Consider the following 57,671-nt stretch of genomic DNA (forward strand, 5'->3'; position numbering starts at 1 on the left):
TGGGCGCCGGTGGCGGTATCGGACCAAGTCAGCGTGGTCCATGCCACGGGGGTGCGCACGCGGTCCCAGCCATCGCGCGCCAGCGCGACTGATACCTCCACATCCGGGTTGCGTCCCGGCGAGAGCACACGGAACAGCTTCACGATCAGGTCACCGGTGGCGGCATCGGCCGCTCCTGCCGCCGGGTGGTCGCCCGGAGACGGCAGGACCACCGAGGTGTTGGACTGCTGGCCGGTGGTGACTCGCAGCCGGTCGGCGCGCTCGGCGATCGCCTGCGCCCCGGTGCCGCCGAGGGTGGTGCCCGCGTCCAGCGCAGACTGCGCCCAAGCCCGCCAGAAGCGGGGGTGGTGGGCGCCGTCGACCAGCGTCAGGGACCCGCCCTCGGAGTCGGGGATGACGAAGCCGGCGTTGCCCTCGGCCTCGCCTGCGGCGGCGAAGTCGCCCGGTGTGGCGCGAGGCTCCAGCACCAGGGGCACGTGTACCAGCACGGCGCCCGCCTCGCGTCGGGGTACTGCCACCAGTAGGTCCCGTACGCCTTCGCCCAGGTTCCAGGATCCCACCATCCGCAATGGGCCGTGGGCGGGTTCCCCCTTGAGCGGATACCAGCGGCGCTGGCCCATCCAGCTCCCCAGCGCCGCGAGCAAGGAGGCGTCGTCGGGCCATGCCGGCGTATCCGGCATGGCGGCCGTCGAATGACTCATCGGTCCTCCTGACAGTTTGGGGCGGCAGGCAGCCGGCGGCCGCGAGGGGGCTGCCCCACGGGCCCAGCGATCGCCAACTGGGCATCACGCCGAGCGTCTGACTGAGTGGCAGGCCCAGCAGTCAGCCGGGTAATCCGCTGAGTCGTCAGCCAGGGGGAGCGCGCCACGGCGCTCGTGCCGGATACCGGACGCCAACCAGTGCTGCACGGGTGGGGCAGGCCGGGAACGCCGGTTACGGTCACGGGGCTCCTCCGGTTGTGATCAGGCCGGGGACGCGCAGCTGCTCCTCACAGAGGCTCGACTGAGAAGACATGGGCTACACGGCCGGAGAAGGGGTCCAAACGCACATAGTTCTGCCCGGACCAGTCGTAGACGTCGCCGGTCAGCTCATCGGTGACCCGCAGCACTGGCCGGGAACCGTCCACCCAACCGGGCAGGCCCAGCTGCTCCAGGTTCAGGTAGATCTCGCCCTCGTGGGCGCCATAGGGGTCCAGGTTGACCACCGTCAGCACCACGTCGTCCTTCCCGCTAGGAGAGTGAGCGGCATCCACCCGCTTGGAGTAGGCGATCAGGTTGTCGTCACTGGTGGGGTGGAACCAGACATCCCGCAGCTGCTGGAGCGCCGGGTGGGCGTGACGAGCAGCGTTCAGCGCAGTGAGCAGAGCTTCGATGCCGTTGACGCGTGCGGCGCCGAAGTCGCGTTGCTTGTACTCGTACTTCTCGTTGTCGATCTGCTCCTCATACCCGGGGCGCGGCACCGACTCGGCCAGCTCGTAGCCGGAGTAGATGCCCCAGGTGGGGGACATGGTGGCGGCCAGTACGGCACGCAGCTTGAAGGCGGGAACCTTCCCGTTGGTCATGAAGGGCGTGAGGATGTCGTGCGTGGTGGGCCAGAAGGTGGGGCGCATGACGTGCGCGGTCTCCTGGGACAGCTCCACCAGGTAATCGGTCAGCTCCTGCTTGGTGTTGCGCCAGGCGAAGTAGGTGTAGGACTGGTGGAAGCCGATCTTTGCCAGGGTGCGCATCATCGCCGGGCGGGTGAAGGCCTCCGCCAGGAACAGCACCTCGGGGTTGTCCTCACGCACCTGGCGGATCAGACGCTGCCAGAAGGGCAGGGGCTTGGTGTGCGGGTTGTCTACCCGGAAGATCGTCACCCCGTGGCTGATCCAGGTGCGTACCACCTCCAGTATCGCCTGGTAAATGCCCTCGGGATCGTTATCGAAGTTGAGGGGGTAGATGTCCTGGTACTTCTTGGGCGGGTTCTCGGCGTAGGCGATCGAGCCATCGGCCAGGACGGTGAACCACTCGGGATGCTCGGTCACCCAGGGGTGGTCCGGGGAGCACTGCAGGGCCAGGTCCAGGGCCACCTCCATGCCGAGCTCCCGGGCACGCGCCACCAGGGCGTCAAAGTCGTCGAAGGTGCCCAGATCCGGGTGGATGGCGTCGTGCCCGCCCTTGGGGGAGCCGATGCCGTACGGGGAACCCGGGTCCCCGGGCAGGGCGTTGAGCGTGTTGTTGCGCCCCTTACGGTTGGTGGTGCCGATCGGGGAGATCGGGGTCAGGTAGAGGACGTCAAAGCCCATGGCGGCGATGCGGCCGAGTCGCTGAGTGGCCGATTGCAGTGTGCCGGTCTGCCACACGCCCTGCTCATCCCGATGCGCTCCCAGGGACCGGGGGAAGATCTCGTACCAGGAGCCTGCCAGGGCCCGCTGCCGATCCACCTGCAGCGGGTAGGTGGCCGAGGGAGATACGTGATCGCGCAGCGGCAGCCGGTCCAGGACTGCCGCAACGTCCGCAGACAGCCCGGCGGAGAGCCGGTCGGTGGCGGAGGCGGAGTCATCACGCAGGGCGACGGCGGCGTTCAGCAGGGCCTCGGCGTCACCCTCGGCCCGGCCCGGGACAGCGGCTGCGCGCTCAAGCACGCGGGCGCCCTCCTCCAGCATCAGCTCCACGTCGACGCCTGCGGGAACCTTCACCCCGGCATCGTGGGCCCAGGTGCCGTAGGGGTCCGACCACCCCTCCACGCGGATGCCCCAGTCGCCTGGGAAATCCGCCGCCAGACGCGCCTCATAGCGATCCAGGCCGATGCCGACCTCGTACATGCGGGCGCTGGGACCGTCGGTGCCGTCTGGCCGCACCAGGACGGCGGTGGCTCCAAAGCGATCGTGCCCCTCCCGGAACACCGTCGCCCGGATGGGGAAGACCTCGCCGGGCACGGCCTTTGACGGCCAGCGCCCGTCCTCCACGACGGGGAAGACCTCCGTCACCGGGATTCGTCCCACCGGTGCATACGGTGCCGGCTGGGGCACCTGGGCGGGTGCGGGCTGCGCCGCAGCGGCGGGAGCAGCGTGGCTGGTTGACTTCGTCTTCGCCGTGCGCGGCGTCGTGTTAGGGGTCACAGCGCAAGCGTACCTGTCTGCGCGTGTGCATGTGGCCCACCGGCGCCCTAGTAGTTCATGTGCATGGCCGTGCGTACCGCGTGCAGGGTCTGCTCGGCCACCGTGTTGGCCCGGGCATTGCCGTCTGCCAGTACCTGCAGCAGGTAGTCCTCGTCGGCGGCGAGCTCGGCGCGGCGGGCGCGGATGGGGGCGAAGAACTCGTTGACCGCCTCGGTGGTGATGCGCTTGAGCGTGCCGGCGCCGCCGTCGCCGATCCGCTCCGCCAGCGACTGCGGGTCCCCGGCCCCGCACAACGAGGCCAGGGTGAGTAGGTTCGCCACCTCCGGCCGGCCCTCGGGGTCATAGGTGATGTGCCGCTCGGAGTCCGTCTTGGCCTTCTTGAGCAGCTTGGCGGTCTCGTCCGCGCTCATGCGCAGCTCAATGGTGTTGTGGCGGGACTTGCTCATCTTCTCCCCGTCCAGGCCCAGTAGCAGTGGCGCCTGGGACAGCAGCGCCTCCGGCCGGCGGAATACCGGGTGCTCCTTGACCGCCCGCCCGTAGCGCTTGTCGAAGCGCTGGGCGATCATGCGAGCCTGCTCCAGGTGGGGCAGCTGGTCCTTGCCCACCGGCACCAGGTTCGCCTGGCAGAACAGGATGTCAGCGGCCTGGTGCACCGGATAGGTGAGCATGAGGCCGGTCATGGCGCGCCCGTCGGTGGCCTCCAGCTCCGCCTTGACGGTTGGATTGCGGTGCAGCTCGGACTCGGTGACCAAGGACAGGAAGGGCAGCATGAGCTGATTGGCGGCCGGGACGGCGGAGTGGGCGAAGATTGTGGAGCGCCGCGGGTCCACGCCGACTGCCAGGGTGTCCGCCACCAGTGACAGGACGCGCTCACGGATCGGGCCCACGCCGTCGCGGTCGGTGATCACCTGGTAGTCCGCTACCAGGATCCAGGTGTCCACGCCCCGGTCCTGGATGCCCTTCCAGGAGTGCATCGTGCCGAAGTAGTGGCCCAGGTGCATGTTGCCAGTCGGGCGCACGCCCGTGAGCATCCGGTAGCGGCCCGGGTTCACGTCGAGGTCGGCCTCGATCTCGGCACTACGGGCAAGTGAGCGGGCCAGCGAGGCCGCGTCCGTGGAGCGCGACAGGGCGTCCTCCGCATTCGTGCCGGCCGTACCGCCGGCTGCATTGCTGGAGGGGGAACCGGCATTCGCGTCGTGCTGCGTCATGGCCGCCATCCTAGACCGGGCAGGCCGACGACTACTCCTCGGGCAGAGCGTGCGGGCGCTCCTCGGGCAACCCGACCAGCTGCTCCCCGGACAGGTAGATGCGCAAGGACAGGGCATCCAGCGTCGTGGTGTCCCCGGGCCGGTCCTGCCGACAGTCCGTCGCGCCGGAGCGCGAGGCTCGAGCGCGGGCCGGGTTGAGTGCACGGGCGCGGGCCGCCGGCCCCCGGCTCACTCTGTGCGCCAGCGCGAAGGCCGAGGTGTGGGGGCGCGGCACGGCCCAGGTCGAGTCCCACATCAGGTGCCAGTCGGTGCCGTGGCCGTCGGGCAGGGTGACGTCCTCCTGGGCCAGGGAGCCGTTGATGACGAGTAGGAGGTCGGCGTCGTCCATGGGCGTGCCCGAGCGGAGCATCTGCACTACCCGGGTCCAGGGGTCGTGCCAGGCGGCCACGTCCATGGGGTCACCATTGGCGCGGAACCAGGACAGGTCGGGCAGGGCGTCGCCGCTGGGGACGGAACCGGTGGCGAAGGAAGTCGGGCGCAGCACCGGGTGGCTGTCGCGCAGGCTGATCAGGAAGTGCGTCGTGGCGATCAGGTCGCGCTGCCAAGTGGTCAGATTCCAGTCGAACCAGGAGATCTCGGAGTCCTGGCAGTAGGAGTTGTTATTCCCGTCCTGGGTGCGTCCCATCTCATCGCCGCCCAGCAGCATGGGCGTGCCGGCGGAGACGAGCAGGGTGCCCAGCACGTTGCGGGAGGAGCGGCGTCGCAGGATCTCGATGGGGCCCCCGCCCATGCCCTCCGGCAGCGGTCCCTCAAACCCGTGGTTCCAGGAACGGTTGTCATCGGTGCCGTCGCGGTTGTCCTCGCCGTTGGCCAGGTTGTGCTTGTAGTCGTAGCTGACCAGGTCGCGCAGAGTGAAGCCGTCGTGGGCGGTGACGAAGTTGATGGAGGCCAGCGGACCGCGCCCGCCCGGATACTCGCCGTATCCGAACATGTCGGCGCTACCGCTCAGGCGCGTGGCCAGGTCCCGCAGGTCATTGCCGGGGCGCCCCTTGGACATCTCGGAGGCGTCATGCAGCCAGAAGGAGCGCACCGTGCCGCGGTAGCGGTCGTTCCAGTCATGGAAGGGCGCCGGGAACTCGCCGGTGCGCCAGCCGCCCGGACCGATGTCCCAGGGCTCGGCGATCAGCTTGGTGTTTTGCAGCACCGGGTCGGTGGCCATGCCGATCAGCAGCGGGTGACGTGCCTGGAACTCGGAGGCATCACGGCCCAGCGTCACGGCCAGGTCGAAGCGGAAGCCGTCCACGCCGACGTCGCCGGCCCAGTAGCGCAGCGAGTCCAGCACCAGCTGCACGGCCCGGGTGGAGCGGAAGTCCACCGTGTTGCCGGTGCCCGTGACATCCACGTACTGGGCGGGCCGGTGCGGGGCGTGCAGGTAGTACTCGAGGTTGTCCAGTCCGCGCAGGGACAGCGCGGGCCCGTCCATACCCGACTCGCAGGTGTGGTTGTAGACCACGTCCATGATCACTTCCAGGCCGGCCTCATGCAGTAGCGAGACCATGCCGCGGAACTCGTCCAGTACGGCCTGTGGGCCCGCCTCGCGGGCGGTGCGGGTCGCATAAGCCGGTTCGGGCGCGAAGTACGACAGGGTTGAGTAGCCCCAGTAGTTGGTCCGCTCACGCTGGAGGAGGAAGGCCTCGGAGAAGGCGGCGTGAACGGGCAGTAGCTCCACCGTCGTGACGCCGAGCGAGCGCAGGTGGGACACGGCGGCGGGGTGCGCCAATCCCGCATAAGTGCCGCGCAGCTCCGGAGGCACTCCGGGCATGGAGTGGGTGAAGCCCTTGACGTGCATCTCGTAGATGACCGTGCGCTCGGCGGGCACCTTGGGCCCGGGGACTACGGGGAACTGCTCCCCGGTGACCACGCCGAGGGCCGTGTGCCCGGCGGAGTCCAGCTGGGAGGGGAGGAAGGGCACGTAGGTGGGGGCCAGCTCGGCGTCTACGGCGTGTGCGTACAGCTCCGGCCCCAGGCGCGGAGTGCCGTCGATGGCGCGGGCGTACGGGTCCAGCAGGAGCTTGCGCGGGTTGAACAGCAGTCCCTCGGAGGGATTCCACTGGCCGTGCGCCCGATATCCGTAGCGCTGACCGGCGCGGACTCCGGGCACGTGGGCGCTCCACGCGCCACGGACGGGCCCGTGCATGCCGATGCGGCGCTCCGAGGTGATCGCACCGGTGGAGTCGGTCTGAATCAGGCACAGGTCCACAGCCTCGGCACGCGGCGCGACCACCACGAAGTCGGCGCCGTCTCCGGTGAGCGTGGCGCCCAGGCGCGTGCGGTCCGAGGCGTCGGAGTCGGCACGGGCGGCGGGTTGCAGCTCTGGCGATGGGGGCATGTGCATGAATCCTATGGTCGAGCAGGTGGGCTTCGCGATGCCACCTCGTGACAGTTGATCCGGGGCGACGCTGACGTGCCGGCTCCAATCAGGCCGTACTCGGGCGTCTCGCCCGTGTGTCTGAGGATAGGCGATACGGGCTTTGGCGAGGCTGCGTGGAGTGGCCGCACAGTTAGGACGTATGTCGCATTGGTGCAGTTGGCGCGCGGGTTGGGAAAGCGGGCCGGCGCCGGCGGCGGCCCGGGCAGGGGTGACTGAGCGCTCACCTGTCGCGGCGCCCAGATATGGCAATCTTGTGCGCATGAAAATAGTCGTCTGCATCAAGCACGTCCCGGACGTGCAGTCCGAGCGCCGCCTGGAGGGGGGCCGCCTGGTACGCGGCGAGGAGGACGTTCTCAACGAGCTCGACGAGAACGCCGTCGAGGCCGCGGTAGCGCTGGTCGAAGAGCTGGGTGGTGAGGTGATCGCCCTGTCTATGGGACCTGAGGACGCCGAGGACGGCGTGCGCCGCGCCCTGCAGATGGGGGCCGACTCCGGTGTCGTGGTCACCGACGCCGCGCTTGCGGGCGCGGACGTCCCCATCACCGCACGCACCCTCGCCGCCGCCGTGTCAAAGCTCGGCGGGGTGGACTCCGGTCCGGGAGATGTGGACCTGGTTATCACCGGTATGGCCTCCCTGGACGCCATGACCTCCATGCTCCCAGGTGCGCTCGCCGCCGCACTGCACGTCCCGGCCCTGACCCTGGCGAGCTCGCTGGAGGTCAGTGCGGATGAGGCGACTGTGACCCGCGCCACCGGCACCGTCCGGGAGGTGCTCTCCGCCCCGCTGCCCGCGCTCGTGTCAGTTACCGATCAGGCCAATGAGCCGCGCTACCCCAACTTCGCCGCCATGCGTGCCGCGCGCAAGAAGCCGGTGGACACCTGGGACTTGGAGGACCTCGGCCTGGCCGACGTAGAGGCGGGAATCGCCGTCGTCGACTTCGCCGAGCGGCCTGCCCGCCAGGGCGGCATTATCCGTACCGACGCCGGGGAGGCCGGGCGTGAGCTGGCGGCCTGGCTGGTCGAGAACAACCTCGTGTGAGCCCTGGGCGAGCACAGGCTTCGAGCACGAACTTGCAGGGAAGGAATCGCGAACTAGCCATGCCTGAAAACATGTTGAACGACCCCATCGTCGTACTGGTCGACCGCACGCCGGAGGGCGACCCCACCCCGGCTGCCATGGGACTGGTATCGGTGGCTCGTGGGCTCACCTCCGCCGACGTCGTGGCCCTGGTCCTGGGAAGCGCTGACACCTCCGTCTGTGCGGAGCTGGCCGCTGCCGGTGCTTCCCGCCTGTTGGCGGCCGACCTGGGCGGACGCGAAGCGGTGGCTGCGGTTGCCGCCGACGCAGTGGTCGCAGCGGTCGAGGCGGTCATGCCCGCCGTCGCGCTGGTCGGCAGCGATTACCGGGGCAAGGAGGTCGCCGGACGGGCCGCGGTCCTGCTGGGCTCGGCCTGCGCCTCGGACGTGGGTGACCTGCAGGTGGTCGGTAATGAGCTGCGCGCCTCCAAGCTGGTCCTGTCGGGAACCTGGTCCACCACTATGACCGTCTCGGCGCAGGCGGACAGGACTCCGGTGATTTCCGTCCACGCCGGCGCCTCCGAGCCTGCGCCGACGGCCGACGGCCAAGTCGAGCTGGCCGTGGAGGCACTTGAGGTTGCCCTGTCCGCGGAGGCTGCGGCTGTTACGGTCGTTTCCCGCGAGGTCGCCGACGCCGCTGCGGGCCCCGACCTGTCCGAGGCCCAGCGAGTGGTGGTGATGGGACGCGGTACCGACGGCGACCTTGAGCTGGTGCACTCGCTGGCCGATCCGCTTCAGGCTGCCATCGGCGCCACCCGCGTGGCCTGCGATGAGGGCTGGATCGAGCGCTCCGCGCAGGTCGGCCAGACGGGGGCGTCAATCGCGCCTCGCCTGTACATCGGACTGGGAGTGTCCGGCGCCGTCCACCACACCAGCGGCATCCAGGGCGCCGGCACCATCGTTGCCGTCAGCGACGATTCCGAGGCTCCGATCTTCGAGATGGCCGACTACGGCGTGGTCGGCGATGTGGCCCAGGTGGTTCCCCAGCTCGTGGAGGAACTGGCGCGCCTGCGCAGCTGATAACCAAGCGCTCCGGACCCAGTTCGCCGCGTGGCACCACGCGATGCCGTGCCGGAGCGATCGCTGGCACAGCGCCCCGTCCCGGTTCTCCCGGGCCGGGGCGCTTCTCTTTCGCTGAGATCGGTCGATATGGCGGTATCCCGTCCGCCATCCGGCCCGCCGGCGGGATGTGCGGTGCGCGGCTGGCAGTGCGGAGTTGACACAGCGGGCCCCTTGTGTCACTGTACTAGTGCAGTAATACAGATGGTCTCCCGGCCCTCTGTCCGCTGCGCTCATGAGCACACCCGTACACCCAACAGAGGGAGGCCTTGTGGATCTTGACGGCTCCCGGCCGATCTGGCTGCAACTGGTCGACGACTTCCGCTTGCGGATCGTCACCGGCGCCTGGCCGATCGGCACCCGGATACCCAGCGTGCGCGAACTGGCCACGCAATCCGGCGTCAACCCCAACACCGTTCAACGCGCACTGGCCGAGCTCGACCGCACCGGGCTGACCGGCACCGAGCGGACCGCCGGCCGCTTCGTCACCACGGATACCGCCGTCGTCGATGCCGTCCGCCGGGAACTCGCCACCGGCGCCACGGACACCTTCATCACCGCCCTCGCCGCCGTCGGCATGGATCTTCCGCAGGCCGCAGCGCTCCTGCAGGAGCGCTGGGAACTGCGCCCTTCCTCGGCAGACACAGGAGAATCCTCATGACCCAGCATCCACTAGAGGCGGCGTCGCCCGCGGCGCGCTTCAGCTCTATCCCCATCCCCGACGGCGCAGTGCCGCTGGTATCTGTGTCCGGCGTGACCAAGGCCTACCGCGGCCGCCCGGCACTGATGGACCTGACCCTGGACCTGCCGGCGGGCCGGATCGTGGGGCTCATGGGCTCCAACGGCTCGGGCAAGACCACCCTGCTGAAGATCCTGGCCGGCCTGCTGGCTGACTACGACGGCCAGGTACGGGTAGGCGGACATGCTCCAGGGCCGGAGACGAAGGCGCTGGTCGCCTTCCTGCCCGACGCCGAATTCCTGGCCTCGGGACTCAAGCCCGAGCAGGCCATAGCGATGTTCTCCCGGCTCTTCCCCGACTTCGACGCCGATCGTGCGCGCGAGCTGGTGGAGTTCTTCGGCCTTCCCGGTGACCGGAGCCTGAAGGAGATGAGCAAGGGCATGGGGAGAAGCTGCGCGTCAGCCTGGTCATGGCTAGGCGTGCACGTGTCTACCTGCTGGACGAGCCCATCTCCGGGGTCGACCCCGCCGCCCGTGACGTGATCCTCAGTGGTGTCCTGCGGGGCTTCGACCCCGAGTCACTGATGGTCATCTCCACCCACCTGATCGCCGACGTGGAGCCGATCGTCGACTCCGTCGTCTTCCTCAAGGACGGCCGCCTGCTGCTGGCGGGCGACGCCGATGACCTGCGTCAGGCACACGGAATGAGCCTGGACGCCCTGTTCCGGAAGGAGTACCGCTGATGCTGCGCACACTGTTCACTGAGGAGGTCCGCTTCCTGGCGCCCATCCAGCTGAAGATGCTCGGCATCTTCACGGTGTTCGGGATCGCCTTCCTCGGAGTCACGTTTCTGGACCTGCCGGTTTTGAGCCTATTCGGGACGCTTGGCGCGGTAGTCTCCTTTGCCTTGGCCATACCAGTGGCGCTCGTCCACACCGCCTCCGAGTACTGGCAGTCCATGTATGGCGCGCGCGGCTACCTGACCATGAGCATCCCGGCGCCCGGGCGCACGCTTTATGCCGCCAAGGTGCTCTACGCCTTCGCGGCCGGCCTGGCGGCGATGTGCTTCGCTGCAGTGGGCTTGTTGGTGACCGTGTGGGCGGCCGCGCGGGCTCAGGGAATCGGCCTCGGTGAGCTGCTCCAACCTCTGCGTGAGATGCTGGCCTTCGTCGGCACCGGCTGGGTGATCGGTTTCTTCATCTACGTGATTGTGGAACTCGCGTGCGTAATCGTGTGCGTGTCCGCGATTATGAGCATCGGGGCGCAAGGGCGCTGGAACCACCTCGGCTTCGGCGCGCCCGTGATTGGTTTCGTGGCGCTGTACCTGGTGGCGCAGGTGCTCTCGTTGTTGCTGCTACTGATCGTGCCGGTGAGCATTGGGATTCCGTCCGGAGACATTGTGATTACATGGATGCTGCCGGACTTCATTGAGGCGGTGCGGACCGACGGGGACCCGACCCTGCTGGGGCTGGGGTACATCGCCGTGTGGCCGCTGCTGGCGTTGGTCCTCGGAGTGCGGGGCGTGCGCGCGATCGAGAGACACACCTCCCTGCGCTGAACATTTCGCTGAACCTAATCGGCGCAAGGTGGCCGGGTGCGCGGCTTAGGCGACTGTCGCCTGGGCCAGCACCCGGTCGCCGTCTTCCCCGCCATAGACGACGACGCTCTGCCCTGCGGCCAGGCCCCGCAGGGGCTGGCGCAGCACCGCGTGCAGCGTGCCGCCGACGCCGTCCACGGTCACGTCAGCGTGCACCGGGCGACCGTGGGCGCGCACCTGTACGGTCACGTCCTGCCAGCCGACGCCGTCGGCGAGCGGGGCGGGGGAGTCCAGCAGCACCAGGTCCTTGCCGTCGACCACGGTGCGCTGCAGCAGCTCGGCGGGGCCGACCACGACCTCATTGGTGCTCGGACGGGTGGCGATCACGTAGCGCGGGCGGCCGTCGGCGGCCGGGCGGGTCAGGCCCAGGCCCTTGCGCTGGCCGACGGTGAAGCCGAAGTAGCCGCTGTGGGTGCCGAGCACCTCGCCGTGGGGGGAGACGATGCTGCCCTCCTTGGCGCCGAGGCTGCGCTGCAGGAAACCGCGGGTGTCGCCGTCGGCGACGAAGCAGATGTCGTAGGAGTCGGGCTTGTCCGCCACCGGCAGGCCGCGGCGCTCCGCCTCGGCCCGCACCGCCGCCTTGGAGGGGGCGTCGCCTAGGGGAACAGGGCGCGGGAGAGGCCCTCGCGCCCTGATACGGCCAGCACGTAGGACTGGTCCTTGGCCGTATCGGCGGCGCGGCGCAACTCCAGGTCGCCGGTCTGGCCGGGGCTGCCGTCGGTGGCGCCGCCGCGCAGGCGGGCGTAGTGGCCGGTGACGACGGCGTCGAATCCGAGGGCCAGGCCGCGCTCCAGCAGCACGTCGAACTTGACCCGCTCATTGCAGCGCACGCACGGGTTGGGGGTGCGGCCGGCGCGGTACTCGGACAGGAAGTCGGCGACCACCCGCTCCTCGAACTCCTCCGACAGGTCCCACACGTAGAAGGGGATGCCCAGGATCTCGGCGGCCCAGCGGGCGTCGCCGGCGTCCTCGATGGAGCAGCAGCCGCGGGTGCCGGAGCGGGTGGCGGCCCGGTTGCGGGTAAGTGCCATGTGCACGCCGACCACCTCGTGGCCGGCCTCGACGGCGCGCGCGGCGGCTACCGCGGAGTCGACTCCGCCGGACATGGCTGCCAGTACGCGCACGTGTGCTCCTTCCGCTGCATTAGTTCTGCAGGTGCCCGGGTGGGCGGGTTGCAGCCTACCGCCATGGGCGGGGGCGCGGGATGTCGGGCAGAACACCTCTGAACGCTGGATGCGTCGGGTAGCTGCAGCCCGGAAGCGAGTGGGTGAACGCGTTTAAGGTCGCGTGTTTTAGTGTTCTTGTTGGGTTTCGGCTTGGTCGGTGAGGTAGGTGATGGTGCGGACGATGTTGTATGGGGTGGTGGTGTTGGTGGTGGTGATGGTTCCGGTGATGGGGGTGGTGGTGCCGCCTGCGGGGGTGTAGGTGGCTTTCCAGGTGGTGGTGAGTGTGGTGGTTACGTCTTGGGCGGTGTGGGTGTAGCGGTGGGTGTTGGTCTGGCCCGGCCAGGGGGCTCCGGGGTCGGTGGTTGTGGTGGTGGTGCCGTCGCCCCAGTTCCAGGTGTAGGTGGTGGGGGTGGCGTGGATGGTGACGGGGGTGCCGGCGATGGTGGTGGTTAGTACCTGGGTGTCGGGGCTGGTGTAGGTGATGAAGTCCTTGGTTAGTAGTACTTCTGGGCCTGGGGGCTGGCGGGTGATGCCGGAGCCGTCGGCTAGGAGGGTGGCTGCGTCGGTGGCGGTGACGGTGATGACCGTGGTGGTGCCGGCGCCGGCCGCGGCGGCCGGGGCGGCGGGGTCTGGGGCGCATAACGCGGAGGCGTTTTTGGTGGAAAGGGCTGCGCCTAGGGTCGCGGTGCCGCACGTGCCGGGGTCTGCCTCGGTCTCGGGCGTGGCGTACTGGTTAGCCGTGCCACCGGCCCCGCCGGAGGGGTAGTAGCCCCCGCCGACCGGGGTGCCCGGGGTGGAGTAGGCCACCTCGTAGGACGTCCTACCCGTAACAGCCACAGAATTACCGGAGCCGTCGGCACCGATATCTAGGTTCGCTTGTTCGTCCGCCAAAGACGCCGGTCCCAGTATTGCTGAAGCTGTTGTGAATGTGATGACGATTAGCGTGGCGCGAATCAACTTCGATCTTGGGGGTATTTTCATTCCGTGTCACCCTCTTCCAGTGCGACTTCTTCGATTAGCCAATCATTGTCGACCCAGCGGAGTTGAACCAAGAAAATGGAGTCTGAGGATTCAACTGTTGTGACATCTCCATTTGCTGAACGACCCGTGTGGGCTTCGGATGCTACTTGTGCGCGTACGACGTAGCGGTTGGGGTCGTCCTGGTCGGTCCACCACTCCAGGGGGGTGATCTCCTGCTCCCACGGGTCTGCCCACCCACCAGATTCATGCCGTGCGGTGGCGTTCGTTATCACCTTGGCGCAGAATTCGCAGTTGTCGTCGCTCATCTTCTTCCAGGCGTCCAGGTCGCCGGTGGCGTGCACGTACGGGTAGAGGTTGAGGAAGTATGTGGCTGCCTGGGCTGCGCCGTCGGGGGTGAACTCGGGGGTGTAGGCCTGGGGCTTGTCCATGGCCAGGGCGGTGGCCCTGGCGGCGGCCTGCTGGGGTGAGAGCGTGGGTGTAGCGCTAGCGCTGGCTGTGGCGGGTGGGGTCCAGGTGGGGGTGTAGGTGGTGCGGTTGGCGGCGTGTGAGCAGCCGGCGCCCAGTAGGGCGAGGCAGATGGCCAGTGCGCCGGCTCGGCGCACGTGATCCGCTCGGCGCGCAGGTTTCGGCGCATGGGGGTGTGCGGCAGCGGCGCGGGCCTGGTGGTGGCGGGTGCTGGCGTGTGGCTTGCTTGGGTGTGTGGGCATGTTGGGGGTGGCCTCCTCGCTGAGGACCCGGGCGGGACTTGCTGGGGCTTCGGCTTGGCGTTAACGCACGCAACCGTAGCGTGACCAGCAGCCGCGGCGCTACTGGCTCCATCGCGCCTGTGGAAAACCCATCACAGGGTGGGGTCTTCGGTGGCTGGGTGCTTGGAGCCCTGGCCCTCGCCCGGGGCGCTCATCGCAGCGACTCCTCCGGGCCCGCCCAGCCGACCCACATCACACCAACCGAACTCGGCACGTGAGATCTACCGATTTCGGTGCGTAACGTCTACCGACCTCGGCAGTGGAGCGGGGCGGGAGGCGGCGGCCATAAGCGAGTGTCGGCTATGAGCGCCGTGCGCCGCGCCGCCGGGCCCGGCGGGCCGTGTGTACGGCGTCGGGCAGGACCGCCAGCAGGCGCTCAACGTCCTCGGCGCCCGTCTCCCGGCCCATGGAGCAGCGCAGCGTCGCCCGCGCCGCCCCTTCCTCGTAACCCATCGCCAGCATGACGTGGCTCGGCTGCGCGACCCCCGCATGACAGGCCGACCCGGCTGAAACGTCGATACCCGCCATATCCAGCGCCATCAGCAGCGCCTCGGCGTCGGCGTCCTCCACCCACAGGTGCGCCGTGCCGGGCAGGTGCGCCGCGTCATCGGGCAGGGTCGCGTGCACACCCGCCAGCGCCGTCGCCCCCGCCAGCAGGCGCGCGCGCAGCGCCTCCAGCCGTGCCGTCTCCGCCGTCCGCTCGGCCACGGTCAGCTCCACGGCCAGCGCCAGTGCCCGCGCACCGACCACGTCCTGCGTGCCCGAGCGCAGTCCCCGCTCCTGGCGTCCGCCCCCGGTCGGCGCCACCAGGGAGAAGTCCCGCCGCGCAATCAGGGCGCCGACGCCGACCGGCGCCCCGAGCTTGTGCCCGCTCAACGACAGCGCATCCAGCCCCCAGCCGTGAAAGTCCAGTTGCACCCGGCCCACCGCCGCCACCGCATCGCTGTGCACAGGCACGTAACCCGGCGCGTCCGGCCGGTCGGTGCCGGTAGCCGCGCGCACCGCCGCCACGATCCCGGCCAGGTCCTGCACTGCACCGGTCTCGTTGTTCGCAGCCATCACGCTCACCAGGGCGGCCCCGCACGCCAGTACCTCGCCAATCGCCCCGGCCTGCACCCGGCCCGCCCCGTCCACGGGCAGCTGCACATGCTCGCCGCCCAGCTGTGCTGCGGCGGTGCGCGCACTTTCCAGCACCGCCGGATGCTCAACCGGGGAGGTGACTAGGCGCGGACGATCCACTCCAGCGGCCCGGGCCGCCAGCACCCGGCCAACCACGGCCAGTGCGTCCGCCTCGGTGCCGCTCCCGGTGAAGACCACCTCATGCGGGTCCACCCCCAGTGCCCCAGCCAGCCGGGAACGTGCCTGCGCCAACAGCGCCCCGGCCCGGCGCCCCGAAGCGTGCTGCGCCGCCGGATTAGCCCACCCGCCCAGATCACCGGCCAGGTCGTGGGCGACCTGCTCGGCCACCTCCGCCCGCACGGGCGTGGTGGCGGCATGGTCAAGGTAGACGCGCGCGGCGGTACTCCCGGAACTCATGCGGGCAGCGTATCCGCCGCCTAAACCGGCCGCGGATAGGCTGGCCACATGACCTCCGCCCCGCAGCCAGCCCCCGACCGTCTCGCTCCCGGAACCACAGGGACCACTGCCCGCTCCCTGTCACGCGCCACGACCGACCGTGACGCCGAGCGCCGCGGCGAGCCTGGCCTGCTCGACCGGCTTGCCGCAGACCCAGCCACTCGCCTGCTGCTGGTGGACGCCCGCGGACGCGTCGCCCTGGATGCCCCGGCCACCGCCGCGGACCTGCCCGACGACGGCCTCGCCCCCGCCGTGCCGCATGACCGCGACGACGCCGTCTGGCGGCCCGGCCACGCAGCCGACGCCCCCAGCGCTGTCCGTCCCCGGCTCGCGCCCCTGACCGCCGCCGACGTAGACGCCACCGGCCTGACCCGCTTGTACCTGGGGCGTGAACGCGGCAGCGGCACCGGCGATGCCGCTGGGGCCGCCTGGATCGCCGTCGTCGTTCCCACCGACGACGTCGCCACCCCCACCGACGCCGAGGGCGCCAGCCGCCCCCACCCCTCCCTAATGCGGGCAATGGAGCGCTTCCCGCTATCAGCACTACGGGCCGTCGGCGCCGAACTGGATGCCCACGACGCCGGGCTGGCGACCCCCGCCACTGCCCTGGCCGCCTGGCACGCCCGCTCCGGCTTCTGCCCCCTGTGCGGCGGCCGCACCCAGATCGTCCAGGCCGGCTGGGCACGGCGCTGCACCAGCTGCGAGGCCCTCAGCTTTCCCCGCACCGACCCCGCCGTCATCATGGCCGTCACCGACGACGCCGACCGCATCGTGCTGGTCCACGGTGCCACCTGGGAGCAACACCGCTACTCCACAGTCGCCGGCTTCGTGGAGGCTGGTGAGCCCGCCGAGGCCGCCGTTGTCCGCGAGGTAGCCGAGGAGACCGGGCTGAAAGTGGCCAGCGTGGAGTTCGTCGCCAGCCAGCCCTGGCCCTTTCCGCGCTCCCTCATGCTCGGCTACCGGGCGCGGCTGGCACCCGGCGAGCACCTGGCGCGCCCCGATGGCGCAGAGGTGACCGATGCGATCGTGCTCAGCCGCACCGAGCTTGCAGACGCCGTAGCCGCCGGCACCGTCATCCTGCCCGGGCGGACCTCAATCGCCAGGATGTTGATAGAGGACTGGTACGGCGCCCCCATCGGCTGACCCCAGGGGACTGGGCCGCGGCGAGGCAGCGGGTTAACTGGGCAGCCACGTGCGCGGGCCGGAGCCGGGCTTACCCCGGACCATCTCGAGCCTCGCCGGCTAATCATGTCAGCCGGGCGTGGCAGGCTGGGACGCGATGAACGACCATGCCCCGGCGCCCGACGCCCCGCGCCCCGCGGGCGCGCCCGCCGCTCTGCCCAGCCCCGCCCAGCTGCTCGACGCCCTCGACCCCGATCAGCGCCAAGTCGCCGAGCATCTGGAAGGAGCCCTGTGCGTGCTGGCAGGCGCCGGCACCGGCAAGACCCGGGCGATCACCTACCGGATCGCCCATGGCGTGGCGGTGGGCGCCTATCAGCCCACCCAGGTCCTGGCTGTGACCTTCACCGCCCGCGCCGCCGGGGAGATGCGCTCACGGCTTACGGACTTGGGGGTGCATGGCGCCCAGGCCCGCACCTTCCACTCCGCCGCGCTGCGCCAGCTGACCTACTTCTGGCCCACCGCCATCGGCGGGCGCCGCCATGAGATTGAGCGCTACAAGGGCCGCCTGGTGGGCACCGCAGCCCACCGCCTGGGCCTGAGCACGGACCGCGCCCTGATCCGCGACCTGGCGGCCGAGGTCGAGTGGGCTAAGGTCACCATGACCCTGCCGGAGGACTACGCCCAGGCGGCCGCCGCCCAGGGGCGCGTCGGCGTCGGCGACCTCGACCCGGCCACCGTCGCCCGGCTGCTTGCCGTCTACGAGGAGGTCAAGGCGGAGCGGGGCGTGATCGACTTTGAGGACGTGCTTCTGCTGATGGTCGGCATCCTCAAGGACCGGGAGGACATCGCTGCCCAGATTCGCGGCCAGTACAAGCACTTCGTGGTCGACGAGTACCAGGACGTCTCCCCGCTCCAGCAGCGGCTGCTCGACCTGTGGCTCGGGCGACGCCGCCAGCTGTGCGTGGTCGGCGACGTCTCCCAGACCATCTACTCCTTTACCGGCGCCACCCCCGACTTCCTCACCGGCTTCGCGTCCCGCTACGACGGCGCCCGCACCGTGCGGCTGACCCGCGACTACCGCTCCACCCCCCAGGTGGTGTCCCTGGCCAACCGGGTGCTGTCGCGCTCGCGGCGCAGTGCCGGGGCCCTGTCCCTGCCTCCCGGGGCGGTGCAGTTGCAGGCGCAGCGGCCCTCCGGCCCCGCGGTGCGCTTCGAGGCGTACGACGACGACGTCGCCGAGGCCGCCGGAGTAGTCGCCCAGGTGCAGAGGCTGCAGACCGCCGGTGTGCCTCTGTCCGAGATCGCCGTCCTGTACCGCACCAACTCCCAGTCCGAGGTGGTTGAGCAGGCACTGGCCGACGCCGGCATCGGGTACCTGGTGCGCGGCGGGGAGCGCTTCTTCGAGCGGGAGGAGGTCAAACGCGCCATGGTGCTGCTGCGGGCCGCGGCCCGCACCGAGCGCGCCGCTCTCACCGGGGATCCGGGCGCGGACGCCCGCATGGTGCTGTCCCGGGAGGGCTGGAGCGAGCAGCCGCCCGCCGCCCGCGGCGCCATGCGGGAGCGCTGGGACTCCCTGAATGCGATCGTGGAACTGGCCGACCAGCTCGGCGAGCGGCGCGGCGCGGATCTGGACGGTCTGGTAGCTGAGCTCGCGGCCCGCGCGGACGCCCAGAACGCGCCCACTGTCGAGGGCGTCACCCTGTCCTCCCTGCACGCCGCCAAGGGACTGGAATGGGATGCGGTACTGCTCATCGGCGCATGCGAGGGGCTGCTGCCGATCTCCCTGGCCGAAGGACCCGCCGCGATTGAGGAGGAGCGGCGCCTGCTGTACGTGGGTGTCACCCGCGCCCGCGAGCACCTGGTGATCTCCTACGCGCGCGCTCGCAACCCCGGCGGTCGCGCCGCGCGCAAGCCCTCCCGCTTCCTAGACGGCATCTGGCCCACCGACGCCGGCTCCCCCGCGGGCCGCCGCTCCGGCGCAGGGTCAGGCGCGCGCGCTCGCGCCAAGCAGGCGGCCGCCGACTTCGAGGCCGAGAATGACCCGTCCACCGTTGCACTGTTCGAGCAGCTGCGCGCCTGGCGCTCCCAGGTCGCCAAGGCGGGATCGAAGCCGGCGTACACCGTGTTCGCCGATGCCACCCTGCGCTCGATCGCCGTCGTAAAGCCGAGCGTGCTACCGCAGCTATCGCTTATCCGTGGGGTGGGCGCAGTCAAGCTCAAGGAATACGGGCCCGATGTGCTGCGGGTGGTGCGTGAATTCACCCTAGAGAGTCAGTGACCCATAGCAGCGTATGCGTGCCGCCCGCCGTTCCAGTGGTACCGGGCGCCGCTGCATCAGCGTGCGCCTCACCGTCCGTCACCCGCTGGCACAGGCACTCGGGATGCGGGTGCCAGCGGCGTTCCGTGCCCACGGGCTCGGCTGCGGTCAGCTCGACGCTACGGCCCTCCCACAAGTCTCCGCGACCGGTGATGACATCCACCACCGCACGCGCCGCCAATGCCGCAGCCTGATGCAGCAGCAGGCGCTCCATCACCGGTGCCGGCAGCAGGCGTAACTGGGTGGCCAGGGAGGGCCAGCTGGGATCGGCGTCGCGTTCCCACAGGTCCAGGCAGGTAGTGCATACCGGGGAGTCCTCGGTCACTAGGGGCCCCACCCGCACACTGACCTCCCGCACCACCACCGGCAGCTGCGTGACCCCGGCCCGCGCCAGGTCACGCGCGCACACCGGGTCGATGACATGACCGTCCAGGGTCAGGACCACGTCCGGGCTCCGGTCCAGCGGCGCCCGGGTGCGAACCTGCGGGGACAGGCTCTGAGCCCATTCCTCCAGCGTGCAGTCGTCGGGCAGGATCGTGACTACCCCGGCCTCCACCAGTAGGCAGATGACGTCACGGGCCAGCTCTCCGCCGCCACGGATGGCGACGGCGCCGGCGCGCAGCCGCGCTGCGCGCTCGGAGGGGTCCGCGGTCAGCCGATTCCAGTAGACCGCGTCCGCGTTGTCAGGAGGCTCGGGGGAGGTGTCGATGACGCCGGCCTCTTTCAGGTCGCCAATGATCTCTCGCGCTCTTTCCAGGGGGACCCGACTCCAACGGGCGGCCCGGTACACGCCGCCGGGTTGGATTTCTGCGGGGAGCCGGTCCAGTAGCTGCTGCTCGCCGCTGGTCAGCCCCGAGAGGATCGTCGCATGCCCCTGCTCCGCGCCGATCTGGCTCTCACCGGGGGCACGCCACAGGACGGGGGACTGGCCACGGAAGCGCATATCTGCTCCTGAGTGTTGCTGCTCGCGTCCCGGACGGGAACGCCGCACACAGCATGGCACCGGCGTGGGTGCTCCGCCAGAGTCAGTCTGCACCCTGTGGAAAACCGTCGTCGCGGCGGCCTCCGCCGCGGTTCTAGCCGGTCAGTCGGCGGCGAGCACGGCTTCGCAGGTCATCAGTCCGTCCGTGTCATCGGCTGCGATCGCCTGTACCGTGCTCACGGCCTCGTGCAAGGTGCCCACGGCGTAGACCTCCAGGCCATTGGGGACATTGCCCACCACTTCCTGGCAGTTGGCGGCCGGGGCCAGGAAGTAGTCGGAGCCGTCCTTGCGCGCCCCCGCCATCTTCTGCCTGATACCGCCGATCGCGCCGACTGTCCCATCTATGGAGATAGTGCCTGTGCCCGCAATGTCCTTGCCGCCGGTGAGGTCTCCGGGCGTGATCTCATCGATGATCCCCAGGGCGAAGATGGTGCCGGCGCTCGGACCACCCACGTCCGACAGGCCGAAGGAGGCGTCGACGTCGGAGTCCGCCCGGGCGGACAGGCTCAAGCCCAGCAAGGACCCCTCTGAGTCCGGCCGGCCATCCCCATCGGCGTCCTGGGGCGTGATGGTGCTCAGCGTGACATCGACGTCGGCCCCGTCTCGCTCCACTTGCAGCGTCACTGGCGTTCCCGGGTCAATCGTGGTCAGCAGATCACGCAGCTGCGGGTAGGAGTCAATGGTGGTCCGGGTGCCGGCGGTGGTAATGGACTTCAGCACGTCACCGGCCTGAAGGTCGCTGCCGGCCTGTTCCTCTGCCGTACCCTCGATTGTGAGGACCATGCGCGGGGCGTGCCCTGTCTCCATCAGAGCGGCTACCACGGCCGCATCCTGGGAACTGGTCATTTGCGCCTGGTTGACCTCTTCAACCTGTTCAGCGGTCAGGGTCTTCGGGCACACCTGCTCCCGGTCCAGGACCGTCTTGTCACTACTGAGCCAGGCGTCCACGAGCATGAAGAACGTCACGGGGTAGCCCGGGCAACCCGATACTGACACTGTGGTCATGCGCAGGGCGCCGGTTGTCTCGTAGGTCTGGGTGCCGGTGACAGTCAGCAGGTCCTCCTCAGCGCCGTCGGACGGGCCTGCCAGCACGTTCCAGGTAGGGCCAGGCGCCTGGATGACCTTATTGACCGGCACGGTCGCGCCTGCGATCACCAATGCGGCCGCCAGCGCCAGACCGATCAGCAGTCGGGAGCGGCGGCGCCCGCGGAGACGGGCGTGAGGGGCCTGCGGTGCGGCACAGCCTGCGGCCACGGCGGCATCCTCCCCGTCAGGGTCTGTGCCTGCCGCGGAACTCGTCGCGGCCGCGGGCACAGCCGATTGGCCCGGTTCGGGAGAATCGGCTGAGGTATCCACGGTGGTCGGGGCGTGGTCCTCGGGGTCGCCGGCGTGCGGCTCGGTTCCGGGGGCGTCGGAAGGGCGTAGCGTCACGGGGAACATCATGACGGGTGATCCTGGGAGCGGGCTGCCACCCGCCTGAGGTCGGCTGGGGACCTGGCACGCAGCGCGTGGGAGGCGCCTGCGGGGAACGAGGGCGGGTCGCATGGCTCGCACTCAGGAATGGATGCAATGATCCGGGTGTTTTCACTGTGCAGTCGCCGCGGGCGTCCCGGCCAGCGCCGCATACACGCCGGACCCACTGAGACCCACCGAGAGGAACCCATGAGCGCGGACCCCTTCGACGAGATCGAGCAGCTGCTTGCCGCGATGTTCGGCCCCCAGATGGCCGCGGACGCGGTGGGTGCCCTGCGGGCCTCCGGTGTTGACCCGGAGCAGCTCGCCCGGATTAGTGGCATGGGAGACCTGTCGCGCCTGACCTCGGCCCAGCTGAGTGGCCTGCAGGCACAGATGCAGGGGCTGTTTGCGGGCGCTGCCAGCGGTACCGTCAACTGGACGATGGGGCAGGACCTGGCGTTGCGTACCGCTCGTGGTGATGGCGACCCGGTCATTACCGCCGCAGATGCTGAACAGACCAGCAAGGCCTTGGCCGTTGCCGACCTCTGGCTCGACGCCGCCACCGACTTCATGCCGGCGCCCGGGCCGCGCGAGGCCTGGTCGCGTTCCCAGTGGGTCGAGCGCACCCTGCCGGTCTGGAAGGATGTATGCGCACCCGTGGCTGATGCAGCCACCGGGGCGCTGGGCGATGCGCTGCAGCACCAGATCACCAGGCTGGCGGACTCCGAGGCCGCGAGCGCCCAGATGGGGGCGCTGGGTAACGTCATGCGTTCCATGGCCGGAACCGCCTTCGGCTTGCAGCTCGGGCAGGCCATCGGCGAGTTGGGCCGCCAGGCGGTTGCCGCCACCGATGTCGGTCTGCCGCTGACCCGCGAGCCGGGGACGGCGCTCGTTCCTGCGAACGTGACGGCCTTTGCCGCCGAGCTGGAGGCCGATGCGGATCAGGTCAGGCTCTTCCTGGCGGTGCGGGAGGCGGCTGCTGCCCGCCTGTACGCCCACGTTCCCTGGCTGCGCAGTCAGCTGCTGGCCGCTGTGGAGGCGTACGCTCGCGGCATCGTGATCGACGTCGACGCCGTTGAGCAGGCAGTCGCCCAGGTGGACCCGAACGATCCGGAGGCGATCCGGCGCGCGCTCGAGTCGGGCATGTTCGCCCCCCAGGAGACGGGCGCCCAGAAGGAGGCCCTGGAGCACCTAGAGACCCTGCTGGCCCTGGTTGAGGGCTGGGTGGAGGTCGTCTCTGCGCGTGCGCTGGCGCCGCATTTGCCACTTGCCGTTGCACTGCGCGAGATGGTCCGGCGCCGCCGTATTCAGGGCGGGCCGGCGGAGCAGGTATTCGCCCGCCTGATCGGGATGGAGTTCCGGCCCCGCCGCGTACATGAGGCCGCACGGCTGTGGGAGAGGCTGGGCGCGGAACTGGGGGACGCCGAGCGCGATGCGTTCTGGCGTCATCCCGACGTCGTGCCGACCGCTGCCGAGCTGGCCAACCCGGACGACTTCCTGACCATGCGGCGTGCCGCCCAGGACATGGATGCGGAGATGGACGCGGACCTGGCCTCCCTGCTGGACGGTACGCTCGGTTACGCCGCTGGCGCCAAGGACGCCGACGCGGGCGGCGGGGCCGCGCGCGAGGCGGATGAGCCGGGAGCCGCCCCGGAGGACGAGTCTGAGCAGTGACGCCGTCGGGGGAGTCTAGGGTGAGCGCCGGGAATCGCCGATGCTGTGCTAGTCGGCGCTAATCAGCTCTAGTCGGTGCTGACCCGTGCCGACCGGAGGCGGTGGAGGGGGGCTATTGCAGAGTGTTCCGCAGTGCCTCCACCAGGCCAGGTACGAGGCTCTCGCCGGCCACTACCGCGTCCGCCGAGTCATGGGAGCGGGTGCGCAGGGCGCACCAGGACTCCCCGGAGCGGAGCACGCCCACGACGATCCGCACGTCGTCCCGGTCCGGCCGGGACGCCAGGTAGGCGGAGCGCTTCTGCGGATCCCTGATCGCGGCTGCTTCCCGCTCCGCCTCGTCGGGAAGCAGCATCCGTTCCGTGGATATGGCGGTGCCGTCGACCTCCTCGGGCCAGACGATCCCTGCCAGCAGCTCCTCCAGGCTGTCTACCGGTGGCAGGTCGCCCTGCTCAATGGCGGTGAGTGCCTCCGGATCCGTGCGCGCCTCCGCGAGCGCGTCGGCGTCGAGCATCCGTTCCAGCATGGGGTCCTCCTGCAGGGCCGCGGCGGTGCGCACCAGTGCGAAGACACCCACGGGAGCGTCCCAGCCACTGCTGGCGGCATGCTCCTCCAGCTGGACGACCACGCGCCTGAGGGCCGCCTGCCGGGGGGCGGTGGGGCGGTTGACGGGTTTCGCGCTCGGGCTCCCGGTGGGATCCTGGCTCGTATCCTCGATCATGGTGCCATCATGCCAGTAGTGGCGCAGGTACTGGGGTCGGGCGGCGCTTCCCGGGGCGTGGGGTACGTGGGCCGGAACAGGTGCGCGTGGCCTTGAGGCAGGCTGCCGTGCCAGCTTGCTCCGGGCGCAGCGCTGCCTATGAATTGACTTATATTTTGTGGGCCTGACGTGACGTGTGCGACGATTGGGCTGGTGGCGCCGCCGGCGCTGGCCGCTGTGCGCCAAGCGCGCACGCACAATGACACGGAACGACACGGAGCGTGAGCGTGAGCACCAGGCCCGACGACGATCCAATCGACAAGCCCGACGACGAGTCCGCTGCCCAAGACTCCTCCGAGACGGAGAGCCGAGACGACCGCGTGCGCGGCGGTTTCTTCCAGGCGGACGACGCAGACGCCAGACCTGGGCATGCACAGGACGAGCCCGGTGACGGTGGGCGAGCAGGCGCGAGCGCGGATGAGGTAGACGCGCAGGATGACGAGCCGGAGGACTCCGGTCCCTTCGCCGCATCGGCATTCGACCCGTCTGCGCTTTTCGGCCTGGGCGCCTCCTCGCGCGCGGGCGGGGGAGCATACGCGGCGCGGCGGCAACGGCGACCCGGTGGCGGGGCCGGCTCCAACCACCCGCCGACCCAGCGCAGCGGTGGGGACGCTCGTGGGCGACCGGGCCCGCTGGCCCTGACCATCGGCATCCTGGCCCTGCTGGCCACCATCATCGCCTTCTTGTCGCGCACCTGGACGGAGGTGCTGTGGTTCGACCAGCTGGGCTTCTCCCGCGTCATCTGGACTCAGTGGATTGCGGCAGGAGGCATGTTCCTGATCGGTTTCCTGATCATGTTCGCCGCAGTATTCGTGGCGATCCGGCTGGCCTACCGCGCCCGCGAGATCGGCATGCCCCAGGACGAGGCGACGCGCAACCTCGCGGCATATCGTTCCGCGGTCGAGCCCATCCAGCGGCAGCTGACTTGGATTGTGCCGGCGGGGCTGGCCCTGGTCAGTTCCGCCTGGGATGTGGCGCCGCGTTGGCGGGAGGTGCTGCTGGCGGCTAATGCGCAGTCCTTCGGGACGACGGACCCGCAGTTCGGGCTGGACGTCTCTTTCTACGTGTTTGTGCTGCCGGTGCTGGAGCTGCTGGTGTCCTACCTCACGCGCGTGGTCGTGTTCGCGGGCATATGCAGTGTCGTCGTCCACTACCTGTACGGCGGGATCTCCGTGGCGCGCGAACCGCACTTCACCCGGGCGGCCTGGGTACACCTGACGGTCTTCCTGGCCCTGTTCGCCCTGCTGCGAGGGGGCTCCTACTGGCTGGGGCGGTACGCCTCCCTGTATGCATCGAACAGCAGGTTCGACGGCGCCGGCTACACCGATGTCAATGCCTCCCTGCCCGCCAGTGCGATCCTGGCTGCAATCAGCGTGGTGGTGGCGGCACTGTTCCTGTTCTCCATACGGTCGAGCTCCTGGCGGCTGCCCATCACCGGTGTTGCGGTGATGATTGTGTCTGCACTGCTAATCGGCACCGCCTACCCGGCGGTGATTCAGAACTTCGTGGTCAATCCCAACGCCCAGCGGGAGGAGGCGCCTTATATTGATCGCAACATCAAGGCCACGCTGACCGCATACGGCCTGGACGATGTTGAGATCACCGACTACGACGCCAAGACGACGGCGGAGGCGGGGCAGCTGCTGGAGGATGCCGAGTCCACGACGTCGATCCGCCTGCTGGACCCGAACCTGGTCTCCCCGACCTTCCGCCAGCTGCAGCAGAACAAGCAGTACTACTCCTTCGCCTCCTCGCTGAACGTAGACCGGTACAACATCGACGGTGCGAGCCGGGACACGGTTATCGCCGTGCGCGAGCTCAACTTCGACGGCCTTGATGCAGGGCAGCGCACCTGGATCAACGAGCACACCGTGTACACGCACGGCTACGGCGTGGTGACGGCCTACGGAAACACCGTCGCCTCCGGCGGCTACCCCTCATTCTGGGAGGGCGGCATCCCCTCGGTCGGTGACCTGGGGAGTACGAGCCGCGCATCTACTTCGGCCAGGCCTCGCCGTCGTACTCCATTGTGGGCGGTGACGACGGCGGCAGCCCGCGCGAGCTCGACTACCCCGATGACTCCGCACCCTCCGGGCAGGTCAACACCACGTTCTCCGGGGACGGCGGGCCGGACGTGTCCAACCCGTGGAACCGGCTGCTGTACGCGGTGAGGTTCCAGGAGATGAACATCCTGTTCTCCCAGGAGGTCCGCAGCGGATCGCAGATCCTGTACAACCGCAACCCCGCGGACCGGGTGGCGCAGGTGGCGCCGTGGCTGACCCTGGACGGCAGCCCCTACCCGGCGGTGGTGGACGATGATGGTGACGACTCCACTCCCAAGCGGGTCGTTTGGATCCTTGACGGCTACACCACCACCAACAACTACCCCTATTCCCAGCACGAGTCGCTGGAGGACACCATGAGTGACGCGACCTCCGGCTCCGCGCTCCTGGGTGCACCGGAGGAGTCCAACTACGTGCGCAACTCGGTCAAGGCCGTAGTAGACGCCTATGACGGCTCCGTGACCCTGTACGAGTGGGATGAGGACGACCCGATCCTGGCCGCTTGGAAGGCGGTCTTCCCGGGGTCGGTCACCCCGATGAGCGAGATGAGTGCAGACCTGATGGCGCACATGCGCTACCCGGAGGACCTGTTCAAGGTTCAGCGCACCGTGCTGGCCAACTACCACGTCACCGACCCCGAGGACTTCTACTCCGGCGGTGACTTCTGGAAGGTGCCCGATGACCCGACCAAGTCGGGTGACGAGGCACAGGCCCCCTACTACCTGACGTTGAAGATGCCGGACCAGGATGAGGCGACGTTCTCCCTGTCCAGCGTCTACATCATTGGTGGTAACACCGATCGCAACGTGCTCACAGGTTTCCTCGCCGTAGACTCGGAGACGGCCGGCGGCGAGAACGGCGGCCGCAACCCCGATTACGGCAAGTTGAGGCTGCTGGAGCTGCCACGCTCGTCGAATGTGTCTGGTCCCGGCCAGGTGCAGAACAACTTCAACTCCAACGCCACCGTCTCTCAGGTGCTGAACCTGCTCTCGCAGCAGGGCTCTGAGGTGATCCGCGGCAACCTGCTGACTCTGCCGGTGGGCGGCGGACTGCTGTACGTGCAGCCCGTCTACGTGCAGGCATCCTCCGGGACGCAGTACCCGCTGCTGCGGGAGGTACTGGTCTCCTTCGGTGACAAGGTCGGCTTCGCTGACACGCTCTCCGAGGCCCTGGACCAGGTGTTCGGCGGCGACTCGGGCGCTACTACGGGGGAGGAGGCCGTCGACGGCGACGCCGCGGCGGCTAACGACACCTCGGCGGAGGCTGAGGAGGGCACCGATCAGGCCGTGCCCACTGTCGAGGCCACACCACCGGCCACGACAGACGCTACGCCGGAGGCCACGCCGCAGCCGAGCGCAGCTGCTACCCCGGGGGCGACCACGGGGTCCGGCGACCCGGCTGCCGATCTGGAGACCGCGCTTTCCGACGCGCAGACGGCTATGGAGGACGCGGGCAAGGCGATGCAGGACGGAGACTGGTCCGCCTACGGCGAGGCCCAGGACCGCCTGACTGACGCCCTGAACCGGGCGGTGGCTGCCCAGCAGCAGCTCGACTCCCAGGGATGAGCCGCCGGGCCTGAACAGCGTGAGTGGCGCATGCGTCGTGGTGAGCAAGGGCACGTCGCCCGGGTTTGTCGTCCCCGCGGGCGGCGGACTAGAGTAATGACCACGACGCGGGGTGGAGCAGTTCGGTAGCTCGCCGGGCTCATAACCCGGAGGTCGCAGGTTCGAATCCTGCCCCCGCTACCACGGAAGGGCGGAATCGCAACGGAAACAAGTTGCGATTCCGCCCTTCAGTTTTGTCCAAATACTACCGACTGGACACTTGTGGGTTATCGGCGCGAATGTGTGTGGTGGGTTATCGGCGCAAACGTGGTGCTTTAGACCGGCGTGTCGTGTGTTCTAGCTGGTTGGTCCGGCCCGGCCTTTGCGGGTCCTGAGGCCTTCTTCGGGGGTGGGTGTGGTGCCCCATCCTGCGGGGTGCGTACTGGCGCTAGTGGTGGCCTCCGGCGTCGGGGACTGGGCGGCTTTGCATGACACTGCACGACACTGCACGACCCTGGGTGGCACTGCACGACCTTGGTGCGCACTCCACGACCCCGGGGTGGTCGTGCAACGTACACCAAGGTCGTGGAACGCGGCCCGAGGTCGTGCAAGACACGGGGCGGGTAAGCGGTCCGGGCGCCGGATGCGTGTGCCGTGCTTCGTCCCGGCTTTGTCCCGGCGCCGTCCCGGGGTGGATCTAGTGGCGTGGTGGCAGTTGCGGGGTTGTCGGCGCGAGTGTGTGTGCGGTTGGTGCGTGTCGCGGTGTTCTAGCTGGTTGCTCCGGCCCAGCCTTCGCGGGTCCCGAGGTCTTCCTCTGGGGATGGGTGTTGTACCACCGCCTGGGGCCGGTGCGGGCGGCGGTTTCGGGGTCCTGCTCGGCGGTGGTGCGCTGGTTCAGTCAGCACCGGTACAGGGTGGTGTGGTCGCTCAGGGCTACCAGCCACCCGGTGGCCTGGTCAGCAGTCGAGACCAATAGCTCGGCCATGGTGCGGTTGGCGGCGTCCAGGCGGCGCAGCTTCAGCGCGGCCTGCAGCAGCATCGTCGACTCTCCAGCATCGAGCTCGCTGTCGGGCTGGTCCAGGAGAGCGGCGAGCTCGTCGACGTCCGTCGGCACGGGCGCGGCCTCGTCTCGGTGCACGGTCGGCACGATGATCGGGTAGGCGAGCATTTCGAGTAGGGCCGCGGCGATCTGGGCGACTCCCCGGTGCTGCCTGCAGCCACATGGGCGGTCGCCTCACCACTAGAGGCGAGTGTCACCATCGAGCGGATCCGGTCGGCGTCGTACCCCTGTGCCTTCGCCTGTTCGGCGGCCAGTTGCGGGCGACTGGTTGCTCGCCTGGGCAACGAGAGTGTCGTCGGCGACTAGTGACGTGAGCGCCCTGTCTAGTCCAGGTCTAGTCCAGGCCGGACGGTGAGAGCATCCGATGCGATGTCAGTGCGGCTCACCTGTGTGCCGGCGGCGGTGAGGGCGCCGACCGGGAGACCCGAGCGTGACCCCGCTGACCAGACCTACAACCAGGTTCAGGCCAGTCTGCGGGCCCCCGCCCGGAGAGCCATCCTGATCATCGTCAACCTGAACAACTACCGCCACTGATGAGAAAGGCTCACTGCATCGTTGAGGTAGTGTCCCGCCATGACAGACTCGCCTTCCTCCCTAGCTGAATCCCCGGTTGCCGCCGCCACCGCCGCGCCCGGTCCCCAGTCGGCCACCGGTGCGGACTCAGCCAGTTCCCGCATTGAGAACGCCGGCCTGGACGTGATCGCCGAGTCCGAGCGCAAGGGCCGCCCCGCGACCTGTTCATGCCCTGGTTCGCCGCCAATATCTCGGTGCTCGGACTGTCCTGGGGCGCCTGGGTGCTCGGCTTCGGCCTGTCCTTCGCCCAGGCCGTAGTCGCCGGCGTAGTCGGCGTAGTCGTCTCCTTCCTGCTTTGCGGCTTCATCGCCGTGCTCGGCAAGCGCGGCAGCGCCCCCACCCTGGCCCTGTCACGCGCCGCCTTTGGCTACCACGGCAACCGCCTGTCCGCCGCCATCTCCTGGATCCTCACCGTCGGCTGGGAAACAGTGCTGTGCGTGTCCGCGTCCCTCGCCTCCGCCACGGTGCTGCAGGCCCTGGGCTGGCACAACGAGCTCGGCGCCCAGATCGTCGGCTTCCTGCTGACCGTGGGACTCGCGGCCAGCGCCGGCATCCTCGGCTTCGACACCATCATGCGGGTGCAGACATGGATCACCTGGGCCACGGGCATACTCACCATGGTCTACCTGCTACTGGTCTCCCCGCAGATCGACTTCTCCGCGCTGGCGGCGCTACCCGCCGGCTCGGCGGCCGCCTTCATCGGTGCCCTGGTCATGGTCGCCACCGGATTCGGCCTGGGCTGGGTCAACGCCGCCGCGGACTACTCCCGCTACCTGCCGCGCAGCGCCTCCACCGGCGGCGTGATCGCGTGGACCACCATCGGCTCCTCCCTGCCAGTCGTCGTCCTCGTCGTCGCCGGCATCATGCTGGTCGGCTCCGACCCCGAGCTCGGCACCGCCATTGACGCCGACCCCATCGGCGCCCTCACCACCATCCTGCCCACCTGGTTCCTGGTCCCCTTCGCCGTCGTGGCGATCCTGGGGCTCGCCGGCGGAATCATCATGGACCTGTACTCCTCGGGGCTGTCCCTCCTGGCCACCGGCGTGCCCGTGAAGCGGCACCAGGCGACCGCCATCGATGCGACCATCATGACGGTGGGCACCATCGCCGTGATCTTCGGGGCGGAGGACTTCCTCGGGCCCTTCCAGGGATTCCTGACCACCCTGGGCGTGGTGATCGCCGCCTGGGCGGGTGTCATGCTCGCCGAGGTGCGCCTGCGCCGCCGCGACTACGACGAGGCCGCACTGTTCACCCCCGACGGCGTCTACGGCTCGGTCAACCTGGAGGCTATCGCGCTGGTCGTCCTCGGCTCCGGGGTCGGCTGGGGCCTGGTGGTCAACTCCGCCGCCTCCTGGCTGAGCTGGCAGGGCTACCTGCTTGGGCCCCTGGGTGGCCGCGACGGCGCCTGGGCCGGTGCGAACCTGGGCGTTCTTGTGGCACTGCTGATCGGCCTGCTCGGGCACCTGCTCCTCGGCAGGCGCCGCGTGCAAGCCCAGGAGCAGGCGGGGGAGCAGGCATGAGTACCGTCGGCCCCCTCCCGCAGTCCCCCCTAGGGCCCGACGGCGTTCCCGCCGAGTTGCTTGCCGCCCTCACCGAGTCCGGGGGCGGCATCGGCCCGGGCCCCGCCCTGGAGGCCGCCCACCAGATCGCCCGGCGTACCGGATCCGCCCATCACGACGTGCTGGTCGTACTCGGCTCGGGCGCCGACGGCGCCCTGGACGGCTGGGGTGCGCCGGCGGCATCACTGCCGCTTTCCGATCTGCCCGGGATCACCGCCCCCGTCGCACCCGGGCATGTCGATCGGCTCGACTCCTATGAGCTGCCACTTCCACTGACTCCGGTCTATGCGGACGGTCCCGCCCCGGCGGCCGCGACCTCGTCCGGGAGCAGGCGCGTCCTAGTGGCCCACGGACGCACCCACCTGTATGAGGGACGTGGGCCCGGTGCCGTCGTCGCCCTGGCGCGGGCTGCGGCCGCCACGGGCGTGCGCGCCGCCGTCCTGATCAACGCCAACGGCTGCCTGCGGGACTGGGAGATCGGAGACGTCATGACGATCACCGATCACCTCAACCTGTCCGGCGCCTCACCCTTCGACGGCACCGTGTTCGTCGACCAGCGTGAGCTGTGGGATCCGCAGCTGACTGCCACCGTGCGCGCACACACCCAGCGCGCCGGCGTGTACGCCATGGTGCGTGGACCGGAGTACCAGACCCAGGCCGAATCCCGCATGCTGGCAGCCCTCGGAGCCGATTGCGTGGGCATGTCCACGATTCTGGAGGCCATCGCCCTGCGTCAGCTGGGCGTGCGCGTGGTGGGGATGAGCGTCGTATCCGACCTGTCATTCGCTGCGGCACCGACCGACCCGGATGAGGTGGTACGCCTGGTGGCCGCCGCTCATCAAACGCTTGCCGCCGGTGCCGCGGAGGTCTTGAGGGCGCTGTGAGCAGTCGGGCGGGCGCCCTGCCCCGGCACCGCAGGTCCTGACATAGGACGCCCGTCCCCGCCCGCGCGCGTCAGCATCCGGCTAGCCTTGGACCATGGCACCTGAGAACTCCGCCGCGACGACGCGCACCGAATCAGACTCCATGGGCACCGTAGAGGTCGCCTCCGACCGCTACTGGGGGGCCCAGACCGAACGCTCCCTGCACAACTTCGACATCGGCCGCGAGACCTTCGTGCTCACCCGCCCCCTCATCCGGGCCCTGGGCGTGCTCAAGAAGTCCGCCGCCCTGGCCAACGCCGAGCTGGGCGAGCTGCCCCGGGAGATCGCCGATCTGATCGCCCAGGCCGGAGACGAGGTCATCTCCGGTGAGCTCGACTCCCACTTCCCGCTCGTAGTGTTCCAGACCGGCTCGGGAACCCAGTCCAACATGAACGCCAACGAGGTCATCTCCAACCGCGCCATTGAGCTGGCCGGCGGCCAGATGGGCTCCAAGAGCCCGGTCCACCCCAATGACCACGTCAACCGGGGCCAGTCCTCCAATGACACCTTCCCCACCGCCATGCACATTGCCGTCGTCTCCGAGCTGGCGGCCATGTACCCGCGCGTGCAGCAGCTGCGAGACACCCTGGACGCCAAGGCCAAGGAGTTCGACGACGTCGTCATGGTCGGCCGCACCCACCTGCAGGACGCCACCCCCATCCGCCTGGGCCAGGTCATCTCCGGCTGGGTCGCCCAGATCGACTTCGCGCTGGACGGTATCCGCTACGCCGACTCCCGCGCCCGTGAACTCGCCATCGGCGGTACCGCCGTCGGCACCGGCCTGAACGCCCACCCGAAGTTCGGGGAACTGACCGCCAAGAAGATCAGCGAGGAGACCGGCATCGAGTTCAAGCAGGCCGACAACCTCTTCGCCGCGCTCGGCGCCCACGACGCGCTCGTACTGGTCTCCGGCGCGCTGCGGGTGCTGGCCGACGCCCTGATGAAGATCGCCAACGACGTGCGCTGGTACGCCTCCGGCCCTCGCAACGGCATCGGCGAACTGATCATCCCCGAGAACGAGCCCGGCTCCTCCATCATGCCCGGCAAGGTCAACCCCACCCAGTGCGAGGCCATGACCATGGTCGCCACCAAGGTCTTCGGCAACGACGCTACCGTCGGCTTCGCCGGCAGCCAGGGCAACTTCCAGCTCAACGTGTTCAAGCCCGTCATGGCCTGGTGCGTGCTGGAGTCCATCCAACTGCTGGGTGACACCTGCGTGTCCTTCGATGAGAACTGCGCCTACGGCATCGAGCCCAACCGCGAGAAGATCCAGGCCAACCTGGAATCCAACCTTATGCAGGTCACCGCGCTCAACCGCCACATCGGCTACGACAAGGCCTCCAAGATCGCCAAGAACGCCCACAAGAAGGGGCTGTCCCTGCGCGAGTCCGCCCTCGAGCTGGGCTTCGTCACCGAGGCCGAGTTCGACGCTTGGGTGGTCCCGGCCGACATGACCCACCCGTCCGCCGCGGACGAGTGAGCTAGGCGGCCAGTCCTTCCTGAACGCATTTTGCATCACGGGCATCGTCCCCCGGCGGAACCTGACGTGCTGCCGGGGGACGATGTCGCATTCCCGTGGCCTGGGCGGGCGGCATGGGCCCGCTTCGGGAGGACGCAGCATGAGCGGTGTATTGGCTCCGCGGCGGCTAACCATGGCAGGCTTCGGCCATGACGCGCGCGAGTATCGTGGGCCTGGTTGTGGAGGCGCTGCTGATAGCGCTCGGCCTGGTGGCCATCGTCGGGGGCGACACCGAGCCGGCGGCGTACTGTTCGGCAGCCTGGGTGCTCTTGGCCCTGATCTACGTTGCCACCCTGCTGTGGGCTGCCTGGCGCCGTCGGGTGCTGCCAGACGACCGTGAGATTCGGGAGCCCGCACTCAGGCTGCATCGTCGGCTGGTTGCGCTTCTGGGCTCCGCGCCGGTCGTTGCGGCGCTTATGGGCCTGATCAATGCGCTGGCGGGAGCGAACATCCCCAGGAGCTGGTCGACCAGCTGTCCGGCGTGTACGGCGCCGCGCAGACGGCATCCCTGATCAGAGTGATTCAGGCAGTTGCCATCGTGATGACAATCCTGATGGCGGTGCTCGGCTGGGCTCTGCTGCACCTGGGGTACGCACGCCATTACGAGCGCCTGGACCATCTGTACGGGCCGTCCCTCAGGTTCCCCGGCACGACGGACCCGGACCTGACCGACTACGTGTACTTCTCCCTGACCGTGGGCACCACCTTCGCCACCTCTGATGTCATGGTGGTTTCTCGGCGCCTGCGCTGGACGGTGCTAGTGCACTCCGTCCTCGCCTTCTTCTACAACGCGATCGTCTTGGCAATCGCATTCCGATTGATTACCAGCTGACCACGGATCGTCGCCGGGCGGGACAGTCCAGGGGCAGGCCGGTGTGCGCCGCACTCAGGCCCAGGGCATCCCGACCAGCTTGCCGGTGTACGCCCCGGACGCCATGTCCCGCTGCGCCTGAACCACGTCCTCCAACGGGTAGGTGTGCACCGGCAGGAAGTCCAGGGCGCCCGTCTCAATCCGGTCCAGCACCCGCTGCAGCTCCGCCTCCGGCAGGTCGGAGGCCTGGCCGGAGTAGGTGGTCAGCCGCACCCCGTTCGGGATCCAGTCCAGCGGGTAGAAGTCCTTGATGGTCCACGAGTCCGACAGCATCCCGGTGAAGCACACGGTGCCGTGCACGGCGGTCGCCAGCAGCGAGTCGCGCAGCGTCGGCACACCCACCAGCTCCAGCACCGCGTCCACCCCCGCGGGCGCGTACCGGCGCACCTGCTCGGCCACGGCGCCGTCGTCGCGCAGTGCCGTCACGCCCCGGGAGGCGAGCAGCTCCAGTCCGGCCTCCCGGCGGGAAGTGGCGTAGACCGTGCAGCCCATGTCAAGCGCCAGCGCCGCTGTGGCCAGACCCAGCGCCGACGTGCCGCCGCGCACCAGCAGGCTCTGGCCGGGCTGCAGACTCAGCCCGGTGGTCAGGGAGCCGTAGGCGGTCTGCAGCGTCTCGGGCACCGAGCCGATCACCTCCCACGGCAGGCCGGAGTGAAAGGTGATGACCTGCTCGCGCGGCACCACCACGTACTGGGCGTAACCACCGTCGAAGGCGCGCCCCATGCCGCCCATCATGGTGACCGCCTGAGTTCCGGGAGCCAGCCGTCCCTCGGGATCCAGGTCCACGACGCCGGATGCCTCGATCCCCAGCACGCGCGGATAGCTCATGCCGCCGGCCTGCCCGGTCACCGAGTGGTACTCGCTGCGGTTCAGGCCGAAGGCCATGACCTTCAGTCGGACCCAGCCGGGGCGCGGCTGCGGGACGGGCACGTCCATCACGTGCAGATTCTCAATACCGGGGGCGGCCAGCACGGCGGCGCGCATGCTTGCGGGCGTAGTGGGGAGGGTACTCATCAGGTGGGACTCCTATGCGTTTGGGGAATCGAGAGCGGATGGAGCAGTGGATGGCGTGGGCACGTCGGCCTGCCCAGAGGCGGCGGAGGCCGCAGCAACGCCGAGCGTCCGCCGCAGCCAGTCGACCTCCGCGCGGCGCGACGCCGCCGCGATCCGGGTCATGCCGCGCCGGTACGGGTCGGTCTCGGCGGCCGCGCGGCGGGGTTCGCCGTCGTCGTAGAAGAAGGTCGGCGCCGGTGCGGCCAGAACCTCCAGGCGACGGCGCAGCACGGCCTCACGCTCCGCGCTGTCGGGCAGGCGGGACAGGAAGGCGAGGACTACCAGGAACCGTGGCATGGATGACAGGTCCGCCTCGCTCGGGTGCCGCAGCAACTCCTGCAGGCGCTCACGACCCGCAGCGGTGATTTCAATCCGCTTGCGAGGACGGCCGCGGGCCCCGGGCTCGTTGGTGCGGATGAGCAGGCCCGCCTTCTCCAGCCGCGCCAGGGCGGGGTAGAGGGCCCCCTCTGACAGGCGTCCCCCCGGCCCGTCCAGCTCAATAATCCGCTGCCGCAGCTCGTAGCCGTGTAGCGGGTGCTCATCAAGGAACCCTAGGATCTTGAGCTCAAGCACGGCCAATACACTACATCGAATCGACATATCCGCAAAGCGTTGTTACGGTAGGGCGACGTCGCCGCTCGGCGGAGGAGAGGAGACAGTCGTATGGGACTGGGAACCGGGACTCGGATCACCGGTGCGTCCGCGCCTGCCACCGCAGGTTCCAGGCCGGCCATGACAGGGGCCAGCACCATCGAGTTCTCCGATGTCACCAAGCGTTACCCGGCACCCGCGGGCAGTGAGCCCGCTGGCCGACGGGCCGCCGTCGACTCCTTCTCCGCCGTCCTGCCCGCCGGCTCCATAACCGTCCTGCTCGGCTCCTCGGGCTGTGGTAAGACCACGCTGCTGCGCATGGTCAATCGCATGGTAGAGCCGACCGAAGGCCGGATTCTGCTCGACGGTGAGGACGTCCAGGACGGCAGCCCGGTGGCCCTGCGCCGGTCCATCGGCTACGTCATGCAGAACGCGGGGCTGCTGCCACACAGGCGGGTGCTGGACAACATCACCCTGGTGCCGCGCCTGAACGGCACCGGCAAGTCCTCGGCCCGGGCGCGCGCCCTGGAGCTTATGGGCATGCTGGGGCTGGCGGAGGACCTGGCTGACCGCTACCCGGGCCAGCTCTCGGGTGGGCAGGCCCAGCGCGTCGGCGTGGCCCGCGCGCTCGCAGCCGACCCCGGCGTGCTTCTGATGGATGAGCCCTTCGGTGCGGTGGACCCCCTCGTGCGCCGCGACCTGCAGCGGGAGTTACTGCGCATTCAGGGTGAGCTCGCCAAGACCATCATCTTCGTCACCCACGACGTTGACGAGGCCCTGATGCTCGGCGACGAGATCATCCTCCTGCGCGAGGGCGCTCAGATCGCGCAGCGCGGCACCGGTGCGCAGCTGCTCTGCGATCCGGCCGACGACTTCGTCGCCCGCTTCCTCGGTCTCGACGACGCCGAGCGCGCCCTGCGCCTGGCCGACGTCGCCGGCAGCCGGGTGGTCCTGGACCGGGCCGGCCGGGCGATAGGGCGGATCGACGCGGACGCGGGAGCGCGCCCGTGACCTGGTTCCTGAACAATCTCCCGGCGATCGGCTCCTACCTGATCGCACACGTGAGTCAGGCGGTGCCCGCGATCGTGGCGACCCTGGTGCTCGCCATTCCGATCGCCCGCCTGACCCAGCGGCTCGGGCCGCTGCGCGGCATCCTCGTCTCGGGCGCCTCCCTGCTGTACGCCATCCCCTCCCTGGCACTGTTCGTGATCCTGCCGGTCGTGCTCGGCACCGGCATCCGCGACACTGTCAACGTTATCGTCGCACTGACCCTCTACGGCCTGGCCCTGCTGGTACCCACCACCGTGGACGCGCTTGACGCCGTCGACCAGCGCGTGCTCGACGCCGCCACCGCCATGGGCATGGGGGCGCTGCGCCGCTTCGCCACCGTGGAGCTGCCCCTGGCGGGCCCGGCAATCCTTGCCGGCCTGCGCGTCGTCACCGTCTCCACGGTCTCGCTGACCACGGTCGGGGCGGTGCTGGGCGTGCGCAGCCTGGGCTGGCTGTTCACCGACGGCTTTCAGCGCGGCATCACCGTGGAGATCCTCACCGGGATCGCCGCCACCGCCCTGCTCGCGGTCGCACTCGACGCCCTGGTGGTGCTGGGCGGGTGGGTGCTGCTGCCGTGGACGCGCCGCGCCCGCACGCGTGAGGGGGCTCCGGCGTGAACTACCTCGGTGAGGCGATCGCCTACATTTTCGCCGCCGCCAACTGGTCCGGTTCGCTCGGCATCGGGCGGCTGCTGGCGCAGCACATCGGCTACTCGGTGCTCGGGGTGGCCGTCGCCGCCGCCATCGGGGTGCCGTTGGGCTGGTGGATCGGACACACCGGGCGGGGGCGGGGCGCGGCCATCGCACTGGCCGGCGCCGTGCGAGCCCTGCCCACCCTCGGCCTGATCACCCTGTTCGGGCTCGCCCTCGGCGTGGGCCTGTCCGCTCCCATGCTCGCCTTCATCGTCCTGGCCCTGCCCAGCGTGCTGGCCGGTGCCTACACCGGCATTGAGTCCGCGGATCCCGTCGCCGTCGACGGCGCCCGCGCCAGCGGCATGAGTGAGATCCAGCTGCTCACCCGCGTGGAGATCCCGCTGGGCGCTCCGCTGCTTGTGGGGGGCCTGCGCTCGGCCACCCTGCAGGTGATCGCGACGGCGACGCTCGCTGCCTACACCGGCGCCGGCGGGCTTGGGCGGCTGATGTTCCTCGGCCTCAAGACCCAGGACTACGGCATGATGCTCGCCGCCTCGCTCGTTGTCATCGTGCTGGCCCTGCTCTCCGAAGTCCTCTTCATTCTCCTCCAGCGCGCCGTCACCCCGGTCGGTGCACGTAACCGAAAGGAATCCCCGTGAGTCCCAATGCTGATAAGCGCACGGTGCTCACGCGTCGCAGCGCCTTGGCCGGCGGTGGCCTGCTGGCCGTGGCCGCCACGCTCGCAGCCTGCTCCAACTCCGACCCGCTGTCCTCCAACACGGTCGCGGGCGGCTCCGGGACCATCGTGGTGGGCAGCCAGCAGTACTACTCCAATGAGATCATTGCCGAGCTGTACGCCCAGGCGCTCGAGCAGGCCGGCTTCACCGTCGACCGCCAGTATCAGATCGGGCAGCGCGAGGTTTACATCCCCGAGCTTGAGTCGGGGGCGATCAGCGTGCTGCCAGAGTATGGCGGCAATCTGCTGCAGTACTACGACTCCGAGACCGACACCACGGACTCTGACTCCGTCCACGCCGCCTTGTCGGACGTGCTCCCGGACTCGTTGATGGTGCTCGACTATGCCGAGGCCACCGACCAGGACTCCTACACGGTAACCAGCGACCTCGCCGCGGAATACGATCTGGTCTCCATCGGCGACCTGGCCAAGCTCGACGGCACCGTCATGGTGGCGGCGAACTCCGAGTTCAAGACTCGTCCCTATGGCCCGACGGGAATCAAGGCCGTCTACGGGGTGGATGCGGACGTCTATCCCGTGGAGGACTCCGGCGGGTCGCTTACCGTAGGCGCGCTCACGGATGGAACGGTGCAGGCGGCCGACATCTATACCTCCTCGCCCGCCATCGACGCCAACGACCTGGTGGTCCTGGAGGACCCGGAGGGCCTGATCCTGCCGCAGAACGTGACTCCGCTGGTCACCGCGGACCTCGATGAGGGCGCCGTCACCGCGATCAATGCCGTCTCCGCGCTGCTGACCACTGAGGCGCTGCGCGCGCTCAACGCCCGCTCGGTGGACGAGCAGCTCGACTCAGCCACGATCGCCACCGACTGGCTCACCGAGCAGGGCATCCTGTAGGCCTGCTCGCCGCGAAATTGGCTTGAGCCACCAGGCCCGTACGGTAACGAGCCGAGTTGGTCACTTAGCGCTCCTGTTGACGGGCCCGGTGGAAGCGCGCTCGATCAGCCGGGGGATCAACACCTGCTCGGTGGGCAGGTAGCGCTCTGCGGCCCTCCCGGCCGCCCGGTCCAGGGCCAGTTGTGACATGAGCGCGGGATTCTGGTCGATGGTGGTCAGCGGCACCAGGCCGGAGTCGAAGCGCCTGGCATTGTCGAAGCCGATCACACTGACCCGGTCCGGGACTCCCACCCCCGCGGAGAGCAACCCCTGGATGACCCCGGAGGCCACCCGATCATTGAAGGCCGACACCGCTGTAGGCGGATCACTGGAGGCGAGCATTTGCGCGGCTGCGCGTATGCCGTGCTCCTGCTCCAGCCCGCCGGCGATGATCTCCGCCTCGGCGGAAAGCCCATGGGCAGCCATCGCCGCGAGGTATCCGGCACGGCGCTCCGGGCTCGACGGAGCGCTTGCGCCGTCAACATGCACAATGCGGCGGTGCCCGAGCTGCACTAGGTGATCGACGGCCGCGGCAACCCCACCCCGGTCATCAACCCTGACCACGTCCACACCTGGGCACGCAAGCGGGCGGGCAACCGCGACGACGGGCACCTCCGCAGCAAGCATGCGCAACTGCGCAGCACCCAGTGACGGGCCGACCATGACCAGCGCCTCGCAGCGGTCCCGCAGCAGCGTCTCGGCTGCCCGGCGGTCGTTCACGGACCCCACTACGGCGGAGAGCACGAGCTCGTACCGGCCTGCCTCGGCCGCTGCGTACAGCCCGTCAATGATCTCGGCGTGGAAGGGCTGGTGGACGTCGAAGGTCACGCCGATTTGACTCGAGCGGCCCGACCTCAGGGAGCTTGCGCGCCTGTCAGGCCGGTATCCGAGCCGTGAGGCGACCGCCTTGACCCGGCGCCGCGTCTCCTGCGAGGCGCCGGCTGCATCGCGCATCACGATGGACACCAGTGACACCGAGCAGTTGGCCTCGCGCGCCACGTCAGCGAGTGTTACCTGCTTGCGCGACCGCTGCGCCATGGTGGCTCACCCCCGTGATTGTCCGTATCAAGCCTACGCCGAAGCATACGTGACAACAACTGTAATTTCTATAATTATAGCGGCCGGACTCGAGACCTCACGGTTTGGATTCGTTGAAATATCAGTGATTGTCGGGTGTGGTGTTACAGGCTGCGGCGCCTGCATGGTGGTTCGTCCCTAGAACGTGCTAGCGTATTTGTCATCACAAAGACCGCAGAGTCGTGGTCCTTGTGAAGCAATGCCGCGCAGCCCGGAGCGCTTGCGGCACACGACGAAGGAGTCCACCCATGATCAACAGTCCTACCCCGCCGGTTCGCATCGCCCTCATCGGTGCCGGCCGGATTGGAACGCACCACGCCACCGCAATCGCCCACGACCTGCACACCGCGGAGTTGGTGGCCGTTGTGGATCCCCGGGTCGAGGCCGCTCGCAACCTGGCCGAGCCGCTGGGAGCCCGCGCCGAGGCCGAGGCCACCGGAGTGCTGGCCGACCCTGATATCGACGCCGTGGTTGTCACCACGCCCGCCGCCCTGCACCACGACCTGATCGTCGAGGCCGCCGGGGCCGGCAAGCACGTGTTCACCGAGAAGCCCATCACCACCGAGCTGGATGAGGCCGCCGAGTGCGTCGAAGCGGCCAAACGTGCTGGTGTGGTGCTCCAGGTGGGATTCAACCGCCGCTTCGCACCCGGATTCATCGCGGCGCGTCGCGCCGTGGATGACGGCCGCGTCGGTACCCCGCAGCTACTGCGCTCGCTCACCCGCGACCCCGGCCCATACGGGGGCGATCCCGCTCGCACGCCCCTGTGGACGATCTTCTTGGAGACGCTCATTCATGACTTCGACACGCTGCGCTGGCTCAACCCCGGCGCCGAGGTAGACCAGGTGACCGCGCACGCGGATGCGCTCATCCGGCCGGACGCGCGCAGCGACGGCTTCCTGGACACCTCCGTGGTCAACCTGCACTTTGACAACGGTGCCTTCGCAACCGCCGAGGCCAGCTTCTCCGCCAGCTACGGCTACGACGTGCGCGGCGAGGTGTTCGGCGACGGCGGCATGGCCACGGCCGGCAGCGGGCGCACCACCGACATGGAGTTCTACGGTCCCGCCGGAGTCTCCTACGACACCTCCCGCGCGGACACCGACCTGCTGCACTCGGCCTATGTGGGGGAGTTCGCGGCCTTCGTGGAGGCGATCCGCGGCGGCAGCCCCGACATTCCCACCGGTGAGGACGGCGTCAAGGCCCTGGAGATCGCCCGCGCGGCCATCCTTTCCGTGCAGCAGTCCCGCACCGTTCGCCTTGAGGAGGTAACCCGATGAGCCCCGTGAACGTAGCCAATGACAATGCCTTCACCCTCGCGGCCTGCGCGGAGATGATCTTCACCGACCGGCCCTTCCTCGAGCGGGTCGACGCGATCGCCGCCCGGGGCCTGAGGGTGGAGATGTGGGACTGGACCAACAAGGATCTTGACGCGCTGGCGGCACGGCGGGCCGACGGCGTCGAGATCGTCTCCATGACCGGATACGTAGAGGGCGACCTGACCACGGACGACGGCATTTCCCGGCTGCTCACCACTGCTGAGCGGTCCCTCGCCGCCGCCGAGAAGATCGACTGCCCCCGGCTGAACGTGCACGGTACGGGCCTGGGGGAGGGCGGCATCCCAGTGGTCGCCAACGAGCACCCCACTCCCGGCGACTGGCTGCGCGCGGCCGACACCCTGCGCCGTCTGGCCGCGCTGGGGGAGCGGGAGGGAAGGATCTTCACCCTGGAGAACCTGAACCTCCCAGTGGATCACCCCGGTTGCCCCTTCGCCCTGGCCAAGGACACGCGCGCGCTGGTGGCGGCTGTCGACTCCCCGCACCTGCGGATGAACCTCGACCTCTATCACGCGCAGATCGGCGAGGGGAATCTGATCGAGCTATGCCGGGAATCCCAGCCCTGGATCGGCGAGATCCAGGTGGCGGATGTGCCTGGGCGCGCCCAGCCCGGCACCGGTGAGATCAACTATCGCGCCGTCGCCCTGGCCCTGGCGGAAATGGGATACCGCGGCACGGTGGCGATGGAGGCATTCGCCTCCGGCGCCAGTGACGACGCGCTGGATGACTTCATCCGCACCTTCACAGTCGAGGAGACTCGCTGATGACCACCGCCAGCGTCTCCGCTGAAAAGCGCAACATTGACCGGCGGCTGTTCACCATCCGCTCGATCGCCACGCTCGGCGGGCTCCTCTTCGGCTACGACACGGGCGTGATCTCCGGCGCGCTGCCGTTCCTGAAGCTGTCTCCCGCCGAGGGCGGGATGTCACTGACCGCCTTCAACGAGTCGATCGTCACCAGCTCGCTGACCGTGGGAGCGGCATTCGGGGCGCTAATCGGCGGACGCCTGTCCGACCGCTACGGGCGCAAGCGCAACATCATGACGGTGGCCGTCATCTTCCTGGTCGGTGCCGTCGGCTGCGCGCTGGCGCCGTCTTATCCCGCCCTCGTGGCATTCCGGTTCATCCTGGGCCTGGCCGTTGGCGGCGCCTCCGCCACCGTCCCCGTCTACCTGTCCGAGATCTCACCCGTCGAGATCCGCGGCACGATGGTCTCTCGCAACGAGTTGATGATCGTCACCGGACAGCTGCTGGCGTACACCTTCAACGCGATCATCGCCACGGCCTGGCCCGGGGCTCACGCCTGGCGGTGGATGCTCGTGCTCGCCTCACTGCCTGCGATCGGGCTATGGATCGGTATCCACCTGCTGCCCGAATCGCCGCGCTGGCTGGCCCGTAAAGGACGTGTCGCCGAGATGTGGGACGTGCTCAACCATGTCCGGATGGCCGACCAGGTTCAGGGCGAGGGCGAGGACATCGTGCGCCGCGTGGAGGAGGAGGCCCGTATGGGCAAGGGCTCCTGGGCGGATCTGCGCACTCCCTGGATTCGCAAGATCACCCTGATCGGTATCGGCCTGGCATTCCTGTCACAGCTCACCGGCGTCAACGGCATCATGTACTACGCCCCCACCATCCTGATCTCCACCGGTCTGGGGGCGCAGGCATCGATCGTGGCGACCATCGCCAACGGCGTGGTGTCGGTGATCTCGGTGTACATCGGCATCGCCTTCTTCCTCAAGCGGCTACCGCGCCGCCGGATGATCCTGACCGGTCAGTCCGGGTGCGTGGCCTCCTTGATCGCTCTGGGCCTGGTGTTCCTGCTGCCAGAGTCGACCGCCCGCAGCTACCTGGTGCTGCTGTTCATGCTGTCCTTCCTGTTCTTCATGCAGTGCTTCATCGGGGTGACCTTCTGGCTGATGCTCTCGGAGATCTTCCCGATGCGGGTGCGCGGCCTGGCCAACGGCGTGGCGGTGTTCTGCAACTGGATGGGCAACGTGATCGTCGCCTTCGCCTTCCCCAACCTCATTGAGGCCATCCAGGGCAATGTGTTCTTCGTGTTCGCCTTGGTGAACCTGGGCAGCCTGGCCTTCTACGCCAAGTTCCTGCCGGAGACCAAGGGGCACTCCCTGGAGGCGCTGGAGCGGATCTTCCAGGAGCGCTACTCCTGAGGGAGCCCTAGCGAGCGCACGGCAGAAAGTACGTCGGCGTCATGATCCGTAGGGCGCGCACCGTCTACCGGTGCGCGCCCCACGGTGGTCTCTACCTCCTGGTGCGCCGCCAGTGGTCCACCCGCCAGGACGCGTCCCCCGATACTGGCCGCCACTGTCCGCGCGGATCCGAGCGGGGGCCGCCGGGGTCCATCGGGACGGAGCGAGCGCCGGGGCATGCACCAGCCGCTGCGGGGCTATACCCGCCGCGGCTGCCCGCGCTCCGGCGTCGAGGTCGACGAGTGTTATGAGCAACTCGTCCACCAGGTCGGATTCAAGCGCCTGTTTGTAAACGGTGCCGCCGCCTATTACCCATACTCGTGGCAGGCTGCGGTAACCGTCCTCGCGTGGGTCCGGACCGAGGCTCCCGACGGCATCGTGGGCCGCCGCCAGCGCTTCGCGCAGATCGCCTGCCACGAGTGCTCCCGGCGCGGTCCAGTGGCTCCTTCGCGTCAGGACTACGTTGGCGCGCCCGTCCAGCGCGCCTCCGAGCGAGTCCCAGGTGGTGCGGCCCATGACGACGGCGCCTCCCCGGGTAGCCGCGCGGAAATGGCGGAAGTCCGCCGGTACCCGCCAGAGCATCTCGTCATCGGCGCCGATGACGCCGCTGCGGTCCTGCGCCCAGATCGCGCCTACTGGCTGTTGCCGACCCGGCTCCCCAGACGCCGGACCGGTGTGACTAACTGGGTTATTCACACCGCCACCGGAGCCTTGATGGTCGGATGGTGCTGGTAGCCGGCGGAGGCGTCAATGTCATCCATAGCGTACGCATCAATCGAATCCGCCCGCTCCAACCGCAGCCGGGGGAAGGGGTAGGCGAGTGGCACCCGGGAGAGCTGCTCGTGAACCTGGGTCACGTGATTGCTGTAGATGTGGCAGTCCCCGCCGGTCCACACCAGTTCACCTACCTCCAGCTCCGCCTGCTGGGCCAGCATGTGGGTCAGCAGCGCGTAGGAGGCAATGTTGAAGGGCACCCCCAGAAACAGGTCCGCCGAGCGCTGGTAGACCTGCAGAGACAGGCGCCCGTCGGCCACGTAGCACTGGAAGAAGGCATGGCAGGGCGCCAGGGCCATGCGGTCCAGCTCACCCACGTTCCAGGCGGATACGAGCATGCGCCGGGAATCGGGGTCGCGGCGCAGGGTGTCGATCACCCCGGCGATCTGGTCGATAACCCCGCCATCCCGCGCCGGCCAGCTGCGCCACTGGGCGCCGTAGATCGGGCCAAGCTCGCCGTCGGCGCCGGCCCACTCATCCCAGATGGTGATGCCGCGCTCCTGTAGCCAGCGGGCGTTCATGTCGCCGCGCAGGAACCACAGCAACTCGCCCTTCACGGCCTTCATGGCCACGAACTTCGTGGTGATGCGGGGAAAGCCCTTGGTCAGGTCGTAGCGCAGCTGCCTGCCGAACAGCGAGCGGGTTCCGGTGCCGGTACGGTCCCCCTTGCGGGCCCCATCGAGCAGGACTTCCGCCAGCAGCTCCTCGTAGGCGGTATCAACACCGTCCGGTGGCGTCAGTCCCATCCGCGAAAGGTGTGGGTACTCGCTACTGCTGCTGGCGTTGTCGCTCATGAATGCGTCTCCGTCTCATCCAGTGCATCTGCTGGGCGTGCCGCGCCCACACTATCGGTACTTGAGCGGATTGCGGGTACTCCCGCCACGCAAGAGGGATCGATCAAGCCGGGAAGCCCCCGCCGCGGCTCACGCCGCGTCGGGGTCGTCAAGCAGGTGCAGGCGAATGCCGGCCCCGTGCTCGATCGTGTGACCGACCGTGCAGCCGCGCTCGATGGCCCGCTCGACTCGCTCATTCAGCGTCTGCCGCTGCTCGGGGCTGAGCGAGGCGAAGTCGGCGATGATCTGCACATCAAAGTCGCTGTAGCGCTCCTCCTCCTCGTTCTTCAGCGTGGACACGATGAAGTTGGCGTCGAAGTCCTCGCCGAGAGCCTTGGCGAGCCGGTGATCCGCAGACAGGGTGTTGCAGGCGCCCAGGGCGATTTTGATCAGCTCCCCGGGGGAGAACTCGCCCTCGCCCATGCCCACGCGGACCTCGGCCCCGCGGGAATTGTGGCCCAGGTACTGCCGGGTGCCGGTGCGCTCGGCCCAAACCGAGTTGCTCTGCGTGGGGGTGATGATGTCATCGAGATTGTTCATGGCTGGATGGTGCCATGCGGTTCACCGGGAAGACCAGGACATGCGCGTTTGGCGGAACGGGAATATCCGCGGGCGTGCTCGTGGAATATCCGTGGGCTGCCCGCGGCGAGGTGAGCGGCGGGCCGGGCTGGACCACCCGGCAGGTTCACGCGTTGGCGAGCCAGGCTGCGCCGCGCCGCTGCTCGTCGGCCACAACTCTGCCGACTCTGGCAAGCGCCTTCTCCTCTACGCTGCGCCCGACCAGGGGCACCGAGACGGACAGGTCCAGGTCGACCACGACACTGGTGGACTCGCCGTCCGCGCCCGAACCCATGGACATGGCTGCGCCGACTTTTACCGGGGCGCCCTTGACGGTGGCCTCCAGGCTGCCGGTACGAGACCCGTCTGCCGCGGGTTCCGTCCAGGACTCGGTCAGTCCGAAGGAGACGGCGGAGCGGACGAAGCGCGCTGCTGCGGAAGGCAGGCGGGAGGGCGGCACCGAGCCGGAGGTGGTGGCGACGAATCCGCGCCCGCGGGCGGCGACGTCGACGCTCATGTCATTGAGCTGCAAGCGCTCGAAACGAGCTCGCTGATACGCGGGATCGGCCAGCATGGCGGCGACGCGTGCCGGATCGGCGGGGTAGGTGATGGTGACGCGCTTCTTCATGCCTACGATCCTGCCATGTATCGCTGACGATTAGCGTGCATCTACTACGCGTTGTGCCTACGCCCACGTTCTGGCAGGTAGGAGCCCCCGGGCGGACGGCTGGCCGGGGCCAGGCCGTGGACGCGGGTTCGCCGCGCAGCCGGTGCAAGGACGACGTGTGGCCGATTGGGCCGTGCATCCCGGTAGCATCGGGGCGTGTCGAGTCTTCTGCCCTCCTCGGTCCGCGGCATCGTCAGTCTGCCTCCCACAGACCTGGACTGGTTGCACCAGCTCATGGCGGACTGGCAGGTGGTTGCCGACTTGTCCGTGTCAGACCTGGTGCTGTGGGTGTACACCGATTCCGGTCGCTTCGTGGCCGCCGCACACTCGCGTCCGGCCACCGGTGCCACGGTCCACTTGGAGGACGTCATTGGGCGCCGCATGCCCGCCGCCCGCGAGGTCCTGGCCCTCGAGGCGTTGACGAGCGGGCAGATCGTGGTGGCTGCGGCGCCCGAGTGGACCGGCTCATCGGCGGTGCGTGAGGAGTACGTGCCGGTTATGCACAGTGGCCGGGCCATCGCCGTCATGACCCGGGAGACCGCCGTCGGCGTACTACGAGGCGGACGCATCGTGGACAAGCCCCTCGAGGTACTGGCGGATGCCCTGTGCCTGATGATCGCCCAGGGCGCTTTCCCCATCAACGGTGCCGCTACCGGCATGCGCCATGGCACACCGCGGGTGGGTGACGGCGTGGTCAGCCTCGACGACGACGGGGTGGTCACCTACGCCTCACCGAATGCGCAGTCCTGCTTCCACCGGCTCGGCGTCGCGGGCGACATCGAGGGATGCCAGCTCGCCGAGGCCGTCACCAGCATCATCCCCGAGCGCACGCCCGTGGATGAGACCATGGCGGTGGTGCTGATGGGACGGCAGGCCTGGCTGACCGAGGTGGAGGTCGGGGGCGTGTTCCTCTCACTGCGCTCCATCCCGCTGCGCCGGGACGGGGCCAGAGCCGGAGCGCTGCTGCTGGTGCGCGACGTCTCGGAGATCCGTCGCCGGGAGCAGGTGCTGATGAATAAGGACGCGACGATCCGCGAGATCCATCACCGCGTCAAGAACAACCTGCAGACAGTGTCTGCCCTGCTGCGCATGCAGGCTCGCCGTGCCACCAATGAGGAGACGCGCATCGCGCTGACCGAGGCGGAGCGCCGGGTGGGCACGATCGCCACCGTGCACGCGGCGCTCAGCCAGAACGTGGATGAGAAGGTCGACTTTGACGAGGTCTTCTCCTCAGTGCTCCGCTCGGCTGCCGCCGTCGCCACCCCCACCGGACACGTGTCCACCCGGTTGGAGGGGGAGTTCGGCATTGTCGACGCCGACTCCGCGCAGGCGCTCGCCACCGTACTGGCGGAGCTGGTGACCAACGCGGTTGAGCACGGCCTGGAGGACCGCGACGGCACCGTGACAGTTCGGGCACAGCGCGAGGGCAGCCGACTGACCGTCCACGTGATCGACGACGGAGTGGGCCTGGTGCCCGGCACGGAGATGACCGGTCTGGGCACGCGGATTGTGAGCACACTCGTGCGCGGCGAGCTGTGCGGCTCGATTGACTGGCGGCCCGCACCCAGCGGGCGCGGCACAGACGTAGTAGTGCATGCCCAGCTGAGTGACTAGCGGGGCGATCGGTGCGCCTGGTCTGTGCTCGTGCGCATGTGGCGCCCCGGGCACTCCCCGGACCTGGCGCGCACCCAGGCCGTGGAGCACCTGCCTGAGAACCCGCTGCTATCAGGCGGTGTCACGCGCGCGGCGGTGCGAATTAGTCAGTCCTGTTCAGTTCGCTTCCCGGAGCGGAGATCGGGGAGCGCAGGGCATCCAGCCCAGGGGCGGCGCTCGAAGGCGCTCAGGAGGACCTGCGGGCGCGAGCGGCGCGGCGCTTCAGCGAGCGGCGCTCATCCTCGCTCATACCGCCCCACACTCCGGCGTCCTGGCCGTTCTCCAGAGCCCACTTCAGGCAGGTGTCCACGACCTCGCAGCGGGCGCACACCTCCTTGGCCTCAGCGATCTGCGCGATCGCGGGGCCGGTGTTGCCGACGGGGAAGAACAGTTCCGGGTCGACCGTGAGACAAGCTGCCTGGCTCCGCCAATCCATAGAGGCTCCCTTCGGGGACATGAGTGCTGCTGCGGTGCGCGTTACGTGCCGTCCCGAAATCGCCGAGGCGGGCGTTGGACCACCGCGTCCTGCCCCAACTTTCACACGCTCACCGGGCCGGGGCAAGACCCCGTAGGTGAGAGCTGTGCCGACGGCCTGTCGTGATGGTCACAGTCAACTGCGGTGTTACTGCAACGGTTACAGGGGTGAAACCTCGGCCTGGCGCCAGGCAGGCCAACAGCTGGCGGAGCCCGGTGCCAATGCGCGCGCATGGGGCGCTCACTGCTCATCCACCCGGGCGGCCGACTCACGCACGACCTGCAGCGGGGTCAGGCCGCCGCGCCACACCAGCACGCCGCGTCCCGGCACGGTGGCGCCGCGCGGGTCAATACTGCCGCGCAGCTGCCTGCCCGCGGCCTGCGCGGCCGGTCCCAGGCCCGGCCACAGCACCAGCACGGCCCCTCGTTCCCGCAGCAGGGCAAGCGGACCCCGATAAGTGCCGGCCGCGCGCTCCGTGGTCGCGGAGGCGATCACACAGCGCCCCTGGCTCACCGCCGCCTCCACGCGCGCCTGCACCCCGGGGTCACTCAGGTCCAGGTCATCGGCGACGAGCGGGGCGGAGGCATCCGCGCCGACGGCGGCGTGAGCACAGCGGGCCAGCGCCGCAACCGCGGTACTGCGTCCGGATCCGGGAGGCCCAACCACGAGCACACACCCACCGGGCAGCGGCACCGGGGCGGCGCTGTCACCGCCCACCGCCCAAACGCCCGGAGCGGACGGCACTGTTATGGGGATTTCCTCCAGCCGGCGCAAACCGGGGCCGGGGCCGCGGTGCTCGTCCGGCTCGGGCAGAACCACCTGACATGCGGTGGATTCGCCGCCGTCGAGCAGTACGCCGCGCCCCGGCCCCCGACCCGTGACGACGCCACGCGGCAACCCCGCCAGGGAGGCCTGAGTCGGCTGCACGGCCCCGAGCACCAGCCGCCGCCGTAGCGGTACGGTCCAACGCGCATTGGCTACCGTCAGCGGCGCAGCCACCAGCACCCCGGTCCCGGTCGAGGCGGCCGCGCGCACCACTGACTCGAGCAGCGCCAGTCCTTCACCCGGTCCGAGCGCCTCGTCCACAGACGCCAGCATGACGTCGACGTCGTCAATGGCCAGCAGGTCCCCGCGCAACGATCCCGCGGCCGCCAACGACCAAAGACGTGCCAGGCGCCGGGGATCGTCCCCTCCCACGACGGTACCCACCCCGGCCCGTCCCGCCAGCTCGGCCGGAGCGGAGTGCGGCTGTGCGCACACGTGCACATTCACGCCGCGGGCGAGCGCCCCCACCGCGGCCGAGTACACGGCCGTCGAGCGCCCGCATCCCGCTGCCCCCAGCACCAGCAGCGGCTCTGCCGGAGACCATACCCACGTGCTCAGGCGCTGCTGCTCGGGCAGGTCCGTCAGTAGCAGGATGCAGTCCGCGGAGCCAGCAGTGCCCTGCGCCTGCTCCGGCAGCGTCCCCGGGGCGGGCGCGGGCGCCTCGCGGGCGGCGGCGAGTGCCCGCGCCTGCCGACGGCGCACCCGCGCAGGCAGTGGTGGTGCCCAGGGGCGCCACGGGGTGATCGTGCCGGCCGCGGCGGCGACCTCCTCGATCAGGGCCGCCAGATGGCGCTCTGTGCCGCACCAGGGCGCCTGCAGCACCTCGCCCGCCTGCACCTGCGTCCCGGTGGACGTAAGCACTCGGCCCGGGTGCGCGGGCAGGTGCGCGGCGCCGTCATGACCCAGTACGTCGCGGGAGTCCGCCGGATCCAGCACGCGCAGGCACACGCGCAGATTCGTGTTCGCGCGGATCGTGGGGGACACGGCGCCGCCCGGACGCTGCGTTGACAGAATCAGGTGGATACCGAGGCTGCGGCCCTGCGCGGCCACCCTGACCAGCGAGTCGAGCACCTCCGGGTGCTCCGCTGCCAGGGTGGCGAACTCGTCAACCACCAGCACTAGCCTGGCGGGCGCGATTCCCGCAGCCAGGTAGGAGATGTCCTTGGCGCGGTGGTCGGCGAGCAGGCGCTCGCGGCGGCGCACTTCGGCCTCGAGTGACTCCAGGGCGCGGCGGGTGCCCGCCGGATCCAGGTCGGTCAGGACCCCGGCCGTGTGCGGCAGCTGGGCCAGCGGGCCGAAGGCGGCCCCGCCCTTGTAATCGACCAGGACCAGCGTCAGTGCCGTCGGTGGCCGGGAGGCCGCCAGCTGCAGCAGCCAGGAGATGAGCAGCTCCGACTTGCCCGAACCGGTTGTGCCCGCGAGCAGCGCGTGGGGACCATCCCGGACCAAGTCGACGGATACCGGCCCGCGGGAACCCACGCCCAGGACGGCCGGCAGGCCTGCAGACACCGCCTGCCAGCGACGTCGCAGAAGCGCTCGATCCAGGTCGGTGCACACCTCCTCTATCCGCACGCTTCCCGGTAGCTCGGCGGTCCGCCCGGCGGCCTCGTCGGTGCCGGGCAGCGGGATCCCCGCAGCAGCCAGGAGGACCGACCACCAGCGCTCACCGGGATCCACGGTCCGCCCGCGCACCGGCAGCACGCTGACAGCTACGGCCGCCCCCGTCAGCATCCCCGAGTCCGCGGCGCTCACGCTGACTTCCGACCGCCTGCCCTCGGGTCCCCAGGAGACATGCACAGCGGTAGCGTCCGCCTGCACCTGCCCGACTCCGCGCGCCAGCACCTGCGCGCCCCACCAACGCACGGCTGCTACCGCCATCGGCCCGGTCAGGGCGACGGAGTCGCCGGCGGCCACCCGTAACACCGTCCGACGCCGTCGGCGGCCGGTCCAGGCACGGACCTCATCCGCTTCCCTGGAGGAGGACTGCGCCCGGTGGGGCCCGCGCTCCCCGGCGTGCCGCACAGCAACGGCCAGAAGCATGCCCGCGGGGTCGGGAGTGCGCGCGCGCCGTCCGCGCCATCCCGCGGTGCCGGATACCGTCCGGCCCCGCCGATTCCCAAGCATCGGCACGAACCGAAGTAGCAGCATCACCCCCATGGGCGCCATGGCCAGCGCTCCCAGCGCTCCGCGGTTCCCGGTGCGAATAGTGACAACTACTAGCGTCACCAGCAGCCCGGCGGCCAGCCCCGAACCGAGGAGCATCCACCGGCTTTGCGCCGGTGTGGGCGGCTGCGGCGGGTGCAGGTCCGCGGGACGAGGACGCAGCTCCACCAGCGTCTCACCTAGGCGCAGCCGAGCTCCCGCGCGGCATTTCCGGGGCCGTGATCCCAACTTGCGCCAGCACCAGCGCCTGCGCACGCGCACACCGTTAGCGGAACCCGCATCCGACAGCAGCACACCGCGGTGGGTTTGCCGTACTCGTAGGTGCGATCGGGAGATGGCCCGATCCGTGAGCACCCCGTCACGGCCGATGGTGCCCCGCTCGGGCAACGGGACTACGAGGCCCTCATCGCAACCGTCGAGCACCGCCAGATGCCAGGCAGATGCCAGCGCCTCGCGGGCGGCGGAAGCGGCCGGTGCGGCGGGGTCGGTCATCGTTGGGCCGGGCGCGGACGCACCGGTCCCGGCCAGCGGTGGCGCGGGCGGTAGGAGCGAATCGGTGTGCATGGGCTGAGCCTGCTCCAGGCGGCCGGTACTGCGGGGCGGGCCTGGGGATGGGCCGCGCCCGCGCTGCTGCCAACGACGCCTGTGGATAGCGGCGCGTATCAGCCTTGGTCGGTAAGGCGATGCCGGGCGGTTCTGAAACAGTCAGGGACGTGGGGGAGGATGAGCCCATGAGCGAAGCCCGCCCCGCAACTTCAGCCGCCCTGGCCGCCGATCTGGTTAAGGTGCCCGCCGCCGTGCGTGCCCGCTGGACTGAACTGGTCAGGGTCATCGAGCGCGCCCGCGATGCCTACTACGCCGCCGTGGACTCCCAGAGTCCCTGGTCCGATGCCGAGTACGATGCCCTGTATCGCGAGCTGGAGTCACTGGAGAAGGCTTATCCAGCGCTTCAGCTGTCGGGCTCGCCCACCCAGTCCGTGGGCGGGCGGCCGACCACGGACTTCGCAGCGGCGCCGCATTATGCGCGCATGTACTCCCTGCAGGACGTGTTCGACCTGGAAGAGGTGGAGCAGTGGGCGCAGCGCATGGCGGCGGAGACCGGAGTGCCCGACGCCGAACTGGCGATGACCGCGGAGGTGAAGATCGACGGCCTGGCGGTCGCCCTGACCTATGAGCACGGCGTACTGACTCGCGCCGCCACGCGGGGCGACGGCGTAGTCGGGGAGGATGTCACTGGGAACGTGCGTACCATCGCCTCCGTGCCACTGGTGCTGGCAGGTGACTCGCATCCGGCCCGGGTGGAGGTACGCGGCGAGGTTTACTTCCCGGTGGACGCCTTCCACGAGTTCAATGAGCGCCGTCGTACCGAGAACCTCCAGCGGGAGGCACAGGGCCGCCCCCGCCTGCAGGTATTCGCCAACCCGCGCAACGCCGCTGCCGGCTCGCTGCGGCAGAAGAACCCCGCCGTCACAGCCGCCCGGCCGCTGGCCATGATCGCCCACGGGATTGGCGCCATAACGCCGGCTCCCGGCCAGCAACTGCCCACTACCCAGCACGCCTGGTATGAGCTGCTGGAATCCTGGGGGCTTCCGGTCTCCCCCTACAACGAGGTGGTACGCGGACGAGCTGAGCGCGAGGCATACATTGCGCGCTATGCCGACCACCGCCATGACCTACTGCATGAGATTGACGGCATCGTGTTCAAGCTGGATTCCCAGCCGCTGCAGGACGAGCTGGGCTACACATCCCGTGTCCCCCGCTGGGCCACCGCCTATAAGTACCCGCCCGAGGAGGTTCACACCCGCCTACTGGACATCGACGTCCAGGTCGGCCGTACCGGCCGCGTCACCCCCTTCGGGATCATGGAGCCGGTGCTGGTGGCCGGTTCTCGCGTGTCCCGGGCCACCCTCCATAACGCCACCGAGGTAGCCCGCAAGGCGGTCAAGATCGGTGACATGGTGGTTCTACGGAAAGCCGGAGACGTCATCCCGGAGATCGTGGGACCGGTCCTTGAACGGCGCGACGGCTCCGAACGGGAGTTCACCATGCCGCGCAACTGCCCCTCCTGCGGAACGGAACTGGCCCCGGCCAAGGAGGGCGATATCGACCTGCGCTGCCCCAATACCCGCTCCTGCCCGGCGCAGCTGACCGAACGGATTGCCCACATCGGCTCGCGCGGCGCCCTGGATATCGAGGGCCTGGGAGACGAGGCCGCCCTGGCACTGACCCAGCCCGACGCCGGACGCGCAGAGGTCCTGGCCGCGCTCGCGGCGGGTCACCTGCTCGAGACCGAGCGTGGCCGCCTGCACTTGTCGGCGTCCGAGCTGGGGGCCCTCCACCCCTCCGAGCGAGTCGGGGCGGCCGAGGCACTGCTGTCCGCCGCTGGCGCGTCCGAGCAGCAGCCGGCGCTCACGGGTGAGGCCGGGCTGTTCGAGCTGACGGCGGCCGATCTGCGTGAGGTGTTTGTCTACCGGCCCGTCACCCGTGGCGGGCTGCCTACCGGCGACTGGCGGCTACTGCGTTTCTTCTGGTCCAAGCAGACCTACACCAAGGAAGGCGAGGTCAAGAAGCCGACCCGGCCGGGGAAGCACGCCACGGCCATGCTTGCCCAGCTCGATGCGGCCAAGCGTCAGCCCCTGTGGCGAGTCCTCGTGGCCCTGTCCGTGCGACACGTGGGCCCGACGGCGGCCCGTGCGCTGGCTGCCCGCTTCGGCTCCATCGAACAGCTCCAGGCCGCCGGCGTGGAGGAGCTGGCGCAGGTGGAGGGGGTTGGCCCAACGATTGCCGCCGCTTGGAAGGACTGGCTTGAGGTTGACTGGCACCAGCAGATCCTGTCCCGCTGGGCGGCCGCCGGGGTGCGCATGGCTGATGAGACCGCGCCGGGGGAGGCCGTGCCCCAGACGCTGGGCGGCCTGACCATTGTGGTAACTGGCACGCTGCAGGGCTTTACCCGGGATGGTGCCAAGGAGGCCATTGTCTCCCGCGGTGGCAAGGCGTCCGGTAGCGTCTCAAAGCGGACGAGTTACGTCGTCGTCGGCGAGAACGCAGGTTCTAAGGAGGCCAAGGCACGCGAACTGGGCCTGCCGCTGTTGGACGAGGCCGGCTTTGAGACCCTGCTGGCTGGTGGCCCCGAGGCGCTCGCAGCCGATTCCTGACGTGCATCGGCCCACCCGGGGTCTTCACCCTCCGGGTGGGCCGAGTGCCTGGGCGGTCCGCCGGGCCGCCCAGCGTCGCTAGACTCAGTAGTGGCTTACCACGGTGGTTCCGATCTCGGACCAGTCATAGAACCACTTAGCCTCCGAAACCGGCATGTTGAGGCAGCCGTGCGAGCCGGAGAATCCCCAACTGGAGCGCCAGGGGCGCCGTGCAGGGCGTAGCCCTGGTAGAAGTAGGCGATCCAGGGAACATTCTCGGTCTCGTAGTTCGTCCCGTCGGCGTTCTGACCGCGCATGGTCTGCGTCTCGTACTTCAGATAGACGTGGTAGGTGCCGGTTACGGTCGGGGTGGCGGCGGCGCCGTCGACCACGGAGACAGGCCCGCGCATAACCGTCGCACCCTCGTAGGCGGTCACTGTCTTGTCAGACAGGTTGATATCCACCCACTTCTCACCGTCGGCCGCCTGGTAGACCAGGTTCTCGGCGCCGTCGGCGATCGCCCGCTCCTCCCACTGCTCGTCGCTCGTGGTCATCTCGAAGCTGCCGCTGTAGGCCTCGCCGTTGGACAGCGACTTTGAGATCGCCTTGGCAACGGCTTCCGCGTTGTTGACCGTCTGCCCGGCGACCGCCTCAACGCTGGTGGCAACGACCTCGCCGGCGGAGTTGACGTTCCGTTGTCCCACCACCGGTGTCACGTTCGCCTCGGTCGCCTGGGCGTCGACCCACTGCGCAACCTTGCCGCTGTCGATCGACAGCGTGGGAGCAGCATCAAGGCTCTCCGTCACCGAGATCCAGGACGCCTTGGTCGCGGCGTCTGCGGTGTAGGAGGTGTCCCCGGAGGCGGTGGCCACGGTGACGTCCTGGGAAATCCACTCGTTCGCGGTATCCGCCACCGCCTGTGCGTCCTCGTCCGAGACCGCCGGCTGGGTGTTCTCGTAAGTGACGTCCACCGAGCTGGAGCTGAGTGAGGCCGCGGCCGCGGCGGCGGCGTCAGCCAGGGTGCCTGTATCAACACTCAGGCCTGCACTTGCGGCGGTGACCTCGAAGGCGGTCGAGTCAGAGTCCAGCTTGATAGAGGCGTTCTTGGCCTTTGAGTGGTCGTCGGGAACAAGACCGCCGGCGTAGTCCTCGAGCACGGCGTCGTCGCTGGAGGTGACCACACCGATATCGGCGTGGTTCAGCAAGGCCCTGAAGCGGTCGATGATGCCGGCTCCATGCTGCATGGCTGCATCCGCGGTGGCATCAGCGTCCACCGTGGTTCCCAGCTCGGCGAGCGTGGCGGTGGCCTCGGCGTCGCCGGTGATAGTAACCGTGGCGGCGTCCGCCTTAGTGCTGACCACGTCGGCAATCTCCTGCCGGCTCATCCCGGCCACATCGATGCCCGCCACCGTGGTGCCCGGGACCGCGACGTCCGCGTAGTGCTCGGCGTAGGCGTACCCGCCCACACCCATCAGTATGGCTGCCGTGGCCACGGCAGCCAGTGCCCGCCGACGGCGCCGGGACAGGCGTTTGGCGGGGGTGGTGTCCGCCGCTTCTGCGCTGGCGGCGGATGCGGGGGAGGGGTGAGCCGTCGCGGCGCTCTGAGCCGAAGCGGGCGAGGCGGTCGTAAACGCTGTGTCCGGCTCCGCCGGCGTCGCGGCTTGGGGCGTGTCCGCACTGGGTGAGATTGAAGGCGGCATGGAGGCCGGTGGCGGCGCAACGGCAGACTGTGCCGTGGCGCTATTCGCGGTGTCGGTATCCGACGCCGATACGGGTGGGGAGAGCGGCTCCGCGGGCGCGGCGGCGGGTGTGCCCGCTGTCGGTCCGGATCCGTTGGCCGCCATTTTTGAGGTTCGTGCGGTGGCAGGAGTCTCGCCGTACGGGCTTTTCAGGACCGTGTTGGAGGCAGCGCCATCGGCGACGGGTCCGTCGGCCGGTGCCGAGGACTCGTCCGTCTCCTCCGGGAACGGCCCGGTGGGGAGCTTGTCGCTTTGCATAGGATCCTTATTCGCCGGCAGCCTGCCGCAGTGACGGACCGCCCTGTTCTGGGTATCCGCTCCAGCCGCGGAACCTTCAGCGTCAATGACACCGGCCTGCGCTGGGAATGTCAATGTTGTCCGACTCCGCGTGCCTGTGACTTCCCACATGCGAGCCCGACGGCTGCTGGCGCTCGAGGCATGGCGTCGGGGACTGCGTCCCACGGTGGGCGCGCGCGGCGCGGTGTCGGCTCGGCAGTGGGACGGTGAGTGGATAGACTCGGGCGCATGTCTGCCATTTCCAAGGATGAGGTGATCCGCGTCGCGGCGCTCGCGCGCGTGGCCCTGAGTGATGAGGAGGTCACGCGGCTGGCCGGCGAGCTGGACGCAGTTGCCTCCTCGTTCGCCCGGGTTACGAGCGTGGTCACACCCGATCTGCCGGCCACCTCGCATCCAGTTCCGCTAACCAACGTGATGCGGGAAGACGTTCCCGGCCCGACGCTCGACGTCGGTGAGCTCCTCGCCGGCGCCCCCGCCGCCGAGGACTCAGCCTTCCTCGTGCCCCGCATTCTCGGAGAGGACTCCGCCTCGTGAACAACGAAACCCGCCCGAGCGCCCAGACGTCGACGGGCAGCAAAACCGCAGCCGACCGGATGGATGCCATTACGCAGACGGCCGCGCAGCAGGCGGCCGCCCTGGCCGCAGGCGCGGTCTCCTCCCGCGAGCTCACTCAGGCGCACCTTGATCGCATCGCCGCCGTCGACGGTGCCGTGGGAGGCTTCCTCGACGTTGATGCGGACAAGGCGCTGGCTGCTGCAGACGCTGCCGACGCCGCCCGCCGGGAGGCCGCCGCGGCCGGCGGCACCGTGCCGGAGCTGACCGGTGTGCCGGTGGCCGTAAAGGACCTGATCGTCACCCGCGGCCAGGTCACCACAGCCGCCTCTAAGATCCTGGAGGGCTGGGTCCCGCCCTATGACGCGACCCTGGTGAAGAACCT

General features: G+C 69.3%; 43 protein-coding genes, 1 tRNA gene and 5 pseudogenes (2 of these 49 cut by a window edge). 27 read left to right on the forward strand and 22 right to left on the reverse strand.

The annotated features are described in order from the left end of the window. From CWT12_RS04480 to glgX, 4 genes are all read right to left on the reverse strand, one after another. On the reverse strand, positions 1–701 hold the 5' end (the start) of the coding sequence (locus CWT12_RS04480; protein WP_237564309.1) for a maltokinase N-terminal cap-like domain-containing protein. Its footprint begins 781 nt before the window's first position; 701 of the gene's 1,482 nt are visible here — the first part of the coding sequence; the start codon lies at positions 699–701; the stop codon falls past the left edge of the window. 287 nt (positions 702–988) lie between these two features. Continuing rightward, a complete protein-coding gene (locus tag CWT12_RS04485) occupies positions 989–3,100 on the reverse strand; it encodes an alpha-1,4-glucan--maltose-1-phosphate maltosyltransferase (RefSeq protein ID WP_161923864.1) in 2,112 nt (703 codons plus the stop codon). A 47-nt stretch (positions 3,101–3,147) separates the two neighbouring features. Continuing rightward, positions 3,148–4,308 (reverse strand): tryptophan--tRNA ligase, encoded by a 1,161-nt coding sequence (trpS, locus tag CWT12_RS04490; protein ID WP_161923865.1) that lies wholly within the window; start codon positions 4,306–4,308, stop codon positions 3,148–3,150. 31 nt (positions 4,309–4,339) lie between these two features. Continuing rightward, positions 4,340–6,697: a glycogen debranching protein GlgX gene (glgX, locus tag CWT12_RS04495; protein WP_161923866.1), complete on the reverse strand. Its 2,358-nt coding sequence runs from the start codon at positions 6,695–6,697 to the stop codon at positions 4,340–4,342. Positions 6,698–6,998: 301 nt separating this feature from the next. On the opposite strand from glgX, the gene CWT12_RS04500 reads away from it, so the two are divergent. The 5 genes and pseudogenes from CWT12_RS04500 (at position 6,999) to CWT12_RS04520 (ending at position 11,111) form a co-directional block, all read left to right on the forward strand. Beyond that, the gene (locus CWT12_RS04500) at positions 6,999–7,778 is read left to right on the forward strand and encodes an electron transfer flavoprotein subunit beta/FixA family protein (RefSeq protein WP_161923867.1); all 780 of its coding nucleotides are present in this window, start codon (positions 6,999–7,001) and stop codon (positions 7,776–7,778) included. 59 nt (positions 7,779–7,837) lie between these two features. Next, positions 7,838–8,836 (forward strand): electron transfer flavoprotein subunit alpha/FixB family protein, encoded by a 999-nt coding sequence (locus CWT12_RS04505; protein ID WP_161923868.1) that lies wholly within the window; start codon positions 7,838–7,840, stop codon positions 8,834–8,836. Positions 8,837–9,146: 310 nt separating this feature from the next. Next, positions 9,147–9,536, forward strand: coding sequence for a GntR family transcriptional regulator (locus CWT12_RS04510; protein WP_161925298.1), 390 nt, complete (start codon positions 9,147–9,149; stop codon positions 9,534–9,536). Continuing rightward, positions 9,533–10,296: pseudogene (locus CWT12_RS04515) on the forward strand (ABC transporter ATP-binding protein). The gene CWT12_RS04510 and the pseudogene CWT12_RS04515 overlap by 4 nt, the downstream one beginning before the upstream one ends. Beyond that, the gene (locus CWT12_RS04520; protein ID WP_161923869.1) at positions 10,296–11,111 is read left to right on the forward strand and encodes a hypothetical protein; all 816 of its coding nucleotides are present in this window, start codon (positions 10,296–10,298) and stop codon (positions 11,109–11,111) included. Before CWT12_RS04515 ends, CWT12_RS04520 begins: the two are co-directional and overlap by 1 nt. Before the next feature lie 45 nt (positions 11,112–11,156). Here CWT12_RS04520 and mnmA read toward each other — a convergent pair. From mnmA to CWT12_RS04540, 4 genes and pseudogenes are all read right to left on the reverse strand, one after another. Continuing rightward, positions 11,157–12,274, reverse strand: a pseudogene (gene mnmA, locus CWT12_RS04525) (tRNA 2-thiouridine(34) synthase MnmA). A 168-nt stretch (positions 12,275–12,442) separates the two neighbouring features. Then, complete coding sequence (locus CWT12_RS04530) at positions 12,443–13,153, reverse strand: zinc transporter (protein WP_161923870.1); 711 nt, start codon at positions 13,151–13,153, stop codon at positions 12,443–12,445. A gap of 140 nt (positions 13,154–13,293) precedes the next feature. Further along, positions 13,294–14,004 carry a DUF6318 family protein gene (locus tag CWT12_RS04535; RefSeq protein ID WP_161923871.1) on the reverse strand — a complete coding sequence of 237 codons (711 nt, stop codon included), beginning with the start codon at positions 14,002–14,004 and terminating at the stop codon, positions 13,294–13,296. A gap of 339 nt (positions 14,005–14,343) precedes the next feature. Further along, positions 14,344–15,579, reverse strand: coding sequence for a cysteine desulfurase family protein (locus tag CWT12_RS04540; protein ID WP_161923872.1), 1,236 nt, complete (start codon positions 15,577–15,579; stop codon positions 14,344–14,346). Between the two features lie 48 nt (positions 15,580–15,627). On the opposite strand from CWT12_RS04540, the gene nudC reads away from it, so the two are divergent. Together nudC and CWT12_RS04550 are read left to right on the forward strand one after the other, a co-directional pair. Continuing rightward, complete coding sequence (gene nudC, locus CWT12_RS04545) at positions 15,628–16,761, forward strand: NAD(+) diphosphatase (RefSeq protein WP_161923873.1); 1,134 nt, start codon at positions 15,628–15,630, stop codon at positions 16,759–16,761. Between the two features lie 136 nt (positions 16,762–16,897). Next, positions 16,898–19,018 carry an ATP-dependent DNA helicase UvrD2 gene (locus CWT12_RS04550; protein ID WP_161923874.1) on the forward strand — a complete coding sequence of 707 codons (2,121 nt, stop codon included), beginning with the start codon at positions 16,898–16,900 and terminating at the stop codon, positions 19,016–19,018. Here CWT12_RS04550 and CWT12_RS04555 read toward each other — a convergent pair. Beyond that, positions 18,999–20,000: a thiamine biosynthesis protein ThiF gene (locus CWT12_RS04555; RefSeq protein WP_237564310.1), complete on the reverse strand. Its 1,002-nt coding sequence runs from the start codon at positions 19,998–20,000 to the stop codon at positions 18,999–19,001. The genes CWT12_RS04550 and CWT12_RS04555 overlap by 20 nt on opposite strands. Before the next feature lie 141 nt (positions 20,001–20,141). Further along, positions 20,142–21,395, reverse strand: coding sequence for a YlbL family protein (locus tag CWT12_RS04560; RefSeq protein WP_442862553.1), 1,254 nt, complete (start codon positions 21,393–21,395; stop codon positions 20,142–20,144). 306 nt (positions 21,396–21,701) lie between these two features. On the opposite strand from CWT12_RS04560, the gene CWT12_RS04565 reads away from it, so the two are divergent. After that, the gene (locus CWT12_RS04565) at positions 21,702–23,168 is read left to right on the forward strand and encodes a zinc-dependent metalloprotease (protein WP_161923875.1); all 1,467 of its coding nucleotides are present in this window, start codon (positions 21,702–21,704) and stop codon (positions 23,166–23,168) included. 112 nt (positions 23,169–23,280) lie between these two features. Here CWT12_RS04565 and CWT12_RS04570 read toward each other — a convergent pair whose 3' ends face one another. Beyond that, positions 23,281–23,886 (reverse strand): PPA1309 family protein, encoded by a 606-nt coding sequence (locus CWT12_RS04570; RefSeq protein WP_161923876.1) that lies wholly within the window; start codon positions 23,884–23,886, stop codon positions 23,281–23,283. A 539-nt stretch (positions 23,887–24,425) separates the two neighbouring features. On the opposite strand from CWT12_RS04570, the pseudogene CWT12_RS04575 reads away from it, so the two are divergent. Both CWT12_RS04575 and CWT12_RS04580 read left to right on the forward strand, forming a co-directional pair. Next, a pseudogene (locus CWT12_RS04575) lies at positions 24,426–27,553 on the forward strand (UPF0182 family protein). Positions 27,554–27,659: 106 nt separating this feature from the next. Further along, positions 27,660–27,736, forward strand: a tRNA-Met gene (locus CWT12_RS04580). 694 nt (positions 27,737–28,430) lie between these two features. On the opposite strand, the gene CWT12_RS04585 is transcribed toward CWT12_RS04580, so the two are convergent. Continuing rightward, positions 28,431–28,700: a hypothetical protein gene (locus tag CWT12_RS04585; protein WP_161923877.1), complete on the reverse strand. Its 270-nt coding sequence runs from the start codon at positions 28,698–28,700 to the stop codon at positions 28,431–28,433. 243 nt (positions 28,701–28,943) lie between these two features. On the opposite strand from CWT12_RS04585, the gene CWT12_RS04590 reads away from it, so the two are divergent. The 6 genes and pseudogenes from CWT12_RS04590 (at position 28,944) to CWT12_RS13400 (ending at position 33,998) form a co-directional block, all read left to right on the forward strand. Further along, a complete protein-coding gene (locus CWT12_RS04590; RefSeq protein ID WP_161923878.1) occupies positions 28,944–29,126 on the forward strand; it encodes a hypothetical protein in 183 nt (60 codons plus the stop codon). A gap of 39 nt (positions 29,127–29,165) precedes the next feature. Continuing rightward, positions 29,166–30,685 (forward strand): annotated as a pseudogene (locus CWT12_RS04595) (purine-cytosine permease family protein). Beyond that, on the forward strand, positions 30,682–31,608 hold the full coding sequence (locus tag CWT12_RS04600) for a purine-nucleoside phosphorylase (protein WP_161923879.1): 927 nt from the start codon (positions 30,682–30,684) through the stop codon (positions 31,606–31,608). Before CWT12_RS04595 ends, CWT12_RS04600 begins: the two are co-directional and overlap by 4 nt. Before the next feature lie 94 nt (positions 31,609–31,702). Further along, on the forward strand, positions 31,703–33,127 hold the full coding sequence (fumC, locus tag CWT12_RS04605) for a class II fumarate hydratase (protein WP_161923880.1): 1,425 nt from the start codon (positions 31,703–31,705) through the stop codon (positions 33,125–33,127). Positions 33,128–33,315: 188 nt separating this feature from the next. Further along, positions 33,316–33,678: a hypothetical protein gene (locus CWT12_RS13395; RefSeq protein WP_202616277.1), complete on the forward strand. Its 363-nt coding sequence runs from the start codon at positions 33,316–33,318 to the stop codon at positions 33,676–33,678. A 5-nt stretch (positions 33,679–33,683) separates the two neighbouring features. Next, positions 33,684–33,998, forward strand: coding sequence for a DUF1345 domain-containing protein (locus CWT12_RS13400; protein ID WP_202616278.1), 315 nt, complete (start codon positions 33,684–33,686; stop codon positions 33,996–33,998). Positions 33,999–34,052: 54 nt separating this feature from the next. On the opposite strand, the gene CWT12_RS04615 is transcribed toward CWT12_RS13400, so the two are convergent. After that, positions 34,053–35,051 (reverse strand): zinc-binding dehydrogenase, encoded by a 999-nt coding sequence (locus CWT12_RS04615; RefSeq protein WP_161923881.1) that lies wholly within the window; start codon positions 35,049–35,051, stop codon positions 34,053–34,055. A gap of 12 nt (positions 35,052–35,063) precedes the next feature. After that, positions 35,064–35,663, reverse strand: a complete 600-nt coding sequence (locus CWT12_RS04620) for a PadR family transcriptional regulator (RefSeq protein WP_161923882.1) — start codon at positions 35,661–35,663, stop codon at positions 35,064–35,066. A gap of 159 nt (positions 35,664–35,822) precedes the next feature. On the opposite strand from CWT12_RS04620, the gene CWT12_RS04625 reads away from it, so the two are divergent. Genes CWT12_RS04625 through CWT12_RS04640 form a run of 4 tightly spaced genes read left to right on the forward strand, consistent with a single transcriptional unit; the run spans position 35,823 to position 38,957 of the window. Continuing rightward, complete coding sequence (locus CWT12_RS04625; RefSeq protein ID WP_161923883.1) at positions 35,823–36,692, forward strand: ABC transporter ATP-binding protein; 870 nt, start codon at positions 35,823–35,825, stop codon at positions 36,690–36,692. Then, positions 36,689–37,348, forward strand: a complete 660-nt coding sequence (locus CWT12_RS04630) for an ABC transporter permease (RefSeq protein WP_161923884.1) — start codon at positions 36,689–36,691, stop codon at positions 37,346–37,348. Before CWT12_RS04625 ends, CWT12_RS04630 begins: the two co-directional genes overlap by 4 nt. Then, positions 37,345–38,022, forward strand: a complete 678-nt coding sequence (locus tag CWT12_RS04635) for an ABC transporter permease (RefSeq protein WP_161923885.1) — start codon at positions 37,345–37,347, stop codon at positions 38,020–38,022. The genes CWT12_RS04630 and CWT12_RS04635 overlap by 4 nt, the downstream gene beginning before the upstream one ends. Beyond that, positions 38,013–38,957 carry an ABC transporter substrate-binding protein gene (locus tag CWT12_RS04640; RefSeq protein ID WP_202616316.1) on the forward strand — a complete coding sequence of 315 codons (945 nt, stop codon included), beginning with the start codon at positions 38,013–38,015 and terminating at the stop codon, positions 38,955–38,957. The genes CWT12_RS04635 and CWT12_RS04640 overlap by 10 nt, the downstream gene beginning before the upstream one ends. 60 nt (positions 38,958–39,017) lie before the next feature. Here the strand turns inward: CWT12_RS04640 and CWT12_RS04645 are convergent, their stop codons facing one another. Beyond that, the gene (locus CWT12_RS04645) at positions 39,018–40,034 is read right to left on the reverse strand and encodes a LacI family DNA-binding transcriptional regulator (protein WP_161923887.1); all 1,017 of its coding nucleotides are present in this window, start codon (positions 40,032–40,034) and stop codon (positions 39,018–39,020) included. A gap of 287 nt (positions 40,035–40,321) precedes the next feature. Between CWT12_RS04645 and CWT12_RS04650 the strand changes: the two genes are divergently transcribed. From CWT12_RS04650 to CWT12_RS04660, 3 genes are read left to right on the forward strand one after another with little or no spacing between them, the layout of a single operon-like run. After that, the gene (locus CWT12_RS04650; RefSeq protein WP_161923888.1) at positions 40,322–41,353 is read left to right on the forward strand and encodes a Gfo/Idh/MocA family oxidoreductase; all 1,032 of its coding nucleotides are present in this window, start codon (positions 40,322–40,324) and stop codon (positions 41,351–41,353) included. After that, complete coding sequence (locus tag CWT12_RS04655; RefSeq protein WP_161923889.1) at positions 41,350–42,174, forward strand: TIM barrel protein; 825 nt, start codon at positions 41,350–41,352, stop codon at positions 42,172–42,174. The genes CWT12_RS04650 and CWT12_RS04655 overlap by 4 nt, the downstream gene beginning before the upstream one ends. After that, the gene (locus CWT12_RS04660; protein ID WP_161923890.1) at positions 42,174–43,577 is read left to right on the forward strand and encodes a sugar porter family MFS transporter; all 1,404 of its coding nucleotides are present in this window, start codon (positions 42,174–42,176) and stop codon (positions 43,575–43,577) included. The genes CWT12_RS04655 and CWT12_RS04660 overlap by 1 nt, the downstream gene beginning before the upstream one ends. A gap of 39 nt (positions 43,578–43,616) precedes the next feature. On the opposite strand, the gene CWT12_RS04665 is transcribed toward CWT12_RS04660, so the two are convergent. The 4 genes from CWT12_RS04665 to CWT12_RS04680 form a co-directional block, all read right to left on the reverse strand. After that, positions 43,617–44,312 (reverse strand): dihydrofolate reductase, encoded by a 696-nt coding sequence (locus CWT12_RS04665; RefSeq protein WP_337247909.1) that lies wholly within the window; start codon positions 44,310–44,312, stop codon positions 43,617–43,619. Next, positions 44,309–45,184 carry a thymidylate synthase gene (locus CWT12_RS04670; protein WP_161923891.1) on the reverse strand — a complete coding sequence of 292 codons (876 nt, stop codon included), beginning with the start codon at positions 45,182–45,184 and terminating at the stop codon, positions 44,309–44,311. The genes CWT12_RS04665 and CWT12_RS04670 overlap by 4 nt, the downstream gene beginning before the upstream one ends. Before the next feature lie 129 nt (positions 45,185–45,313). Further along, positions 45,314–45,763, reverse strand: coding sequence for an OsmC family protein (locus CWT12_RS04675; protein ID WP_161923892.1), 450 nt, complete (start codon positions 45,761–45,763; stop codon positions 45,314–45,316). A 145-nt stretch (positions 45,764–45,908) separates the two neighbouring features. Further along, on the reverse strand, positions 45,909–46,409 hold the full coding sequence (locus CWT12_RS04680) for a DUF2505 domain-containing protein (protein ID WP_161923893.1): 501 nt from the start codon (positions 46,407–46,409) through the stop codon (positions 45,909–45,911). A gap of 195 nt (positions 46,410–46,604) precedes the next feature. Here CWT12_RS04680 and CWT12_RS04685 point away from each other — a divergent pair, with 195 nt between their 5' ends. Further along, positions 46,605–48,062, forward strand: coding sequence for a sensor histidine kinase (locus CWT12_RS04685; protein WP_161923894.1), 1,458 nt, complete (start codon positions 46,605–46,607; stop codon positions 48,060–48,062). 226 nt (positions 48,063–48,288) lie between these two features. Here the strand turns inward: CWT12_RS04685 and CWT12_RS04690 are convergent, their stop codons facing one another. Then, positions 48,289–48,537, reverse strand: coding sequence for a WhiB family transcriptional regulator (locus CWT12_RS04690; RefSeq protein WP_008729815.1), 249 nt, complete (start codon positions 48,535–48,537; stop codon positions 48,289–48,291). 279 nt (positions 48,538–48,816) lie between these two features. Then, the gene (locus CWT12_RS04695; RefSeq protein WP_161923895.1) at positions 48,817–52,128 is read right to left on the reverse strand and encodes an FtsK/SpoIIIE domain-containing protein; all 3,312 of its coding nucleotides are present in this window, start codon (positions 52,126–52,128) and stop codon (positions 48,817–48,819) included. A 167-nt stretch (positions 52,129–52,295) separates the two neighbouring features. On the opposite strand from CWT12_RS04695, the gene ligA reads away from it, so the two are divergent. Continuing rightward, positions 52,296–54,719 carry an NAD-dependent DNA ligase LigA gene (gene ligA, locus CWT12_RS04700; RefSeq protein WP_161923896.1) on the forward strand — a complete coding sequence of 808 codons (2,424 nt, stop codon included), beginning with the start codon at positions 52,296–52,298 and terminating at the stop codon, positions 54,717–54,719. Between the two features lie 84 nt (positions 54,720–54,803). Here ligA and CWT12_RS14525 read toward each other — a convergent pair. After that, positions 54,804–56,845 (reverse strand): annotated as a pseudogene (locus CWT12_RS14525) (L,D-transpeptidase). A 117-nt stretch (positions 56,846–56,962) separates the two neighbouring features. Between CWT12_RS14525 and gatC the strand changes: the two are divergent. Both gatC and gatA read left to right on the forward strand, forming a co-directional pair. Then, positions 56,963–57,268 (forward strand): Asp-tRNA(Asn)/Glu-tRNA(Gln) amidotransferase subunit GatC, encoded by a 306-nt coding sequence (gene gatC, locus CWT12_RS04710; protein ID WP_161923897.1) that lies wholly within the window; start codon positions 56,963–56,965, stop codon positions 57,266–57,268. Between the two features lie 59 nt (positions 57,269–57,327). Then, positions 57,328–57,671: the beginning of an Asp-tRNA(Asn)/Glu-tRNA(Gln) amidotransferase subunit GatA gene (gene gatA / locus CWT12_RS04715; RefSeq protein WP_161925300.1), read on the forward strand. It continues 1,180 nt past the right edge of the window; 344 of the gene's 1,524 nt are visible here — the first part of the coding sequence; its start codon is at positions 57,328–57,330; its stop codon lies off the right edge, out of view.

This window comes from Actinomyces sp. 432 (assembly GCF_009930875.1).
Taxonomy (GTDB): Bacteria; Actinomycetota; Actinomycetes; order Actinomycetales; family Actinomycetaceae; genus Actinomyces.

Bases quoted from the DNA above. Each gene is read 5' to 3' on its own strand.
- trpS (WP_161923865.1), bottom strand. From the start codon at position 4,308: ATGACGCAGCACGACGCGAATGCCGGTTCCCCCTCCAGCAATGCAGCC.
- glgX (WP_161923866.1), bottom strand. From the start codon at position 6,697: ATGCCCCCATCGCCAGAGCTGCAACCCGCCGCCCGTGCCGACTCCGAC.
- CWT12_RS04500 (WP_161923867.1), top strand. From the start codon at position 6,999: ATGAAAATAGTCGTCTGCATCAAGCACGTCCCGGACGTGCAGTCCGAG.
- CWT12_RS04505 (WP_161923868.1), top strand. From the start codon at position 7,838: ATGCCTGAAAACATGTTGAACGACCCCATCGTCGTACTGGTCGACCGC.
- CWT12_RS04520 (WP_161923869.1), top strand. From the start codon at position 10,296: ATGCTGCGCACACTGTTCACTGAGGAGGTCCGCTTCCTGGCGCCCATC.
- CWT12_RS04535 (WP_161923871.1), bottom strand. From the start codon at position 14,004: ATGCCCACACACCCAAGCAAGCCACACGCCAGCACCCGCCACCACCAG.
- CWT12_RS04540 (WP_161923872.1), bottom strand. From the start codon at position 15,579: ATGAGTTCCGGGAGTACCGCCGCGCGCGTCTACCTTGACCATGCCGCC.
- nudC (WP_161923873.1), top strand. From the start codon at position 15,628: ATGACCTCCGCCCCGCAGCCAGCCCCCGACCGTCTCGCTCCCGGAACC.
- CWT12_RS04550 (WP_161923874.1), top strand. From the start codon at position 16,898: ATGAACGACCATGCCCCGGCGCCCGACGCCCCGCGCCCCGCGGGCGCG.
- CWT12_RS04555 (WP_237564310.1), bottom strand. From the start codon at position 20,000: ATGCGCTTCCGTGGCCAGTCCCCCGTCCTGTGGCGTGCCCCCGGTGAG.
- CWT12_RS04565 (WP_161923875.1), top strand. From the start codon at position 21,702: ATGAGCGCGGACCCCTTCGACGAGATCGAGCAGCTGCTTGCCGCGATG.
- CWT12_RS04570 (WP_161923876.1), bottom strand. From the start codon at position 23,886: ATGATCGAGGATACGAGCCAGGATCCCACCGGGAGCCCGAGCGCGAAA.
- CWT12_RS04585 (WP_161923877.1), bottom strand. From the start codon at position 28,700: ATGCTCGCCTACCCGATCATCGTGCCGACCGTGCACCGAGACGAGGCC.
- CWT12_RS04600 (WP_161923879.1), top strand. From the start codon at position 30,682: ATGAGTACCGTCGGCCCCCTCCCGCAGTCCCCCCTAGGGCCCGACGGC.
- fumC (WP_161923880.1), top strand. From the start codon at position 31,703: ATGGCACCTGAGAACTCCGCCGCGACGACGCGCACCGAATCAGACTCC.
- CWT12_RS13395 (WP_202616277.1), top strand. From the start codon at position 33,316: ATGACGCGCGCGAGTATCGTGGGCCTGGTTGTGGAGGCGCTGCTGATA.
- CWT12_RS04615 (WP_161923881.1), bottom strand. From the start codon at position 35,051: ATGAGTACCCTCCCCACTACGCCCGCAAGCATGCGCGCCGCCGTGCTG.
- CWT12_RS04625 (WP_161923883.1), top strand. From the start codon at position 35,823: ATGACAGGGGCCAGCACCATCGAGTTCTCCGATGTCACCAAGCGTTAC.
- CWT12_RS04645 (WP_161923887.1), bottom strand. From the start codon at position 40,034: ATGGCGCAGCGGTCGCGCAAGCAGGTAACACTCGCTGACGTGGCGCGC.
- CWT12_RS04650 (WP_161923888.1), top strand. From the start codon at position 40,322: ATGATCAACAGTCCTACCCCGCCGGTTCGCATCGCCCTCATCGGTGCC.
- CWT12_RS04655 (WP_161923889.1), top strand. From the start codon at position 41,350: ATGAGCCCCGTGAACGTAGCCAATGACAATGCCTTCACCCTCGCGGCC.
- CWT12_RS04660 (WP_161923890.1), top strand. From the start codon at position 42,174: ATGACCACCGCCAGCGTCTCCGCTGAAAAGCGCAACATTGACCGGCGG.
- CWT12_RS04670 (WP_161923891.1), bottom strand. From the start codon at position 45,184: ATGAGCGACAACGCCAGCAGCAGTAGCGAGTACCCACACCTTTCGCGG.
- CWT12_RS04675 (WP_161923892.1), bottom strand. From the start codon at position 45,763: ATGAACAATCTCGATGACATCATCACCCCCACGCAGAGCAACTCGGTT.
- CWT12_RS04680 (WP_161923893.1), bottom strand. From the start codon at position 46,409: ATGAAGAAGCGCGTCACCATCACCTACCCCGCCGATCCGGCACGCGTC.
- CWT12_RS04690 (WP_008729815.1), bottom strand. From the start codon at position 48,537: ATGGATTGGCGGAGCCAGGCAGCTTGTCTCACGGTCGACCCGGAACTG.
- CWT12_RS04695 (WP_161923895.1), bottom strand. From the start codon at position 52,128: ATGCACACCGATTCGCTCCTACCGCCCGCGCCACCGCTGGCCGGGACC.
- ligA (WP_161923896.1), top strand. From the start codon at position 52,296: ATGAGCGAAGCCCGCCCCGCAACTTCAGCCGCCCTGGCCGCCGATCTG.
- gatC (WP_161923897.1), top strand. From the start codon at position 56,963: ATGTCTGCCATTTCCAAGGATGAGGTGATCCGCGTCGCGGCGCTCGCG.